The sequence below is a fragment of the Streptomyces sp. NPDC023157 genome (assembly GCF_055560575.1).
Genome location: NZ_JBVHIL010000004.1, coordinates 610,449 through 665,457 on the forward strand (window position 1 = coordinate 610,449; position 55,009 = coordinate 665,457).

Sequence of the window (55,009 nt, forward strand, 5' to 3'; positions counted from 1 at the left end):
CACCGTCTCGCCGGTGCGGGAGTCGACGCCGTAGATGAGTGGGGCGTCCTGGTCGTTGTGCGTCCAGTAGATGCCGGGGTGCGCGCGGCTGGCGGCGAGGCCGCTGGACTCGGTGATCCGCGGGTCCTCGATGGTGAAGTCCCGGTCGGCGTCCGCCGCCACCGCGGGGACCGCCGTGAGGAGGACGAGGGCCGCCGTTCCGAGGGCGCACAGAGCAGGTCGCATGCCGTCCAGCCTGCCATGGCGGTCCGGGTGTCGGGGATCACGTCGCAGGGCCCGCCGCCGGTCGGTGATGATGGTCGCCATGCGTTTTCTGTTCGTCGGCGACAGCATGACCATCGGACGCGCCGGCGACTTCACCTGGCGCTACCGCATGTGGCGGCACCTGGAGACCGTCCTGCCCGGGGCGTACGAGATCGTCGGCCCGCGTACCGCGCTGTACGAGACCGGGTCCGACGCCGCCGTGTCGTACGCCTACGCCGATCCGCTGTTCCCGGCCGGGGCGCGCCGCCATCTGGCCGGCTGGGGCGAGGGCTGGCTGCATATGGCGCCCCTGATCGGCCCGACGGTGACGGCGACCGGCGCGGACGTGCTGCTGATCTCGCTGGGCCTGATCGACCTGGGTTTCTACACGAACAGCGACCAGACGGCGGAGAACGTCCGCGCCTTCCTGGCCGCCGCCCGCGCGGCGAACCCCCGGGTCAGGGCCGTGCTGCTGCCCGTCATACCGAACGTGCGGGCCGAGGCCGAGGCGCCCTTCGCCGCCGAGTGCGCCCGCTTCAACGAGCTGCTCGCGAAGACCGTCGCGGACCTGGACTCGGCGGCCTCGCCGCTGCTGCTCGGCTCGGTCCCGGAGTCGTACGACATCCACACGGACACCTACGACGGCACCCACCCGGGCCCCACGGGCGAGCACAAGCTGGCGGCGGCCTTCGCCGACGCGATGCACCAGGCGTGGGGCGTGGGCGGCCCGTACCGGGGCGAGGGCGGGGGCAGGACCGGCCGCCCTCGGCTCCAGGGTCCGGACCCCGGGCCCAAGGGCCTGTCGTCAAACTCGCGGGGCAGACGGGAGTTTGACGACATGCCCTAGTCGCCGACGATCGCGTCGACCTCGATCTCGACCAGCCACAGCGGGTCGATGAAGCGCGAGACCTCCACGAAGGTGGTCACCGGGCGTATGCCGGCGAAGCGTTCGCCGTGGGCGCGGGCGGCCTCCTTCCAGGTCGTCACGTCGGTGAGCATGATGCGGGTGCGGACCACGTCCTCCAGCGAGGCGCCCGCCTCCTTGAGCGCGGCCTCGGCGATGTCGAGGCAGCGCACGGTCTGCGCGTGGACGTCACCCGGGCCGACGGTGCCGCCGTCGGCGCCGATGGGCGCGGTCCCGGCGACGGCGACGTGCGCGCCCTTGCGAACGGCCCGGCAGAAGCCGATCTCGGGTTCGAGCGGGGACCCGGAGGCGATGTTCCTGCGCGGGGTGGTGTCGTGGGTGGTGCTGTCGGTCATCAGGCTGCTCTCGTCAGGCGGTTGGCGAAGGTGGAGACCTCCGGTTCGGCGTCGGACACCGCGCCCGAGGCGGCCGGCAGCGGAAAGGCCGGCCGCTCCCGACCGCGAACAGCCCGGCGGAAACGGTCGGCCCATGATCCACACGTTCAGCGGAATCTCACCAGGCGAAGGCCTCCGGCGACGGACCCGGGCCCGGGAAGACCTCGTCCAGGCCGGTCAGGAGCTCCTCGCCGAGCTTCACGTCCAGGGCGCGCAGGGCGCCCTGGAGCTGCGCCGGGGTGCGCGGGCCGATGATCGGGCCGGTCACGCCGGGGCGGGTGAGGAGCCAGGCCAGGGCGGTCTCGCCCGGGTCGGCGTCGTGCTTGGCCAGCAGGTCCTCGTACGCCTGGAGGCGGGCGCGTGCCGCCGGGTCGGCGAGCACCTCGGCGGCCCGGCCGGATGCGCGCCGGACGCCCTCGGCGTCCTTGCGGATGACCCCGCCGAGCAGGCCGCCGTGCAGCGGCGACCAGGGGATGACGCCCAGGCCGTACTCCTGGGCGGCCGGGATGACCTCCATCTCGGCGCGGCGCTCGTACAGGTTGTAGAGGCACTGCTCGCTGACCAGGCCGACCGTCCCGCGCCGGGCGGCGGTCTCGTTGGCCTGGGCGATCTTGTAACCGGGGAAGTTGGACGAGCCCGCGTACAGGATCTTGCCCTGCTGGATGAGGACGTCGATCGCCTGCCAGATCTCCTCGAAGGGGGTCAGGCGGTCCACGTGGTGGAACTGGTAGACGTCGATGCGGTCCGTGCCGAGGCGCTTCAGGCTGGCGTCGACGGCCCGGCGGATGTTCACCGCGGACAGCTTGTCGTGGTTGGGCCAGGCCGCGCCGTCGGGGCCCATGTTCCCGTAGACCTTGGTGGCGAGGACCACCTTGTCGCGGTGGGCCGGGTCCTTGGCGAACCAGGAGCCGATGATCTCCTCGGTGCGGCCCTTCGCGTCACCCCAACCGTAGACGTTGGCGGTGTCGAAGAAGTTGAGCCCCGCGTCGAGCGCGGCGTCCATGATCGCGTGACTGGTGGCTTCGTCCGTCTGCGGTCCGAAGTTCATCGTGCCGAGGACGAGTCGGCTGACCTTGAGTCCCGTGCGTCCGAGCTGCGTGTACTCCATGGACGTCAAGCCAACGCCTTCGAGTGCGCTCGACGCAAGGGCCTGCCGGGACGGGCGCGGGGCTCGGCGCCGCGGCGGCTCAGCTCACCACGGACGCCACCGCGATGATCGCGAACATCAGTACGAGCACGCCGGCCATGATCCGGTTTCGGGTCTTCGGGTCCACCCTCCGAGACTAACCCGGACCGGCCCGGCCGCTGTCCCGCCCCCGCCCCGACCCCGCCCCGCCCAGCGGCCATGTGTCCAGCGTCTCGTACCGCGGCTGCTCGCCCGGCACGCCGCCGACTGGCAGGTTGCTGCGCACCAGCGCCAGCTCCCCGACCTCCCAGCGGGTCCCCTCGAACGCGTCCAGGGCCGTGGCGAAGGGCCGCAGGTCCAGGTCCGTGCGGGAGCGGGCGACGGTCAGGTGGGCCTGGTAGCGGCGGTGCTCGTCCATCGGGACGCCCGCCCGCCGGGCCGCCGCGTCCGCGCGCTCGGCGAGCAGCCGCAGCTCGTCCAGGTCACCCGCCGCGCCCGCCCACAGCACCGCCCGCCCGAAGTGCCCGCCCCCGTGCAGCCGCAGTGGGAACGGCGCCGTGCGGTGCGCGGCCCGGCCGAGGCGGGCGCGCAGCTCCGGCAGCAGCGCCTCGTCGACCTCGCCCATGAACGCCAGCGTGAAGTGCCAGCCGGGCCGCGAGGTCCAGCGCAGCCGCCCCGCTCCGGGCAGGTGGGCGAGCCGGTCGACCTCGGCGGCGAGCTCGGCGAGCTGCGCGGGCGGCGGTACGACGGCAGCGAAAAGCCTCATACGGCGAGTGTGGCAGGGAAGGGACTAGCCTCTGCGGGATGGACACCGCGATCAAGATCAGGAAGGGCGGGGCGGCGGACCTCCCCGCGATGCTCACGATCCTCGACAGCGCCGTCGGCTGGCTCAACGGCAAGGGCATCACCGCCCAGTGGGGCACCGAGCCGTTCAGCTCGCGCCCGAAGACCGTGGAGCTGGTCGAGCGGGTCGCCGGCGAGGGCGTCCCGTGGATAGCCGAGATCGACGGGGTCCCGGCCGGGACCCTGACCCTGACCCCGCACCCGGGGCAGTACGTGGCGCCCGCCGGGGAGCCGGAGTCGTACGTCCGCTTCCTCGCGACGGACGCGCGCTTCCACGGGTACGGGGTGGGCGCGGCGCTCCTCGCGCACGCGGCGGAGGAGACGCGGCGCCAGGGGGTGTCGCTGCTGCGGGTGGACTGTTTCGCGGGGAGCGAGGGGCGGCTGGTCGCCTATTACGAGAGCCAGGGGTTCACGCGGACGGAGGAGTTCCTGGTCGGTGACTGGCCGGGGCAGGTGCTGGAACGGCGGGTTTGAGCGGAGGCGGCACAAGAGGAGGGGGCGGGTCCGTCCGGACCCGCCCCCCTTCGTACACCTGCGGGCCTACGCCGCCGTCACCAGTCGCTCTCTCGGTACGAAGCGGACCTTCGGGTGGCCGTGGTGCCAGCCCAGGGCCACCTTGAGGCCGCCTACGCGGGCCAGGACCAGGCCGATGACGGCCGCCGCGGCCAGGGAGACCAGGCCGCCGGCCGCGAAGCCGACGCGGGCGCCGTACGTGTCGGTGACCCAGCCGAGCAGCGGCGCGCCGATCGGGGTGCCGCCGGCGAAGACCATCATGTAGAGGCTCATCACCCGGCCCCGCATGACCGGGTCGGTCGCCATCTGGACCGCCGAGTTCGCGGTGATGTTCACGGTGAGGCCGATCATGCCGATCGGCACCAGGAGCAGCGCGAACAGCCAGAACGACGGGGAGAGGGCCGCGGCGATCTCCAGGGCGCCGAAGACGCCGGCCGCGATCACCAGCATCCGCAGCCGGGTGGAGCCCCGGCGGGCCGCGAGCAGGGCGCCCGCGAGGGAGCCGGCCGCCATCAGCGTGTTGAGGAAGCCGTACGCACCGGCTCCGACGTGGAAGACCTCGCTGGAGAAGGCCGTGAGCCAGATCGGGAAGTTGAACCCGAAGGTGCCGATGAAGCCGACGAGGATGATCGGCCAGATCAGGTCCGGCCGTCCCGCCACGTACCGCAGGCCCTCGCGGAGCTGTCCCTTGCCGCGCGGGGCGCGCTCCACCTTGTGGAGCTCGCCCGTCCGCATCAGCCAGAGCGCGGCGAGCGGGGCGAGGAAGGAGAGGCCGTTGATGAGGAAGGCCCAGCCGCTGCCGACGCCCGCGATGAGGACACCCGCGACGGCGGGGCCGATGAGCCGGGCGGACTGGAAGTTCGCCGAGTTCAGCGAGACCGCGTTGCGCAGCTGGTCGGGTCCGACCATCTCGGAGACGAAGGACTGCCGGGCCGGGTTGTCGACCACGGTGACCATGCCGAGCAGGAAGGCGATCAGGTAGACGTGCCAGACCTGGACGTTTCCGGAGAGGGTGAGGACGGCGAGGGCGAGGCCGCACAGACCGAGCGCGGCCTGGCTGATCAGCAGGAGACGCCGCTTGGGGTAGCGGTCGGCGATGACGCCGCCGTACAGCCCGAACAGCAGCATCGGGAGGAACTGCAGGGCCGTCGTGACGCCGACGGCCGCGGCGGAGCCGGTGAGGCTCAGGACCAGCCAGTCCTGGGTGATCCGGGCCATCCACGTACCGGTGTTGGAGACGATCGCCCCGGTGAAGAACAGCCGGTAGTTCCGGATCGAGAGGGAGGAGAAGGTGCCCTTGCCAGCGCCCTTGTCGGTGCCCTTGTCGGTGCCCTTGTCGGTGCCCTTGGCAGGAGCCTTACGGGTGCCCTGACGAGTGCCCTCGCGGGTGCTCTTACGGGTGTCCTCGCGGGGGTCTTCCGGGGTGCCGTGTTCCTTGCTCCGGCGGGTGCGCGGGTGCGCGTAGGTATCGGGTTGATGGACGGGTGCGGAGTCTGCTCCGGGTCCCGTACTCAAAGTGCGTCGCCTCCTCGGCTTCGGGGTCAGAGATGGGCGAGCTTCTCCAGGACCGGGGCGGCCGCGCGCAGCTTGGCCCATTCGTCCTCGTCCAGACCCTCGGCGAGGGTGGCCAGCCAGGCGTTCCGCTTGCGGCGGGACTCGTCGAGCATGGCCTCGGCCTGCTCGGTCTGGCGGACCACCTTCTGCCGGCGGTCGTCGGGGTGCGGCTCCAGCCGGACCAGTCCCTTGGCTTCGAGCAGCGCGACGATGCGGGTCATCGACGGCGGCTGGACGTGCTCCTTGCGGGCCAGCTCACCGGGGGTGGCCGAGTTGCAGAGCGACAGGGTGCCGAGCACCGACATCTCGGTGGGGCTCAGCGATTCGTCGACGCGCTGGTGCTTCAGGCGTCGGCTCAGCCGCATCACGGAACTGCGGAGCGCGTTCACGGCGGCGACGTCGTCGGCGGTGCCGTGGGACAGGTCAGGCATAGTCCTTAGCGTAACTCATTACTCTTCCTAAAGACCAATCGAAAACGTGTAGCCGCCAACTGTCACCCGAACGAGTGAGAGCAATCCGGAAAGTGACGCACGGAGGCCTTGCATGGCGCGACCCTGACGGGCATGGAATCGACCGTGTTCAGCCTGCGCGTCGACGGAGAGCTGCTCGAACGGCTCCGCGGGCACGCCGCCAAACGCGGAATGAGCGTCCAGGACTATGTCGTCCGGACGCTCATTCGCGAGGATTTCGACGAGCGGTTCAAGACCGCCGTCGACGAGACGGAGAGGTTCTACGGGAAGGAGCCGGGGCCCCGGGAGCCGGCCGCGCCGGCCACCCCCCGCGCGGATCACATCAGGCCGAGTGCCGGCATCGCGTAGTAGAAGACGAAGACCGCCGACACGACGTACATGGCCACCGGGACCTCACGACCCCGGCCGGCCGCCAGTCGCAGCACGCTGAACGAGATGAAGCCGATGCCGATGCCGTTGGTGATCGAGTACGTGAACGGCATCATCACCATCGCCAGGAAGGCCGGCACGGCGATCGTGTAGTCGCTCCAGTCGATCTCCTTGATCGAACCGGCCAGGATCAGGAAGCCCACCGCCAGCAGGGCGGGGGTCGCCGCCTGCGAGGGGACCATCGTCGCCAGCGGCGTGAGGAACAGCGCGACCGAGAACAGCGCACCGGTCACCACCGAGGCCAGACCCGTGCGCGCGCCCTCGCCGACGCCCGCCGTGGACTCCACGAAGCAGGTGGTGGCGGAGGACGAGGTGGCACCGCCGGAGGCGACGGCGAGGCCGTCGACCAGCAGGACCTTGTTGATGCCGGGGAAGTTGCCGTCCTTGTCGACCAGCTTGGCCTCGTCGCCGACGCCGAGGATCGTGCCCATGGCGTCGAAGAAGCAGGACAGCAGCACGGTGAAGACGAAGAGGACACCGGTCAGGACGCCGACCTTGGAGAAGCCGCCGAACAGGCTGACCTGGCCGACCAGGCCGAAGTCGGGCGAGGCGACCGGGTTGCCCGGCCACTCCGGGGTCGTCAGACCCCAGGACGGGATGTCGGCGACGGCGTTGATCACCATGGCGACGATCGTCATCACGACGATCGAGATGAGGATCGCGCCCGGCACCTTGCGGATGATCAGGGCCAGGGTCAGCAGCGTGCCCAGGATGAAGACCAGCACCGGCCAGCCGGTGAGGTGCCCGTCGGCGCCGAGCTGGAGCGGCACGGTGGTGTGCGCGGCGTCGGGGATCCGGGAGACGAAGCCCGAGTCGACCAGGCCGATGAGCATGATGAACAGGCCGATGCCGATCGCGATGCCCTTGCGCAGGCCGACCGGTACGGCGTTCATGACGCGCTCGCGCAGGCCCGTGGCGACCAACAGCATCACGACCAGACCGGCGAGCACGACCATGCCCATCGCGTCGGGCCAGGACATCTTCGGCGCGAGCTGGAGCGCGACGACCGTGTTGACGCCGAGACCGGCGGCCAGGGCGATCGGCACGTTGCCGATGACACCCATCAGCAGGGTCGAGAAGGCCGCGGTCAGCACCGTCGCGGTGACCAGCTGGCCGCCGTCGAGCTGGTGCCCGTACATGTCCTTCGCGCTGCCGAGGATGATCGGGTTCAGCACGATGATGTACGCCATCGCGAAGAAGGTGGCGAGACCGCCACGGATCTCGCGGGCGACGGTGGAGCCGCGCTCGGAGATCTTGAAGTAGCGGTCGAGACCGGAGACGGGCCCTTCGGGGGTCTCCGGGGGCATGGCCTTGGCGGGGGCCGTGGTGCTCATGGGGGTTCCTCTTCGGAGGTTCAGAGAAGTCCTTTTTGGCGGTTCATACGAAGGGAACCCGCCAGAGGCAAACCGTTTCAGTATGAACACATGAACGAGCGGGCGTCTATCTCCGCGCGTAGATACGAATCCGGGCCGCCTACACTGACCCCCATGACTGGCTCTCCGACGGGATCACCCAAGCACGAGGCACCCGAGCCCCTTGAGGGGCCCGTCGTCGCCACCATCACCGGCGGCACGATCCTCTGGTTCGTCCTGTTCCTCGCCCAGGTCCCCTTCTACAGCTGGTTCGCCGACCGGGACCTCACCTGGTGGGTGTGGACCTGCCTGGCCGGAGCGGGCCTCGGCCTGATCGGCATCTGGTACGTACGGAAGCGGGACGCGGCGATCAAGCGGCACGCGGCCGAGCGCGAAGCCCAGACGCCCACCCCGTAGTCCCAGGGGACCATTCCCCTCCTCCCCCGGTCTGATCTTCGGACTTCTCGGCAGGTGTCCGCCCCTTTCGCCCCGTACCGTCGAAACCATGACTCAGCGGGCGAAGATCGACACCGACGGCGGGGGTACGGGACGGGCGGCGGGACCACCCGTCGTGCACCGCCCCGCGGGCCTGACCACCGTCGAGGTCGCCGAGCGCGTCGCCCGCGGCGAGGTCAACGACGTCCCCCTGCGCAGCTCCCGCTCCACCGCCGACATCGTCCGCGGCAACGTCTTCACCCGCTTCAACGCGATCATCGGCGTGCTGTGGGGGATCATGCTCTTCGTCGCGCCGATCCAGGACAGCCTCTTCGGCTTCGTGATCATCGCCAACACCGGCATCGGCATCGTCCAGGAACTGCGCGCCAAGAAGACCCTCGACGGGCTCGCCGTCATCGGCGAGGCCAAACCCACCGTCCGCCGCGACGGCGCCGCCACCGAGATCTCCACCTCCGAGATCGTCCTCGGCGACCTCATCGAGCTCGGCCCCGGCGACAAGGTGGTCGTCGACGGCGAGGTCGCCGAGGCCGACAGCCTGGAGGTCGACGAGTCGCTGCTCACCGGCGAGGCCGACCCCGTCGTGAAGAAGCCCGGCGACCGGATGATGTCCGGTTCCTTCGTCGTCGCCGGCGGCGGCGCGTTCACCGCCACCAAGGTCGGCCGCGAGGCCTACGCCGCCCAGCTCGCCGAGGAGGCCTCCCGCTTCACCCTGGTCCACTCCGAGCTGCGCACCGGCATCTCCACGATCCTCAAGTACGTGACGTGGATGATGATCCCCACCGCGCTCGGGCTGGTCATCAGCCAGCTCGTCGTCAAGGACAACGACGTCAAGGAGTCCATCGCCCGCACCGTCGGCGGCATCGTCCCGATGATCCCCGAGGGCCTGGTCCTGCTCACCTCCGTCGCCTTCGCGATCGGCGTGATCCGGCTCGGCCGCAAGCAGTGCCTCGTGCAGGAGCTCCCCGCCATCGAGGGCCTCGCCCGGGTCGACGTCGTCTGCCTCGACAAGACCGGCACCCTCACCGAGGGCGGCATGGACGTGACCGACCTGCGGCTCCTGGACGGCGCCGACGAGAGCTACGTCCGCACGGTGCTCGGCGCCCTCGGCGAGTCCGACCCGCGCCCCAACGCCTCCCTCCAGGCCATCATCGACGCCTACCCGGACTCCGTGGACTGGCGCTGCACCGAGTCGCTGCCCTTCTCCTCCGCCCGCAAGTACAGCGGCGCCGCCTTCAGCGAGGGCGACGGCGAGAACTCCACCTGGCTGCTCGGCGCCCCCGACGTGCTGCTCCCGCCCGGCGACCCGGCCCTCGGCGAGGTCGACCGGCTCAACGAACAGGGCCTGCGGGTCCTGCTGCTGGCCCGCGCCGCCGCCGAGCTCGACTCCCCGCAGGTCGCCGACGGCGCCCGCGCGACCGCGCTCGTCGTCCTCGAACAGCGGCTGCGGCCCGACGCCGCCGACACCCTCGCCTACTTCGCCGACCAGAACGTCTCCGCCAAGGTCATCTCCGGCGACAACGCCGTCTCCGTCGGCGCCGTCGCCGGCAAACTGGGCCTGCCCGGCGCCGCGAACACCGTCGACGCCCGCACCCTGCCCGCCGAGCAGGAGGCCATGGCGGAGGTCCTCGACGCCAACGCCGTCTTCGGCCGGGTCACCCCGCAGCAGAAGCGCGACATGGTCGCCGCGCTCCAGTCCCGCGGCCACACGGTCGCCATGACCGGCGACGGCGTCAACGACGTGCTCGCCCTCAAGGACGCCGACATCGGCGTCTCCATGGGCTCCGGCTCCGAGGCCACCCGGGCCGTCGCCCAGATCGTCCTCCTCAACAACTCCTTCTCGACGCTCCCGTCGGTGGTCGCCGAGGGCCGCCGGGTCATCGGCAACATCACCCGGGTCGCGACGCTCTTCCTCACGAAGACCGTCTACTCCGTGCTCCTCGCGATCCTGGTGGTCTGCTCCCAGGTCGAGTACCCGTTCCTGCCCCGGCACCTCACCCTGCTGTCCACGCTGACCATCGGCGTCCCCGCCTTCTTCCTGGCCCTCGCCCCGAACAAGGAGCGCGCCAGACCCCACTTCGTCCGCAGGGTGATGCGGTACGCGATCCCCGCCGGCGTCATCGCGGGCGCCGCCACCTTCGCCACCTACCTGCTGGCCCGCCACTACTACACGGGCCCCGACGCCCTCGACGCCGAGACCAGCGCGGCCACCCTCACGCTCTTCCTGGTCTCCATGTGGGTCCTGGCGATCATCGCCCGCCCCTACACGTGGTGGCGGATCGCCCTGGTGGCCACGATGGGCGGCGCGTTCCTCCTCGTACTCGTCGTCCCCTGGCTGCAGGACTTCTTCGCCCTGAAGCTGGTCGGCGTGACGATGCCGTGGACGGCGGTCGCCATCGCGGCGGCGGGCGCGGCGGTCCTGGAGTTCGTGTGGCGGTGGGTGGGGCGCAAGTTCCCCGCGTGAGGGGTCCCGGTCTGCGCACGACAGGGCGCGTACCCCGTGAAAGACTGGGAACACGCGGGGTCACCGGGGGTGGAGCCCTGGACAGGGCTTCGCCTGCGACCCTCGACCATCCCTCAGCACACTCGCCTCGGCAGGGGCGCGTCACCGGCGCGTTCCTCGTTCAGAGGGAGGACCCGAGATGACCACGACGAACATCAGGCGGGGGCTCCCCCCGCGCATCAGCACGACGATGGAGCTGGACCAGGACCACGCCCTGCAGATCCTCGAATTCCCCACCGGGATGCGAGCGATCGTGGAAGGCGGCCGGGCCATCGAGCAGACCCCCGCCACCCCCGGCAAGATCGACGCCCCGCCCGAGGTGGGCGTGCAGGCGAGCGGCGAACGGACCGGCTACGAAGAGGCGGCGCCGCGTGACGCGGGCGAACAGGCATGGTTCCGGGACACGTTCTGCACCGGCGCGCAGGCCTGCGTCCAGGGATGGGACTGGGCGACCTGCGGGACCGACCACGCCGTCGGCTTCGCGACCGGCATCGCGATGGTCGGCAGTGAAGGGACGCAGAACGCCACCATCTCCGTCGACGTCTGGGAGTGCATCTGCGTCGGCCCCTTCTGTATCGGCGGCCACGAGTGCTTCTGGGTCGGCAACTGGTCGGGCGTCGTCGTTCCGGGCCACTGGCTCTCGGTGAACACGAACGCGCCCGACCACAAGTACCTCCGCTGGCGGCTCGAAGGAGCCGGCGGAGGCACTCAGGTCAGCCTGGCCGCCAAGTACTGACGGCGTCAGTCGAACCAGCGGTCCCTCGCCAGCTCCCCCGTCCGTGACGGGTCCTCAAGGAGGGCCGCCACCTCGAAGCGGCGGGGCCACTGCCCCGCCGCCCAGGCGAGGCCCGCGGCGACACCCTCCAGGGTGGCGGCGTGCAGGACGCCGTCGGGGGTGCGGCGCCAGTCCAGTTCCGTGCCGGCGGCGCGGAGTTCCTCGTGCTCGACGTACGTGTCGGGGGTCGCCGGGCCGAGCAGCGCGTGCACCGCCGACGGGACCTCGTGCTCCTCGCCCACCGTCGTCACCTCGGCGTCGACCGTCTCGCTGAGCCGGCGCACCTGGAACAGCTCGGCCAGTTCCGCCGCCCGCGCCGGCGCGACCGGGAGCAGCGGCAGGCCCGCCGCCAGCGGCAGCAGGTCGGGGGCGTCGGCGACCAGCGCGTCGGCCGCGTCGACCACCACCAGCGCGCCGTCCACGACCGCGCGCAGCTCGTCGGGGAGGGTCACCTGGTCCGGGTCGAGGTCGGCCAGAGCCGTGTACAGGGCGTGGAGTTGAGCGCCCGACACCTCGCGCGACGGGTCGGCCAGGCGCGTCAGGAGCTCGGCGGCACCGCCGGGCTCGTCCAGGAGCACCGGGACGGACGTCCGTACGCCCAGGGCGCGCAGGACCTGCTCGTCCTCGAAACCGGTCGCGTCGACCGCGTCGTACAGGCCGGTCAGGAGCGGGTCCGAGCCCGCGGCGCGCAGTCCGGCGGGGCGCCGCCCGTCGAGGACGGGGTGGTCGCGCAGCCACCAGGCGGTGTACGAGCGGACGGTCTCCGTGGTGCCGTCCGGCAGCAGCACCCGCACCGGCTGGGTCAGCGCGTCCCGCAGCGGCGGCCGGGCGAGCATGGCCAGCGCCTGCGGCCAGGCGTCGTCGTCGACCAGGTCCAGGTCCCGCACCGCGACGATCTCCGTCGCGACCGGCGGCACCGGGGTCTCCGGAAGGCGGTCCAGGACGTCCTCGCACCACACGTCGACGGCGTCCAGGAGCCCCGCGTCGTCGGGCTCCGCGAAGTCGCCCTCACGCGGCTCCAGTTCGTCCGGGTCGAGCACCAGATCGGCGGCTCGTACGAGAGCGAAACCGGCGAGCACCCCGCAGGCGGCCAGCGGCTGTTCGCCCCAGCGGTCGGCCAGCTCCTGGTCGACCAGGGCCAGTTCGCCCTCCCGCATCACCGCGGCGAAAGCCGAACCGGGCATGACCAGCTCCCCGGCCGGAGCCGGCTCGCCGTCCTCGTCGGGCAGCGCGAGCGCCCCGAGCCACGGCTCGTCACCCGGGGCCAGGTCCGCGTCCCGGACGAGCGCGAGGACCGTCTCGGCCAGCTCCTCCGCGTCCAGCGTGTCGGCGTCCTCGTCCCAGATCTCCCCCGCGTCCAGGGAAGCCGCCACGGCCGCCCGGACCTGCGGGGTCGTCAGCACCGCCCGGGGCGTGGCCGGGAGCGCGCCCAGCTTCTCCAGGAGCGGATGAGCGGCCTCCGGATGTGCCACCTTCAGACCGAGCCGGGTCAGCTCGGCCGGGGTGCGCTCCTGCGGCAGGAGGACCTGCCGGGGGCCGATGGTCGTGCGGACCCGGGCGGGCTGCGGGGCGGCGTCGCCCAGCTCGTCCGCGTACGGGTCGGGCCGCTCCTCGGGCGCCTCCGACGCGGCCAGCGGCACCGGGAGGCCCGTCAGCCGGTCCGGGTCCACGCCCGCCAGCGAGTCGTACAGGCGCCACCACCAGGACGGCGCCCGGTCGACACCCGCCAGCCGGTCCACGGCCTCCGTCAGCGGCACCCGGCCGACGCCCAGCGTGCGCAGCTCCACGCGCCGCTCCAGGCCCGCCGGGAGCAGCGTCGGGAACACCTCGGCCAGCACCTCGACCGTCTCGGCGCCGGCGCCCTCCACGACCTCCGCCTCGATCGGGCGCAGCGCGGGCAGCTCCTCGGAGGCGGTCGCCGGGGCGAGGAACGCGACCCGGGGCAGCCGGTCCAGGACCGCCGCGCGCAAGGCGCCGTCGAGCGGGCCCTTGCCCAGCGGGCCCGGCACCAGGTCCAGGGTGGCGGAGGTCACCGGCTGCCACGCGGCGAGGAGTTCGGCGTACGCGTCGCCCGCCCGCTCCACCAGGAAATCGGTCAGCGGCCCCGGCGCCGGATGCCGGCGGGCGGTGTCCAGCGGGAACGAGGCGATGAGCAGGGCCGGGATGCCGAGGGGCTCGTCGGTGGGGGTCGGGGCGTGCACGACGCCCGCCGTACGGGGGTAGCGGGGGGCGCCCTCCCCGTCCACGGGCACCGCCCAGGTGACCGACCAGTGCGGGCGCAGCCGCTCCTCGACCGGCCGGTCCTTGAGCAGGGCCGGATCGAGGGGGCCGCCTTGGCTGACGGTCCGCCACCGGTGGGTGCCGGCCGCCCGGTCGGCGGAGTCGTCGATGTGGACGTACCCGTCGCCCTCACCCCGTACGAGGGACCGGACACCGGCCGCCGTCTCGACGACGACCTCGGCGAGGCCCGGGAGGGCGAGCAGCAGGGCGTCGTCGATCGAGTCGAGCAGACGTTCGGCTAGGTCGACGGCGGCGGAGTCCCGCAAGGGCAGCACGACGACCGTGTCGTAGCCGTCGGGCGCGGTGCCCTCCGCGGGCAACGGGAGCCGCAGCAGCGGTACGTGGCCGTCACGGCGGCGCAGTTCGTCACCCAGGCCCGGGCTGTGCCGGGCCGCGTCCGCCGCCAGCTCGCGGGCCTCCGCGAGCGACCAGCGGACACCGCCGTGGCGGCCGAGGACGGCGGGCTCGTCGGTGACGGCGAGCACTGCGGCGAAACCGACGCCGAACCGTCCCACGGACGTGGTGTCCTGCTCCGTCCGCTTCGCTGACGCGCGCAACGTGGAGAGGCTCTCCACACCCGTGGCGTCCAGCGGGGCGCCCGTGTTGGCGGCGGCGAGGACCGCGGGGCCCTCGCTGTCCGCCGGATGCAGGGTCAGCCGCAGACGGCCGGCGACACCCGCGCGGGCGGCGGCGTCGGCGGCGTTCTGGGCCAGCTCCACGACGAGCCGGTCCCGGTAGCCGCCGAGAACCAGGTCCTCCTCGGCGTTGGCGTCCTCCCGGAACCGGGCGGGCCCCGCGCCCCACGCGTCGAGCACGCCTCTGCGGAGCCGTGCGGTACCGAAGGGGTCGGTTCCGTCGGTCGACGTCCTGACGCTGACGCTCACGTCTGACTCCACTCTGCGGGACGGGGATGGCCGGTGCCCGAAGGTACCGCGCCCCACCGGGTCCGCTGCGCGGGGGCACGTCACGGAGCGGGGGCGCGCGGGGGCAATCCCTGACCCCCGCACCCCACCGCCGGGCCACAGGCCCTCAGCGGGGCGGGGTGGCCCGAAAGGCACCGCCCCGGGTGCCAGCCCTCGGCTGTTACGAGTGGCCCAGGTCGTCCGAGGTGGTGTCGGGTTCTGTCGTGGAGCCGGAGTCCTTGGCCGGGCGGAGGGGGAAGGCGTCCGTGGCCATCGAGTCCAGGACCGGGGGCGCCGGACGCGGGGGCTTCGGCATGACCGCCGCCTCCGAGTGCCCGCCGCACCCGTACGACAGGGAGACGACCCGCCCGTCCGCGGGCGAGAACTCGTTGGCGCACACACCGAACGCCTGCTTCAGCGACCCCGCCATCGGCACGAGGAAGGCGCAGGAGATGCAGGTGGCGGGCGCCGCCTGCGCCATCGGGGTCTTCGCTCCGAACGCCTCGTCCCAGCGGTCGGCCGCGACGTGCAGGCCGTACCGGGACAGGACGCGGGCGCGCCGCATCCCGAGTTCCTCGGCGACCGCCGAGATCGCGCCCCGGGACGGCGTACGGGACACGATCTCCGCGTCCTCGACGTCCAGGTGCTCGGCCAGTTCCTCGGAGACCGCCGAGTTCGGCGGCGGCACGTCCTCGCCGGAGTAGCCGGGCTCCAGGCGCGGGTCGTCCTGCTCGGTGGGGAGCAGGTCGCCGGGGCCCATGTCGCCGGGCCGCAGCCGCTCGCTCCAGGGCACCCACTCGGGCGCGAGGAGGGCGTCGGAGCCGGGCAGCAGGACGGTTTCGTCGAGGGTGACGTTCTTCGCGCGGGAGGCGCGGGTGACCGTCACGGCCCACCGCCAGCCGCGGTATCCGGGCTCCTTGCACTCGAAGAAGTGCGTGACGACCCGGTCACCTTCGGCGATGGCCTCGACGTGCTCCCCGACGATGCCGGGGGCGGCCGCCTCCTCGGCGGCCTCGCGGGCGAGGTCTACGGCCTCGGCACAGAGGCGGTCGGGGGTACGCGTGGCTCGCGGGGTACGCGGGGTACGGCTTCGCGTCGTCGCAGCACTCACAGGTCTCGCTTCTCTCCTACGCCGTCTCACGGGTGCGCCGGCCGAGGAGCGGGAGCGAAGTCCCGGGTCGTGGGCGGAGCGGACCAGAGGGCCGCATCGACGTCCACGCCCGACATGACTCGCGCGTCTCGGGCACACCTATCGCCATCCATTCTGCGGGATGCCGAAGAGGCGCGCGGCCGAGAACATCCGCCGGTGACGCGCTACGCACGCTACCCTCTCCGCCGCCCGCCGCCCACCTGCCCGTACCAAACGGCCCGCATCGCGGACGTCGTCCGGGCCGCGCCACGGTTCGCGGGAGGGGCGCGTGGGGCACTATGACGGAGTGGCAGCCGCACGGTCTTCCGCACGATCCCACGATCCTGCCGGGCCGCTCAGCCGAGCGGGCCGGAAGGTCGGGCGCGCCCTCCACCTGCCCTTCACCGGTACGGCGAGGGGCATCCGGCGGGCCACCCACGCCCACGGCGCGGGCGAGTCCGGCCTGGGCAAACTGATCGAGCTGCACGCCGTGAACGGCGCCGGCGACGTCATGATCACCGTCGCCCTCGCCACCACCGTCTTCTTCGCCGTGCCCACGGACGAGGCCCGCGGCCGTGTCGCGCTCTATCTGGGCATCACCATGCTGCCCTTCACTCTTCTCGCCCCCGTCATCGGCCCGCTCCTGGACCGCATCCCGCACGGCCGCCGCGCCGCCATGGCCGGGGCGATGCTGACCCGGGCGGTCCTCGCCATCGCCATGTCCGCGGCGGTCGCCACCGGCGGGCTCCAGCTCTATCCGGCGGCGCTGGGCGTGCTCGTGGCCTCGAAGGCGTACGGGGTGGTCCGCAGCGCCGTCGTGCCCCGGCTGCTCCCACCGGACTTCTCCCTGGTGAAGGCGAACTCGCGGGTGACGCTCGCCGGGCTGCTCGCCACCGGCATCGCCGCGCCCATCGGCGCCGGGCTCCAGATGATCGGCCCGGCCTGGCCGCTGTACGGGGCGTGCGCGCTGTTCCTGCTCGGTACGTTCTGGGCGCTGCGGATGCCGCCCAAGGTCGACTCCGCGAAGGGTGAACGGCGGGCCCACCTGCTGACGCACGGCGAGAAGAAGCCGAGCCTGCGGACGGTCGGCCCGTCCGTGCTGCACGGGCTCCAGGCGAACGCCTCGCAGCGGATGCTGTCGGGTTTCCTGATCTTCTTCCTGGCGTTCCTGCTGCGCGTGCATCCCCTGTCGGGGCAGAGCGCGGCGGTCTCCCTGGGCATCGTCGGCGTGGCGGCGGGCGTCGGCAACGCGTGCGGGACGGCGATGGGCTCCCTGCTGCGGGACCGGGGGCACGGGCCCGAGGTGATCATCGCCACCATGGTGTCGGTGGTCCTGGCCACCGCGATCTGCACGGCGATCTTCTTCGGCGGCCTGATGGTCGCGGTCCTCGGCGCGGTCGCGGGCCTGACCCAGGCCCTGTCGAAGCTGTCCCTGGACGCCCTGATCCAGCGCGACGTGCCGGAACTCGTCCGCACGTCGGCCTTCGCCCGTTCGGAGACGGCGCTCCAGATGGCGTGGGTGGTGGGCGGCGGGATCGGCATCGCGCTGCCGTTGAACGGGACGGTGGGGATGGCGGTGGCGGCGGGGATCCTGGCGGTGGGGGCGTCGCTGTCCGTACGGGGGCTGCTGACGGCGGCGCGGCGGCAGCGGGGGCGGGGCGGGGCCGCGAAGGCGCGGGCGGCCTGACGCCGCGTCGGGGTGGGCGGGGTGTGCGGACGGGTGTGTGGGCGGGTGTGCGGGGTGGTGTGCGGGGTGGGACGAATGCATACAACGGGTCGCTCCGGCGGCGGCACGCCGTACCCCCGCGTGGCGTGGGCGCGGCGGCCCGATAGCCTTCGGCCCATGACCGTTGCGTTCCTCACCCGCAAGCGCCGCCGGGCCGTCGTGGCCATCGGGGCCGTCTCCGCCGGGCTCCTCGTCCTCTCCGCCTGCGACAAGCCGACGCCGCTCGCGACCGTGACGGTCGGGACCGAGTCGGTGAACTCCGAGGCGGCCTGCTACAACGACGGCGACCCCCTCAAGGAGTCGCAGATCTCGGCCTGCCTCAACAAGAAGGCCGAGAAGTCCATCACCGTCGAGTCCGACGACAAGATCCGTTTCGGTGTCGACCCCGACGTCGCCGAGAACGGCTGGACGATCTTCCTGGGCGGCCAGCAGGCCGAGCCGGAGCCGTACAAGAAGACGTACCGGACCATTCCGGCCAGCGCCTTCTTCTCCAGCCAGTCCGGCGAGGCGACGAACAAGACCCAGGTCACGATCGTCGAGAACACCGGCAAGACGGTGACCGGCATCTGGCACTTCGAGCTGAAGAAGAAGTCCTGATCCTCCCGACCCACCGGGTCCTCATCGTGACCGCCGTGGCGGCGGAGGCCGACTCCGTCGCCGGCGGTCTCGCGTCCGCCGGGCCGGGCGAGGGCGAGTCCCCGCTGCCCGGCGGCTTCTCGCTGCGCCGCCACGCGCGGGCCGACGTGCTCGTCGCGGGTGTCGGTCCGGCCGCCGCGGCGGCCGCGACGGCGACGGCCCTGGCCTGTGCGCCCGCCCCGTACGCGCTCGTCGTGTCGGCCGGGATCGCCGGGGGTTTCGCCCCGCACGCCCCGCTCGGGGCGGTCGTGGTGGCGGACGTCGTCGTCGGGGCCGATCTGGGGGCGCAGACCCCCGAGGGGTACCTGCCCGTCGACGCGCTCGGCTTCGGCCGTTCGGCGCACCCGGTGGCCGGGGAGCTCGTCGCGCGGATCTCCGGCGCGCTCGCGGACGCCGGGCGCCCGTGCGCCGTCGGGCCCGTCCTGACCGTCTCCACGGTCACCGGCACCGCCGAGCGGGCCGCCGAGCTGGCGGCGCGTCATCCCGGGGCCGTCGCCGAGGCGATGGAGGGTTTCGGCGTGGCCGAGGCCGCCGCCGCGTACGGTCTGCCGGTCGTCGAGGTCCGGGCCGTGTCCAACGCCGTCGGCCCGCGCGACCGCGCCGCCTGGCGCATCGGGGAGGCGCTGGCCGCGCTGCGGGACACCTTCGGCGTGCTGGACCGGAGCGTCTTCCCCGACGCGGTCGACCCCGCGCCCGGGACCACCGCGCCCGGGACCGCCGCACCCGGGACGGCCTCCCCTCTCACCACCCCCGTTCCCGCCCCCGTGGAGTCGGAGTCCCCGTCGTGACCAAGCTGAAGATCGCCTACTCGCCCTGCCCGAACGACACCTTCGTCTTCGACGCGTGGGCGCACGGACGGGTCCCCGGTGCGCCGCGCCTGGACGTGACCTTCGCCGACATCGATCTCACCAACGGCTGGGCGGCGGACGCCGAGTCCCCGTACGACGTGCTGAAGGTGTCGTACGCGGTGCTGCCGTGGGTGCTCGACGAGTACGCCCTGCTGCCCTGCGGCGGGGCCCTGGGGCGCGGCTGCGGGCCGCTGGTGCTGACCCGGGAGCCGGGGGCGGACCTGACGGGCAAGACGGTCGCGGTGCCGAGCGAGCGTTCGACGGCCTATCTGCTGTTCCGGCTGTGGGCGGCGGACGTCGTCCCGGGCGGGGTCGGCGAGGTCGTGGTGCTGCCGTTCCACGAGATCATGCCGGCCGTGCGGGACGGCAAGGTCGACGCGGGGCTCGTCATCCACGAGGCCCGCTTCACGTACAAGAACTACGGCCTGCACGCGCTCGCCGACATGGGCGAGCACTGGGAGCACACCACCGGGCTGCCCATCCCGCTGGGCGCGATCATCGCCAAGCGGTCGCTGGGCGAGGAGACCCTGCGGCTGCTCGCCGAGTCGGCGCGGGCCTCGGTCCGGATGGCCTGGGACGACCCGTCCGTCTCCCGCCCGTACGTACTGGAGCACGCGCAGGAGATGGACCCGAAGGTGGCCGATCAGCACATCGGTCTCTACGTCAACGAGTTCACCTCGGACCTCGGCGAGACCGGCTACGCGGCGGTGCGCGGGCTGCTCACGCGCGCCGCGGCCGAGGGGCTCGTGCCTCCCCTCGGCCCGGACGCGCTGCGGTTCCCCTGACGGGGCGGGACTACACGTCGAGCTGGTCGGCGACCGCCCGCAGCAGGCCGGCGATCTTCGCGCCGTGCACCTTCTCGGGGTAGCGGCCGCGCTCCAGCATCGGCGTGATGTTCTCCAGGAGCGTGGTGAGGTCCTGAACGATGGACGCCAGTTCGTCGGGCTTACGGCGCTGCGCCGCGGCGACGGACGGGGTCGGGTCGAGCACCGTCACCGAGAGTGCCTGGTCACCGCGCTGCCCGGCGACCACACCGAACTCGACGCGCTGGCCCGGCTTCAGGGCGTCGACGCCGTCCGGGAGCACCGACGAGTGCACGAAGACGTCGCCGCCGTCGTCGCGGGAGAGAAAGCCGAAGCCCTTCTCGCTGTTGAACCATTTGACCTTGCCGGTAGGCACGTCCGTCCTCGTCCTCGTACTTGATGGGGGCGCCGGGATCCCGGCTCGGAAAGAGATACAGCGGGTCACTGATCGCGGACCCGCCGGCACCAAGGCTAATGGGATCGGGCCCGGTGACAAGACGTCGCCGGACTGTTGTCCGCGCCTGGGAACTACCCTGGCCGAATGCGTAGTGAAACCCCCTCGGCCGCCCCGGCGCCCACGGACGACAGCGCGCCGGGCGACGGCCTGGTCCGCGCCGGCGCGATCATCTTCATCGTCGGAGCGGTGGCGACGCTGGTCACGGTGGCTCCGCTGTTCCTCGGGACGGACCCGTTCCCGACCGTCGCCTACCTCGTCTCGATGCTGATGGGCGTCGGATTCCTCGTCGCCGGCGCCGGTGTGCTGCGCTCGATCAGCGTCCAGCGGCGCCGGGCCCGTGCGGTTCAGGCCGCGACGGTTCAGCCCCGGTAGCCCTCCCACCAGGCACGGAAGTCCGTCAGGTCGGTGAGGACTACGTCCGCGCCGGCCGCCTTCAGCTCCTCGGGGGCGCACGGGCCGGTCGCCACGGCGACCGAGAACGCGCCGGCGGTCGCCGCCCCGCGCACGTCACCGACGTGGTCGCCGACGTACACCCGCGCGCCGTGGGCGCGCAGCGCCTCCGCCTTGCCCTCGGCGAAGAGCCCGCCGACGACGGCGTCGGGCTCGATGCCCAGGTGGGCGAAGTGCAGCTTGGCGTGCGGCTCGTTCTTGGCGGTCACGACGATGGTCCGGCCACCGGCCTCGCGAACGGCTTGAATCGCATCCATCGCCCCCGGCATCGGCCGCGTCGGCTCGATCGCGTGGACGCCGTAGAACTCCCGGTAGAGGGTCGCCATCTCCGGCACGCGCTCCTGCGGGAACCAGTGCGCGAGCTCGTGCTCCAGCGGCGGCCCGAGCCGGCTGACGACCAGGTCGGCGTCGATCGGGACACCGGTGGCCGCCGAGAAGGCCTCGAACGCGGCCTTGATGCCGGGGCGGGTGTCCAGCAGGGTCAGGTCGAGGTCGAAGCCGACCGTCAGGGAGCTCAGGGAACTCGCGGGGCTCAGGGGACTCGCGGGGCTCTGCGCGGGGGTCGTCGTCATAAGGGTCATTGTGCCCGGGTGTTCGAATAGGCCCCTGTCTAGACTTAGCCAAGCCTTACCGAACCTCGTCCCTCTGATGGGTGTACATGACCGCCCCACGTACCCGGCGCGCCGTCGCGACCAGCGCGGCCGTCGCCGCCCTGCTGCTCGCGATCCTGCTGAGCCTCGCGGTCGGCGCCCGCGCCATCCCGCCGTCCACCGTCGTCGACGCGCTGCTGCACGGCGCCACGAGCCCCGACGCCGAGGTCGTACGGCAGCTGCGGGTGCCCCGCACCCTGATCGGCCTCATGGTCGGCGCCGCGCTCGCCCTCGCCGGAACCGCCCTCCAGGGCATCACCCGCAACCCGATCGCCGACCCCGGCATCCTCGGCATCAGCCAGGGCGCCTCGGTCGGCGTCGTCCTCGCCATCGCGTTCGCCGGGGTGCACTCGCTCACCGGCTACGTGTGGTTCGCCTTCGCGGGCGCCGCGCTCGCCTCCGTCGCCGTGTACGCCATCGCCTCCCGGGGGCGCGGCGGCGCGACCCCGGTGAAGCTGGCGCTCGGCGGGGCCGCGATCAACGCGCTGCTGCTCTCCGTGACGACCGGCGTCCTCACGACGAAGGCGTCCGCCCTCGACGAGTTCCGGTTCTGGCAGATCGGCTCGCTCGACGGCCGGGACGCCGCGATCGTCGCCCAGATCTGGCCCTTCCTGCTGCTCGGCACCGTCCTCGTGCTCTCCGTCGCCCGCGGCCTGGACGCCCTCGCGCTCGGCGAGGACGTCGCCAAGGGGCTCGGGCAGCGGGTCGCGACCGTGCGGATCGTCGGCGGCCTCGGCGCGACCGTCCTGACCGGCGCCGCCGTCGCCGCCGCCGGCCCGATCGCCTTCGTCGGCCTCGCCGTCCCGCACATCGCCCGCGCGGTCGTCGGCAGCGACCACCGCTGGGTGCTGCCGATGGCGGCGCTCATCGGACCGGTGATGCTCCTGGTCTCGGACGTCCTGGGCCGGATCCTCTTCCCGCCGGGCGAGGTCCCGGCGGGCGTCATGACGGCCCTGATCGGCGTGCCGTTCCTGGTGACCCTGGTGCGGCGGAAGGCGGTGCCCGCGTGAGCAGCCCCGCCACGCCCGTCGCGCCCGCTCCCGTGCGCCCCGGCGCCGTCCGCCCCGCCGGGTACGGACTCGTGCGCGCCGGGCGCGTGTCCTTCCTCGTGCACCGGCGCTCCGCGCTCGTCGCCGCCGGGCTCGTCGTCCTCCTGGCGGCCGTCGGCGTCGCGTACCTCTGCGTCGGCGAACGGTTCGTCGCCCCCGCCGAGGTCCTGAAGATCCTCGCCGGGGAGCGCTCGCCCGCCGCGTTCGTCGTCGAGGACCTGCGGCTGCCGAGGCTCGCGACCGGCCTCATGGTCGGCGCCGCGTTCGGCGTCGCGGGCGCCCTCATCCAGACCGTCGCCCGCAACCCGCTCGCCAGCCCCGACATCATCGGCATCAGCCAGGGCGCCGGCGCGGTGACCGTGGCGGCGATGACCTTCGGGCTCGCCTCGTACACGGTCCTGCCGTACCTCTCGATCGCCGGCGGGGTGCTGGCCGCCGTCCTCGTGTACGTCTTCGCCTGGCGCGGCGGGCTGCACGCGACCCGCTTCGTGCTCATCGGCATCGGCTTCGCCATCGCGCTGCGCTCGCTGACCACCCTGTTCATGACCAAGGGCGACTACCTGGTCGCCCAGCAGGCGCAGATCTGGATGACCGGTTCGCTCAACGGGCGCGGCTGGGACGAGTCCCTGCCGCTGCGCGTGACGCTGCTCGTGATGCTGCCGGCCGTGCTGTGGGCGGCCCGCGCCCAGCGGACGGTGGCCCTCGACGACGACACCGCGACCGCGCTCGGAGTGCGGCTCGGACGGGTCCGGCTCGGGCTCGTGGCGGTGGGCGTGATCCTGGCGTCCGTCGCGACGGGCGTCGCCGGACCGGTCGACTTCGTGGCGCTGCTCGCCCCGCAGATCGCCCGCCGGACCACCCGTACGGCCCAGATCCCGCTGCTGGGCTCGGCGCTCATGGGCGCGCTGGTCGTCGTCGCCGCCGACCTGCTGGGCCGGCGGCTCTTCTCCCCCGTCGAACTGCCGGTGGGAGTCCTCACGGCGGCGGTCGGCGCCCCGTATCTGATCTGGCTGATCATGCGCAGCCGTGGAGTAGGAGGCAGATCGTGAGCAGGCTGGCCGCGCGGGAGCTGACCCTCGCGTACGAGGAGCGGACCGTCGTCCACGAGCTGGACCTGGCGATCCCGGACGGCGAGGTCACCGTCATCGTCGGCCCCAACGCGTGCGGCAAGTCGACGACCCTGCGGGCGCTCGGGCGGCTCCTCAAGCCGAAGGGCGGCGCCGTCCTGCTCGACGGCGAGGAGCTGGCGCGGATCCCCACCAAGCGGATCGCCCAGTCCATCGGCCTGCTCCCGCAGACACCCGTCGCCCCCGAGGCGATCACCGTCGGCGACCTCGTCGCGCGCGGCCGGCAGCCCCACCAGGCCTGGTGGAAGCAGTGGTCGGAGGAGGACGAGCGGGCGGTCGTCGACGCGATGGAACGCACCGACGTCGCCTCCCTCGCCCAGCGCTCGGTGGACGAGCTGTCCGGCGGGCAGCGCCAGCGCGTGTGGATCGCGATGGCCCTCGCGCAGGAGACCGACCTGCTCCTCCTCGACGAGCCCACCACGTACCTCGACATCGCCCACCAGGTCGAGGTCCTGGACCTGGTCCGGCGCCTCAACCACGTCCGCGGCCGCACGGTCGTCCTCGTCCTCCACGACCTGAACCAGGCCGCGCGGTACGCCGACCACCTCGTCGCGATGAAGGCGGGCCGGGTGGTCGCGGAGGGCGCGCCGGGCGAGGTCGTCACCGCCGAGCTCGTACGGGAGGTCTTCGGCCTGGAGTCGGTGGTGGTCCCGGACCCGGTGACGGGCTCTCCGCTGGTGGTGCCGGGGGCGCCGTGGGCGGCGCGGGTCCCGGACCGGGCCTAGACCGGACGGGGACTAGACCGGACCGGGACTAGACCGGACCCGCCCTAGTCCCAACGGGCCAGCACCTGCTGCGGCGCTCCGGCCGCGGCGGGAGTGTGGTGGGCATGGAACGCCGGACCAAGGTCACCGTGCAGCCACCGAACGCCCGAGGGCTGCGCGAGGTACGCGTCGGCGGCGAGACGGCGGGCAGCGCCTGGTCTCCGCGCGAGCTGCGCAGCCTGCTGCGCCGCCACGGGTTCCCCGAGGACGTCGACCTGGACGACCGGTCCATCGTGAGCTGGCATGGGGGCGGGAGCGACGTCTGGCCCGACCGTGCCGGAGTCAGACGCATGACGATCGTCCTGATGGTGGCGGGTCTGGCGGGGGGCTGGGCGCTGCTGACCTCCATCGGCATCCCGGACGCCTTCGACGCGCTGACGTTCGCGGGACGGATCTCCGGGTTCCTCTTCATCCTCGCGGGCGTGACAGAGGTGGCAGCGGCCGTTGCGGCCGTGGACTACTGGGGCAAGCGCGGCCTGAAGGTGTCCGGGGCGGGCGTCCTCGTGGGCGTCCTGATCGCGCTGACCGTCAGCACCCTGCTGGTCTTCCTGTGGTTCCAGGAACGGGAGTACACGCCCTACCTGCTGGCCTTCTTCCCACTCTTCGGCTGGTCCCTTTGGGCCTTGTGGAGATGCGTCCGGGAGAAGGTGTGGCGCGGTGTCCCGCACCCGACGAAGATCGCGGCCGGGGTGACGGCCACCGCGCTACTGGCCGCGGTGAACCTCGCCTACTCGTCCGTCTACCAGCCGACCGCCGCACCGGCGAACCTGACGATCTGGGTGCGGTTCGGAGAGCCGCGGACCGACCTGAACAAGCCGGTCCACCTTCTCCCGGTGACGCTCCGGCTGAAGAACACCGGACCCGTGCCGCTGTACATCCTCGCCGACAACTGGAGGGTCTACGGGCGCAGCGGTACGTACGTCGAGAAGAGTGGCCAGCTGAGGGACCGCAGGCCGACGATGGAGCAGAACTCGGAGCGGCAGGGCGACACCTCACTCCATTTCGGCGCGATCACCTACACCGCCCTCGGAGTCGGCCCCTTCACCGGGCCCGGCAGCTACTACGACCCGGGTGAGGAGTACAGCGAGGACAAGATCATCGAGATCCCCAAGTCGTCGAAGTTCGACATGATCGACGCGGACCTGGACATCAGGGTCATGCGGATGGACCGCGGGAGGATCGACCTCGACACCTTCGGCGTCGCGGAGCACTCCTGGGAGAAGGGCGCGTTCCTGTACTGCGACCCGAAGGAGTGCGGCGGCGAGTTCCTGACCTACCACTCGCCCGTGCGCTACAACAACAACCTGATCAACGTGACGCGGAAGCCCCGCTATGTGACCGCGTGGTGGGGCCTGGGCCAGAACGACTCCAACTACGACGCCTCCATCTCCACCTTCAAGGGCCAGGGGTTCATCAACAACGCCGAGACGGAGCGGGAGAACCGCAAGTTCGACCTCTTCACCGTGACGGCCGACGCCGCGATCCCCTTCGCCGCCGTGGTGCACCCGAACGGGCCCTGAGACGGCCCCCCGTTCACCCCCGCCGCGACCGCCACAGCAGGTACAGGCCCGACGCGACGGCCGCCGCCCGCAGGGTCCAGGGCCAGGTCTCCGAGAGCGCCGCGCCCATCGCCTCGCCGCCCGCCGGGACGGCCTCGCCCCAGCGGCCCGCGATCCGGCCCCACAGCCAGACGGCGCCGCCGGTCGCGGCGAGGCCGGGGAGGATGAGGGCGGCGGTACGGCGCTCACGGGAGGCGTACGCGAGGAGCCAGCCCGCGGCGAGCGGGAGCAGCCAGCCGCCGGCCGCACCGGCCAGCAGGAGGACGGCGGCGACCAGGAGGAGGGGGCTGCCGAGGCGGAAGGAGAGCCGGCGCCGGAGCCTCCCCCGCTCCTCCGGGACGGCTTCCTCGCCGTCCTCACCGTCCCCCTCTTCGTCGTCCTCGTCGTCCTCCGGTGGCTTCAGGAGTTCCGGGATCTCCACGCCGCCGTGGAAGCCGAGGGCCGCCGGGACGTCCATGGCGTCCACGACATCACCCGCGGCGGTGGCGTCCGTACGCCACCAGTCCGGCTCCCGGGGCGCGGGGACGGGGGTGCCGTCCCCGGCGGCCGGCTCCGCCGCGGACGCGTCTGCCGACCCGCCCGCGCGCGGGCCCGGGACGCCGCCGCCCGGCGGCCCGCCGACCACCTCGTCCGGCGTACCCAGGTCGCCGAGGATCCCCCGCACGGGCTCCCCCTTCACCGTGCGACGGCGTTCGATCTCGTCGCGCAGGCCCGTGACCAGCTCGCGGCGCTCCGCGGCCGGCATCCTGCGCTGCTGGGCCAGGTCGCCGACGCGGCTCAGATAGTCGAAGACCAACTGGTCGTTCTCGATCCCCACGGCACGACGGTAGCGCCTGCACAGGGGCTAACGTGGTGCGGATGGGGATCGGTGAGCTGGACCGGGAGGCGCACGTGCCTGAGGCAACAGGTGTCGGCGCGGCGCCGCGCACCCTCGCGGAGGCGCTGCGCGCCGGTGACGACGGGGGGATCGCGGCGCTGCTGCGGGCCCGCCCCGACCTGCTCGCGCCGGTGCCCAACGACCTGACGCAGCTGGCCACCCGGGCCGGCACCCGCGGTTCCGTCGTCCGGGCGCTCGAACGGCTCGACCGGTTCGCGCTCCAGACCGCCGAGGCGCTGGCCGTGGCGCCGGACCCCGCCCCGTACCCCGTACTCCTCGCCCTGCTGACCGGCGACGCCGACGCACCGGAGATCGAGGCGGCGCTGCCGCGCGCGGTCGCGGTGCTGCGCGAGCAGGCGCTGGTGTGGGGCGACGACGAGCGGCTGCGGCTGGTGCGGACGGCGCGGGAGCTGCTCGCCCCGTCGGCGCAGCACCCCTCGCCGACCGGGCTCGGTCCGACGGTCGCGGAGGCGACGGCGGGCATGTCGCCGGGGCGGCTCCAGGAGATCATCGCGGCGGCCGGGCTGCCCGCCACGCACGACCCGGTGTCGGCCGTCGCGGCGCTGACGGGCCTCTTCACGGACCGTACGAGGATGGCGGCGCTGCTCGACACCGCGCCGCCCGAGGCGCTCACGGTGCTCGACCGGCTGGTGTGGGGCCCGCCGTACGGGGAGGTGACGGCGACCCCGACGCCGCCGGTGCGGTGGCTGCGCGACCGGGGGCTGCTGCTGCCGGTGTCGACGCGGACGGTGGTGCTGCCCCGGGAGGCGGCGCTGCACCTGCGCGGCGGGCGGGCGCACCGTTCGCCGGAGCCGGTGGCTCCGGTGGTGGCGACGGCCCGCGAGTACCGTCCACAGGTGGTGGACAGCGCGGCGGCCGGCCAGGCGTACACGGCGCTCGCGACCGCCGAGGAGCTGCTGAAGTCCTGGGACCAGGGCGGCCCCCCGGTGCTGCGGGCCGGCGGTCTGGCCGTGCGCGACCTGAAGCGCACCGCGGCCGCCCTCGACACGCCCGAGCCGCTCGCCGCGTTCTGGCTGGAACTGCTGTACGGGGCGGGGCTGCTCGCCTCCGACGGGGAGGCCGACGAACGGTACGCGCCGACCCCCGCGTACGACGACTGGCTCGACCTGCCGCCCGCCGAACGCTGGGTCGCGCTCGTCGTCCCCTGGCTGGACGCGACCCGCACCCCCGGTCTGGTCGGCACCCTCGACGGCAAGGGCCGCGCCCTCGCCACCTTCGGCCCCGGCCTGGACCGGGCCGCCGCCCCCGAGGTGCGCCGCCGGGTCCTCGCCCTCATGGCGACCCTCCCGCCGGGCGCCGCCGCCGACCGCGCCTCGGTGCTCGCCCGGCTGCGCTGGGACCGGCCGCTGCGGGGCGGGTCCGGCGGACCGGGCACCGAGCCCGCGTCGGCCGCCGGGGGCACCCCCGCCGACCTGCGGGCCCGGATCGCCGAATGGACCCTGGACGAGGCCGAACTCCTCGGCATCACCGGCCGCGGCGCGCTCGCCTCGCCCGCCCGCGCGCTGCTCAACCTGCCGCTCGCCGAGGCCGCCCCCGACACCGCGCACCCGGGCGACTGCGAGCCGTCCGTCGCCGCCTCGCGGGCCGCGACCCTGCTCGCGCCGCTGCTGCCCGAGGCCGTCGACCACGTGCTGTTGCAGGCCGACCTGACGGCCGTCGCGCCCGGGCCGCTGCGCCGGCCGCTCGCGGAGGTCCTCTCGGTCCTCGCCGACGTGGAGTCGAAGGGCGGCGCGACCGTCTACCGCTTCACGCCCGGCTCCGTGCGCCGGGCCCTGGACGCCGGGCGCACCGCGTCCGACCTGCACGACTTCCTGACCGCGCACTCGCGCACGCCGGTGCCGCAGCCCCTCGCGTACCTGATCGACGACGTGGCGCGGAAGCACGGGCACCTGCGGGTCGGCGCCGCCTCCGCGTACGTGCGCTGCGACGACGACGCCGTGCTCGGCGAGATCCTCGCTGACCGGCGCTCGGACCCGCTGCGACTGCGCCGCCTCGCGCCGACCGTCCTCGCGGCCCAGGCGGATCCGGCGACGCTCCTCGACGGGCTGCGGGCCATGGGGTACGCGCCGGCGGCCGAGTCCGCCGCGGGCGACGTCCTGATCACCCGCGCCGACGCGTACCGCACCCCGCCCCGCACCGCCCCGGCCCCCGTCCCCGACGGCCCGCCCGCCCCGGACGCCACGCTGCTCACGGCGGCGGTACGGGCGATCCGGGCGGGCGACCGCGCCGCCACCGTCGTCCGCAAGGAACCCTCGGCCCCCCTCGCGGCGGGCGCCCTCCCCCGCACCTCGGCCGCCGAGACCCTGGCCACCGTGCAGGCCGCCGCCCTCACCGGCTCGGCCGTCTGGATCGGCTACGTCAACGCGGAGGGCGCCGCCAGCCAGCGGGTCATCGCCCCGGTCCGCGTCGAGGGCGGCTTCGTGACCGGGTACGACCACACGGCCGACGAGGTACGGACGTATCCGCTGCACCGGATCACGGGCGTGGCGGAACTGGAGGACGGGGAGGCCTGAGGCCGCGCGGATCCCGCGCGGCGCCCGTCCCGCCTCCGAAGGACCGCAGCAGCTCCGGCGTCACTCCCGTCAAGGTGTCCCGCACCCTCCGGCCGGGCGCCGGGGCGATCGGGGTGACCGAGGGGACCGCGAGGACCGGGCAGCCCGCGGCCTCCGCCGAGGCGACGCCGGTGGGGGTGTCCTCGACGGCCACGCAGTGGGCGGGGGTGACGCCGAGGGCGTGGCAGGCGGCGAGGTACGGGTCGGGTTCGGGTTTGGTGCGTGCGGTGTCGTCCGCGGTGACCGAGACGGCGAACTCCGGGGCGCCGAGCGCCGCGAGGGCGTCGAGGACGGTGTCGGCGACGGCCCGGGGCGAGGCCGTGACCAGGGCGGTCGGCACTCCGTCGTGGGCCAGCGCGGCGAGCAGCGCGAGGGCGCCGGGGCGCGGGACGACGCCGGACCTGACCCGCTCGGCGAACTCGCGGTGCAGTGCGGCCGCGAGCGCGTCGGTGGTGGCGGGGGCGGCGGCACCAGCGGTGGCGGGGGCGGTGCCCGCCAGCCAGGCCGCCGTGTGTTCGACCGGGCGGCCGAGGACGTCCGGGCGGTCGGCCTCGGTCAGCGGGCGGCCCGCGACCTGTTCCACCGCCTCCCACCACAGGCCCTCGGTGTCGACGAGCGTGCCGTCCATGTCGAACAGGACGGCGTGCAGGGGGTGTTCGATGGTCACGCTGGTCGCTTTCTCTCGCGTATCCGTACGGCTTGCGTGTCGCACGGCAGGGCGGCCCGCGCCACCGGTCCAGTTGTCGCGCGGGCCGCGGTCTCAGGCGGCGCGGGCCGCGACGAGGACGGGGCGCTCGCGCGGGCTCACCGTGACGGCGTCGCCGGCGGCGAGGGCGGCGGCCTCGTGGGTGGGCAGGTCGGCCTTGACCTCGGTGGCGTCGGCGAGCCGTACGGTGAGCCGGGTCGTCGCGCCGAGGAAGGCCGTCGCGACGATCCGGGCCGAGCGGGCGCCGTCCGTGGTGACCTTCAGGTCCTCGGGGCGTACGAGGACGTCGACGTCGGCCGTCGCGGGCGCCTCGCCGTCGACGGGGAGGCGGCGGCCGAGGACTTCGACCGTGGTGCCGTCGAGGCGGCCGGGGATGCGGCTCATGGTGCCGACGAACTCGGCGACGAAGGCCGTCGCGGGGCGCCCGTACAGTTCGGCAGGGGCGGCGCACTGTTCGAGGCGGCCGGCCCGCATGACGGCGACCCGGTCGGCCATGGACAGCGCCTCCTCCTGATCGTGCGTCACGAAGAGCGTGGTGATGCCGAGTTCGGACTGGATGCGGCGGATCTCCTCGCGGAGGGTGAGCCGCACCTTGGCGTCGAGCGCGGACAGCGGCTCGTCGAGGAGCAGCACGCGGGGGCGCAGCGCGAGGGCGCGGGCGAGGGCGACGCGCTGCTGCTGGCCGCCGGAGAGCTGATGCGGGAAGCGTCCGCCCTTGTCGCCGAGGCCGACGAGTTCGAGGAGTTCGGCGGCCTGCTTGCGCCGTTCGGCCTTGCCGGTCTTGCGCATGCGGGGGCCGAAGGCGACGTTGTCGACGCAGTCGAGGTGGGGGAAGAGGCTGTACGACTGGAAGACCATGCCCGCGTCGCGCCGGTGGGCCGGGACGTGGGTGATGTCCTGGCCGTCGACGAGGACGGCGCCGGAGTCGGGGGTCTCGAAGCCGGCGAGCATGCGCAGGGCGGTGGTCTTGCCGCAGCCGGAGGGTCCGAGCAGGGCGAGCAGTTCGCCGGGGCGGACGGTCAGGTCGAGCCCGTCGAGGGCGGTGGTCGCCCCGAACTGGCGGCGCAGGCCGCGGAATTCGACGGTCGCGGCGCCGGAGGCGACAGACGTCGCGGGCGGGGCGTCGGTGGGGGTGACGGTCATGGTTATCCCTTGGCGGTACGGGTGCGGCGGGCGCCGGGCGCGCGGCCGCCGGCCCCGGCGAGGGCCAGGAGCAGCACCCAGGTGACGAGGAGGCTGAGTACGGAGACGGCCACGGACATCTGGGCCTGGGAGCCGGAGATGTTCACGATCCAGACGGCGAAGGGCCGGAAGCCGAGCAGCTGGGCGACCGTGTACTCGCCGAGGACGAGGGCCAGCGCGAGGAAGGCCGCGTTCATCAGCGCGCCGCGCAGGTTCGGCAGCACCGCCGTGACCAGGGCGCGGACGGGGCCGGCGCCGCAGCTGCGGGCGGCCTCGACGAGGGTGCGGACGTCGACGGCGCGCAGGCCCGCGTCGAGGGCCCGGTAGGTGAAGGGCAGTGCCATCACGACGTACGCGAGGACCAGGACGACGGGGAAGTCCGGGTTCTGCAGGGCGACGAAGGTCTGGAAGAGGGGGGTGCGGGCGAGGTGCTCGGGGCCCCACTTCAGGACGGTGCCGAGGCCGGCGACGAAGGCGATCGGCGGGACGACGAGCGGCAGCGAGCACACCGTCTCGACGAGCGGCCGCAGCCGGGGCGCGCCGAGCCGCAGGGCGACCATGGCGGGCACCATGAGCAGCAGGACGACGGCGATGGTGACGGCGGCGAGGCCGAGCGAGAGCAGCAGGCTGGTGGTGAAGCCCTCGGTGCCGATGATCTTCGTGTAGGCGTCGAGGGTGAGGCCCTGGCCGGGCACGTCGACGGTGAAGACGACGGAGGCGGCGAGCGGCACGAGGAAGTACAGCCCGGCGAGGCCGAGGACCCAGCGGCGCCAGTGGGGTGCGGGGTTCAGGCGAGCCATCGGGAGCTCCGGCGTTGCAGGGGCAGGTAGACGGCCATGACGAGACCGGCGACGACGACCATGTCGAGGCTGAGGGCGAGCGCCACGTTCTCCTGGCCGACGAGGACGTTGCCGGAGAGGGCGTCGGAGATCTGCAGGGTGACCAGCGGGACGGCGCTGCCGACCATCGCGGCGGCCGTGGCGTACGCGGCGAAGGCGCTGCCGAAGAGCAGCACGAACCCGCCGAGCAGGCTGGGCAGCAGGACCGGCAGGGCGACGTGCCGCCAGTACTGGGCGGTGGTGGCGCCGTTGCTGCGGGCGGCCTCGCGCCACTGGCCGCGCAGGCCGTCCAGGGCGGGGGTGATGGTGAGCACCATGAGGGGGATGAGGAAGTACAGGTAGACGAGGACCAGGCCCCAGAAGCTGTACAGGCTCCAGCCCTTGTCGGCGAGGCCGAGCTGCCGGGTGAGGACGCCCGCGTTGCCGAGGGTGGCGACGAACGCGAAGGCGAGCGGGACGCCGCCGAAGTTGGCGAGCACGCCGGAGGCGGTCAGCACGGCCTCGCGCAGCGCGCGCGAGCGGGAGGTCACGACGGCCTGGGCGAGCGGGAGGCCGAGCAGGGTGGCGAGGACGGCGGCGGTCCCGGAGAGCTTGACGCTGCCGAGCAGGGCGGTGAGGTAGGCGCCCTGGAGGGAGGTGGCCAGGTTCTCCGTGCCGTACGAGGCGGGGCCGCCGGCCGGGTCGTCGACGGTGAACGCGCCGCCGAGCATGGCGATCGCGGGGACGCCGAAGGCGATCGCGGTGAAGGCGAGCAGCGGGACGGCGGCGAGCCAGGCGGGGGCGCGGCGGCGGCGCGGCCGGGCGGCGGGCCCGGCGTGGGGGGTGCGGGCCCGCCGCTTCCCGGAGGTGGTCCGGGAGGCGGCGGGCCCGGTCAGGGTGCTCGTCATCCGGAGACGGCCTTGCCCCAGCCCTGCGCGAGGACCGTCTTGGCCTTGGCCTGCTGGGCCTCGGTCGGGAAGGACGGGATGCCGGAGACGGCGGGCAGCTTGAGGGCGGCCTGCGCGTCGAGGGTGCCGGCCTTGTCCATGGCGGGCATCAGGACGGGCCGGGCGAAGCCCTTGAGCCAGAGGTTCTGGCCCTCGGCGCTGTAGAGGTACTCCTGCCACAGGCGGGCGGCGGCGGGGTGCGGGGCGTCCTTGTTGACGGCCTGCGAGTAGTACATGGCGTAGCGGCCGTCGGTGGGGACGGCGACCTTCCAGTCCAGGCCCTTGGACTTGAACTCCTCGGCGTAGCCGGCGTTGAGGTAGTCCCAGTCGATGCTGATGGGCGTCTCGCCCTTCTCGACGGTGGCCGGGGTGGACTCGACGGGGGTGTAGTTGCCGTTCTTCTTGAGCGCGGCGAAGAAGTCGAGGCCGGGCTGGATGTCGTCGAAGGAGCCGCCCTGGGCGAGGGCCGCCGCGTAGACGCCGCCGAACGCGGAACCGGACTTGGTGGGGTTGCCGTTGAGGGCGACCTGGCCCTTGTACTCGGGCTTGAGGAGGTCCTTGAAGGTGGTGGGGCAGGTCTTCACGCGCTTGGCGTCGCAGCCGATGGAGACGTAGCCGCCGTAGTCGTTGTACCAGCGGGCCTTCGGGTCCTTCTGGCCCTCGGGGATGTCGTTCCACGCGGCGACCTTGTACGGGGCGAGGAGACCCTGCTGGGCGGCGCTGAGCGCGAAGGAGCTGCCGAGGTCCAGGACGTCGGGGGCGCGGTCCTGGCCCTTGCGGGAGGTGACGGCGTTGACCTCGTCCTGGCTGGAGGCGTCCGGGTTCTCGACCTCGACCTTGATGCCGTACTTCTGCTGGAACCCGTCGAGGAGCGCGCCGTAGTTGGCCCAGTCGCGGGGCAGCGCGATGGCGTGCAGCGCGCCCTCCTTCTTGGCCGCCTTCACGAGCGCGTCCATGCCGCCGAGGTCGGCGGCGGAGGTCGCGGTGGCGGCGTTCTTGCCGTCGGAGGTGGCGGCGTTCTCGGGGGCCGCGCCGCAGGCGGTGAGGGCGAGCGCGGCGACGAGGGCGAGGGAGCCGCCGAGCGCGGCGGTTCTCGGGAGGCTCAGCGAGGGCGTGGGGACGGGCACGGCTTCTCCAGGGGGAGCGACGGTCCAGGGGAGAGGTGATCAACTTGTATGGACAAGTTGGCCCCAGTACGCCGGTCGCCCGTGTCGTGAACATGAACGGGGGAGGAACGGATGCCCGCCATTCCCTGCACATTGGCAGCGTTTTTCAGCCACTGACACGCTCAACTACGCTGGTATCGCTGCGCACTGAGAACCACACTCGACGCGCGAAGGGGGAAGCATGCCGACGACACGCCACGAACGGATCGCGGAGGAGCTGCGCCGGGCCATCGACCGCGAGGAGTACGCGGTCGGCAGCCGGCTCCCCACCGAGGCGGAGCTCGCCGCCCGCTACGACGCCTCCCGAGGCACCGTCCGCCAGGCCCTCGCCGCCCTCACCGCCGAGGGCCTCATCGGCTCCCGCCAGGGCGCCCGCCGGGTCGTCCTGGCCGGCCGCCGCAGCCAGAGCTTCGCCGAACTGCGCAGCTTCGCCCAGTGGGCCCAGGCCATGGGCCGCACCGCGACCGGCCGCGTCGTCACCCAGGAGTACCGCCCCGCCACCGCCGAGGACGCCGCCCGCCTCCACCTCCCCCAGGGCACCCCGCTCCTCAACGTCCTCCGGGTCCGGGGCCTGGACGGCGAGCCGGTCCTGGTCGAGCGGAGCGTGTACGCCGACTGGATCTCCCCCGCCGTCGAGGCCATCGACCCCGGCTGCGCCTCGGTCACCCAGCGCCTCTACGAGGACACGGGCCTGGTCTTCGCCCACGGCGAGCACGTCATCGACGCGATCGCCGCAGGCGCCCACGACGCCGCCCTCCTCACCGTCCGCCGCACCAGCCCCCTGCTCCGCGTCCGCCGCGTGACCACCACCCACGACGGCCGCCCCGTCGAATGGTCCGACGACCGCTACCGCCCGGACGCCGTGAGCTTCACCGTGCACAACTCGATCGGCAACAACGCGCTGGCCCGGACGACGGCGGGCTGACCATTCCCGCGCCGGTCGGGCAGACTGGATGTTTGGCCACGTTCGGCCGCGTGGAAGGGAAGCACGACACGTGAACGGTCCACTCATCGTCCAGAGTGACAAGACGCTCTTGCTGGAGGTCGACCACGAGCAGGCCGAGGCCTGCCGGCGGGTCATCGCGCCCTTCGCCGAGCTGGAGCGGGCGCCCGAGCACATCCACACGTACCGGGTGACCCCGCTCGGGCTGTGGAACGCGCGGGCGGCCGGGCACGACGCCGAGCAGGTCGTCGACGCGCTGGTCGAGTTCTCGCGGTACCCGGTGCCGCACGCCCTGCTCGTCGACATCGCCGAGACCATGGCCCGCTACGGGCGGCTCACCCTCTCCAAGCACCCCACCCACGGGCTGGTGCTCACCACCACGGACCGGCCCGTCCTGGAGGAGATCCTCCGCTCCAAGAAGGTGCAGCCGCTCGTCGGGGAACGGCTCGACCCCGACACGGTCGCCGTGCACCCCTCCGAGCGCGGGCAGATCAAGCAGACGCTGCTCAAGCTGGGCTGGCCCGCCGAGGACCTGGCCGGATACGTCGACGGCGAGGCCCACCGGATCGACCTCGCCGAGGACGGCTGGGCGCTGCGCCCCTACCAGCAGCAGGCCGTCGAGGGCTTCTGGCACGGCGGCTCCGGCGTCGTCGTACTGCCCTGTGGGGCGGGAAAGACGCTGGTCGGAGCGGGTGCCATGGCCAAGGCCAAGGCGACCACGCTGATCCTCGTGACGAACACCGTCTCGGCCCGGCAGTGGAAGCACGAGCTGGTGAAGCGGACCTCGCTGACCGAGGACGAGATCGGCGAGTACAGCGGGACCCGCAAGGAGATCCGGCCGGTCACCATCGCCACGTACCAGGTGCTCACCACCCGCCGGAAGGGCGTCTACCCCCACCTGGAGCTCTTCGACTCCCGCGACTGGGGCCTCATCGTCTACGACGAGGTGCACCTGCTGCCGGCCCCCGTCTTCAAGTTCACCGCCGACCTCCAGGCCCGCCGGCGGCTGGGTCTCACGGCGACGCTGGTACGGGAGGACGGGCGCGAGTCCGACGTGTTCTCGCTGATCGGCCCCAAGCGCTTCGACGCGCCGTGGAAGGAGATCGAGGCGCAGGGCTACATCGCGCCCGCCGACTGCGTGGAGGTCCGGGTCGACCTGACCGACGCGGAGCGGCTCGCGTACGCGACGGCGGAGGCGGAGGAGAAGTACCGCTTCTGCGCGACGACGGCGACGAAGCGGAAGGTGACCGAGGCGCTGGTGAAGAAGTTCGCCGGGCAGCAGATCCTCGTCATCGGGCAGTACATCGACCAGCTGGACGAGCTCGGCGAGCACCTGAACGCCCCGGTGATCAAGGGCGAGACCTCGAACGCGCAGCGCGAGAAGCTCTTCGACGCGTTCCGCAACGGCGAGATCAGCGTGCTCGTGGTGTCGAAGGTCGCGAACTTCTCGATCGACCTGCCGGAGGCGACGGTCGCCATCCAGGTCTCGGGCACGTTCGGCTCCCGGCAGGAGGAGGCCCAGCGACTGGGCCGCGTACTCCGCCCGAAGGCCGACGGACACCAGGCGCACTTCTACTCGGTGGTCGCCCGCGACACGATCGACCAGGACTTCGCGGCACACCGCCAGCGGTTCCTGGCCGAGCAGGGGTACGCGTACCGCATCCTCGACGCGAGCGAGCTGCTGGCGCCGTAGGCCGGGCGGCGCGGGGGGCGGTTCAGTCCTGGTGGGCGGGGCGGGGGTCGCGGACCCCCGCCGCCTCCTCGTGGACCCCGAGGACGGCGACGGCGACGAACGCGCCACCGAAGGCGCGTATCGCGCGCAGCGGGGCGGCGGCCAGGCGGCGGGCGCGGGTCAGGCTGGGGGCGGTGGGCGCTGGGGTGAGGGTCGTGGCGGTCATGCATCCATGATGGAATCCGGACATTCGGAACACATCGGCCCTGGGGTGGAACCGGGGTCCCCCGCGAGTCGGAGGCGACCCCCTACGGGTCCCGGGGACCCTACGGCCCGGGGGTCCCAGGGGTCCCACGGGCCTACGGGCCGGGGGTCCCACGGGCCCTACGCCCCGGGGTGAATCCATTCGCCTCCCGCCCCCGCCCCGGCGTACACTCGCCAGCTTCCCCGCCTCCCCCGGGAGCGCCGCCGTCCGGTCGGAAACCGGCGGCCACCTCGACGTGTCCGCGTACCCGACCCGGAGGCTCCACCGTGTCCGTAACGTCCGCCACTGACGATCCGCTCGCCCGGGAGCGGGCCCACCTCGCGTCCTCCCGCGCCGCCCTGCGCGCGATGCGCGAGGACGTGGAGTCGCTCGACATCAAGGACGTCACGGCGAACTGGGTCAACGCCGTCATCCTGACCCGGCAGATCGAGGACCGCATCAAGGCCCTCGCCGACCTCGCCGACACCCCGCTCTTCTTCGGCCGCCTCGACTACCTGCACACCACGCAGGAGGGGCAGCGCTTCTACATCGGCCGGCGGCACGTCCACGACGCCGCCGGCGACCCGATGGTGATCGACTGGCGCGCGCCGGTCTCCCAGCCGTACTACCAGGCGTCGAGGAAGAACCCGCAGGACGTCGGACTGCGCCGGCGCTTCGGGTACACGGGCGGCGAGCTCACCGCGTACGAGGACGAGCACCTGTCCGACCCAGCCGAACTGGAACGGACCAGCCGGCTGCTCCAGGCGGAGATCGAGCGGCCGCGCGTCGGCCCCATGCGGGACATCGTCGCCACCATCCAGCCCGAGCAGGACGAGATCGTCCGCTCCGACCTGTCCGGCACGGTCTGCGTGCAGGGCGGCCCCGGCACCGGAAAGACCGCCGTCGGCCTGCACCGAGTCGCCTACCTCCTGTACGCGCACCGGGAGCGGCTCGCCCGCACCGGCACCCTGGTCATCGGACCGAACCGTTCCTTCCTCCACTACATCGAGCAGGTGCTGCCGGCGCTCGGCGAGCTGGAGGTGCAGCAGGCGACGGTGGACGACCTCGTCGCCCATGTCGAGGTGCGCGGTACGGACGAGGCGGCGACCGCCGTCGTCAAGGGCGACGCCCGAATGGCCCAGGTGCTGCGGCGCGCGGTGCGCTCGCACGTCGCCATGCCCACGGAGCCGCTGATGGTGGTGCGCGGCTCGCGCCGCTGGCGGGTGCCCGCGTACGAGCTGGAGGAGATGGTCCGCGAGCTCCTCGACCGGGACATCCGGTACGGGGCGGCCCGCGAGGCCCTGCCGCAGCGCATCGCGCACGCCGTGCTGGTCCGCATGGAGGAGGCGGGCGAGGCCCCCGACGACCGGGTGCAGAACACCGTCGCGCGCAACACGGCGGTCAAGGCCGTCGTGAAGGAGTGCTGGCCGGCGGTCGACCCGGCGAAGCTGGTGCTGCGCCTGCTGAGCGACCCCGAGTTCCTGGCCGCGCACGCCGACGGCATCCTCGACGAGGACGAGCAGAAGCTGCTGCTGTGGGCGAAGCCCGCCCGCAGCGTGAAGTCGGCGAAGTGGTCTTCGGCGGACGCGGTCCTCATCGACGAGGCGAAGGACCTGGTCGAGCGCACCCACTCGCTGGGCCACGTCGTCCTCGACGAGGCGCAGGACCTCTCCCCCATGCAGTACCGGGCGGTGGGGCGCCGCTGCACGACCGGTTCGGCGACGGTCCTCGGCGACCTGGCGCAGGGCACGACCCCGTGGGCCACGGAGAGCTGGGCGCAGGCCCTGGAGCACCTGGGCAAGCCGGAGGCGCACGTGGAGGAGCTGACGGCCGGCTTCCGCGTGCCGCGCGAGGTCATCGCGTACGCCTCCCGCCTCCTCCCCCACATGTCGCCGGGGCTCGCTCCGGTCGAGTCCGTACGGGAGAACCCCGGCTCGCTGGAGATCCGGCGGGTTGCCGGGCCGGACGCCCTGGACGCGTCGGTCGTCGCGGCGTGCGTGGCGTCGCTGGCCCACGAGGGCTCGATCGGCCTGATCGCGGCGGACGCCCGCATCGCACCCCTGGCCGAGGCCCTGAAGGCGGCGGGCCTCACATACCTCTCCCCCGGCGAGGAGACCACGGCCGACTCCCGCCTGACCCTGGTCCCGGCCTCACTGGCGAAGGGCCTGGAGTACGACTACGTGGTCCTCGACGAACCGGCGGCCGTGGTGGACGGCGAACCGGACGAACGCACAGGCCTGCGCCGCCTGTACGTGGCGCTGACGCGTGCGGTGTCGGGACTGACGGTGCTTCATGCCGCGGATATGCCAGGGCAGTTGGCGCGGTAGGCCGGGAGGGCGGGCCGGTCGTCGTCCTAGTCGATGCCGTACTCCGGCAGCGCCTGCGTCCACGCCCGGTGGGCGACGGCGGCGAGCACGGGGTTGGTGACGCGGTAGTACTGCTCCGTCACCACGCCCCAGCACAGCGCCCACCCCCGCCCGCGCGCCCAGGTCGCGTCGTCGACGCGGGCGGCCTCGCGGAACAGTGGACGCGTCTCGGGGGTGAGGAGCGTCCAGGCGCCCATCATGTCGCAGGCGGGGTCGCCGACCCCGAGCCCGCCGAAGTCGATGACGGCGCTGAGCCGCCCGTCGCGGGTGAGGAGGTTGCCGGGCAGCAGGTCGCCGTGCACCCACACGGGCGCACGGTCCCACTGCGGCAGCCGCAGCACGGACTCCCAGGCGGCGGTCACGACGTCGGCGTCGAGCGTGCCGTCGGCCCCGAGCGCGCGGATCGCCGGAGCCATGGCGCCGTCCTCCCAGTCGGTGACCGGCCCGCCCCGGAAGGAGGCGGGCCCACCGGTGGCGTCGACTGCGCGCAGGGCGCACCCGAAGCGCCCCAACTCGACGGCGGCGTGCCCGAGTTCACCGATCGGCGCGCGGAACGCGTCCTCGCCGTCCAGCCACTCGTACACGGACCAGCGCTGCCCGAACCCCTCCCCCGGCACCCCGAGCCCGACCGGTACGGGCACGGGCAGCGGCAGATGCCGGGCGAGACGCGGCAGCCACCGCTGCTCCTTCTCGACCTGCCCCTCCGCCCAGGAGGCCTTGGGCAGCCGTACGACGAGGGCGTCGCCGAGCCGGAACATGGCGTTGTCGGTCCCGGCGGATTCGACCTGACGTACGGGCAGATGGGCCCAGTGGGGAAACTGGGCCCGGACGAGACGCCGCACAAGCCCGACATCGGGCACGGCATCGGAGCTGACGGCGTCGGGGCTGACGGTGGCATCGGACATGGCGCGAGGCTAACGACGCCCCGCGCCACCCGCCACGCAATTCCCCGCTCCCCGCTCCCCGTTCCCGTTCCCCGGCGCCGGACCCGGGCTCGTCACTGCCAGACGGTCAGGGCGAGCACGAACCCCTCCATGAACGCCTGCGCCCCGGCCTGGCCCGCGCCGGAGTGGTAGTCGCTGGCGACCCAGCCGCCGACGTTGAAGGTGTAGCCGTGCCGACTCCCCCTGTCACGATGCCGCGCCTGAACGGGGCGGCCCCCACGCCACACCTTCAGCCTGCGCCGGGCGGGGGAAGATCGCAGGCGCGGAGGGGGGGATCAGGTCCTGTCGACGGCCGAGAAGAGGAGCGTGGGCTCCGCGAGGATGTTCCGGCCGGTCTCGCTCTGGTAGATCTCGTCGACGCTGCCGAAGCGGGCCTGGACGTAGTCGAGGCCGAGGAGTGCGGCGGCCTGCCGGACGGATGCCTCGTCGGGGCCTTCGATCTCCAGGAAGGTGGGGAGGTCGGGCCAGGTGCCGAAGTCGAAGGCCACGTCTCCCAGCCGCCACTCCTCGCGGTAGTTCTCCTGGTAGCGGACCTCGTCGAGGCCGAGGCGACGGAGGATGTCGGCCATGGCGTGCAGGTCGCTCACCTCGGTCTCGATCTCCGTCGTACCGTCGATGGTGGTCGAGTCGGTCACCTGCTTGAGCGTGAGGGTGGACCGGGTCCCTTCGTCGCGCAGGCGGAGCCACGCCCCGCCGTCGAGGGCGTCGTTCTCGAAGATCTTGCGGGTGAGGAGGGTGCGGGGCAGCGCCTGCTCGGCGCCCAGGGAGGCCAGCTTGTCCTGGAGGGCGCCGGCGTCGACGTTCAGGAACGTTGCCTCGTACTCGTGCTTCATGTGCGTCTTCCTCTTCGGGTGCGCGGCTACTAGGCGGTGCGGACCGCGATGAGCAGGCCCATGCGGTGGGTGTGGTCGTGGTGCTGACCGAGGTGCGGGCGTTCGGTGAAGCGGTTCGTACGCAGGGTGAGCCGGATGTCCCACTCGTCGCCGAAGTGGTGGGTGAGCCTCTCGGGTGAGGTGTAGTGCTCGACGGACGTGTGACGTCGCTCGACGGGCATCATGAACTCCGCCCCGAACAAACCTCCTTCGCGGACGAGGGACTGCATGCGGCCGACGAACTCGGCGAGCGGACTGCGAAAGTTGGCACTGTAATGCCATGAGCAGCTGGTCCAGACGGCGACACAGCCGCCCTTGGGGAGGTCGGCCGTGAGGAAGTCCTCGCCCATGACCTGGACTCGGCCGTGGAGACCGTCGGCCTTGAGGCGCTCGATGAGGCCGGGGGCGTGGGCCCGGGTGTCACCCGGAAGGCTGACCTCGCCTCCGTGGAGGGCGAAGGGGTCGCGTTCGATGGCAAGAACGCGGTAGCCGGCGGCGGCGAGCGGAAGGACGAACTTCCCGTCGCTCGCGCCGACGACCGCGACCGTGGTGTCAGGTGGCGCGATCTCGTTCAGGGCGGCGAGGAACTGGGGGAAGAACGTGAGGGTGTGCTCCCAAAGACTCCGTGTGCGCACGGTGACGCCCTTCCTGCGTGGTGGCGAGGATCGCCTGGACGACCTGCTCCGGACGGCGGTCGGTGGTGTCGATCCGGTGCATCGGGAGGCCGGCGTACGCGCTCGTGATCCGGTCCGAGGCGTGCTCGGCCAGCACGTCCCAGCGGGAGGTGGGCTTGGTTCGCCGGGCGAGGCGACGCTGCCGTTCGTCCTCCGCGCACAGCAGGTGGTACGTGGTGGGCTGCGGCGGTCCGGGCGGGAGGGTGATGCCCAGGCGGGCCCCGACGGCGGCGTGGTTGACCAGGCAGCGGGCGAAGTAGCTCTCCACGACGACCGGGGTGCCCGCCGCGAGATGGTGCCGGATCTCCTCGGCGGCCGTGAAGAGGGCCGAAAGGTAGAGGCAGAGGCGCGCCTCGGCACTCTCCCGGAGATCCACTTCACGCCGGAGGGGCTGGTAGAAACCCGGCACGGTCGGGACGAGGACGGCTCCCCTGGCGGCCGCGAGCAGCGGCGCGACGGTGGACTTCCCGCTGCCCCGTAAGCCTTCCAGCGCTTCGAAGAGGGGACGCTCAGGCACGGGCGTACACCACGTCCGGGACCCCGAGGGTGAGTTCGTCGGTGGGGGTGGGCTGGTGGACGATCCGGCCGGTGGCCTTCTCGTACCGGAAGGCGTGCGCGTCCTTGCCCACGGCCTTGCAGGACATGGTCAGCGCCCCGCGCGGATCGGCCTCGATGCGTTCGATGCCGCGCGGGCCGCCCGGGGCGGTCCGTTCGTCCGGAGCACCGGCCTCGGAGAGATCGGCGTCGAGGACGACCTCGATGGAGAGTGCGGCCGTCCGCAGGTCCTCTCGGAGGCGGGTGTACGCGGTCGGGTCGCCGACCGCGAGCTCGGGGTGACGGGCGGCGTTGCCGACCGGCCGCAGGCAGTGGAGCTTGAGCTGAACGACGCCGAACCGCTGCATGATCCGCGCCAGCGGCAGTACCTCGTCGATGTTCCGCGAGGTCACGGTCATGGTCGCCGCCGTCGTCACGCCGAGCTCCCGGGCGAGGTTCAGCGTGCTGAGTGCGGCGGGGTAGCCGCCCTGCCTGCGGATGGCGTCGTTGGTGTCGGCGACGCCCTCCAGGGAGATCCGCAAGAGGTCGATGAACGGCGCGAGTTCGGTCAGACGGCGCTCGATCCGGTAGCCGTTGCTGCAGATCTCCACCCGCATCCCCAGCTCCTGCCCGGCGTACTGGACGACCTGCGGCAGCTCCTTGTAGAGGAACGGCTCGCCCCCGAGCAGGGTCACCGCCTCGGTGCCGTACCCCTCCCGCATGACCCGGATGAGCCCGACGGCCTCCTCGGCGCTGAACACGTCCGGGTGCTCCAGCCGTTCGCCGTGGAAGCAGTGCAAGCAGGCGAAGTTGCAGCGGTAGAGCAGTTGGAGATACAGCATCCGGATCTTGTGGATGCCGGTGACGTCACGGATCACGTTGGGCCTCCTGGGCCGTGGGGCGGGAAGGGCGTCGTCCTGGCTGAGCTGCGAGGAGGTGCCAGAAGCGGCCTATGCGAGTGCCCTACGAACGTAGAGAGCCTGGAAAGGCGGGGTCCACGCGGTTGCACACGGTTGCACACGATCAGCCGAAAGAGTTGATCGCCTTGGCGATGAGGGCCCCTGCGTCCGGCCCGTGCACGGCTAGCCGACCGAGTTCGCGGAACGCTTTGAGGTAGGTGCGGATCTCGTCGGGCGACTCGATGTTGATCTCTGCTGTCAGTGTCTCGACCGCTACGAGATCTTCGTCGAAGGCGTAGAACGCTTCGAGCGGCCACACCGTCCGACGGACACGAGCGGGGATCACCCCGAGGGAGACGTTCGGCCGTCGCATCACTTTCCAGCAGGTACCGGAGCTGCCCGGCCATGTCCGACGGGTCGCACACGCAGTGGGTGAGCACGGACTCTTCCACGAGGAGGGCGAACCGGTGGTCGCCCTCGACTACGACGCGGGATCGGTTCAACCTCGCGCGTACAGCGGCGGCCACGTCGTCAGGGGTGCCCTGAAACGTCGTGATGGACCGTAGGAGCCCCGTCGCGTACTCCCGCGTCTGAAGCATCCCGGGAACGAGGTTCGACGCGTACACGCGGAACGTGCGCGTTCGCTGATACAGCGGAACGGTCTTCTCGTGAACCTGCCTCATGCCGTCCCGGTGGATCTGCCGCCAGTGGACGTACATGGACTCGGCGGTACGAGACGCGGCGATCAGGCCGGCGGCCTGGTCCTCCGCCTCGCACGCCGTGCACCAGGCGCGAATGTCAGCGTCGGAGGGGGCCGTGATCGCCCTGGCGATGCGGGACGACTTCGACTTCGACCACCCGCAGCGCCGGCCCAACTCATACCCGTCAAGACCCGCATCCCGCATCAGGCCTGCCAGCCGTTGCGCTACGGCCTTGCGGGCGGACTGAGCAGTCGAGAGTGGTGTTCGGGGCATGAGTCGGGATACCGGGTCTGCTCAGAGTTTGTACTTGTCGTGCGGGGTGGCTCGCTCCCAGACCGCGTCGAACGCGGCCTCACACAGGCGCGTCACGTCAAGGTCTTCGCTCTCGTCGGTGTGGACCCATCTGCCCTCACCGTCGAAGACGTTGAACTGGACCAGCCGGCCGTCGAACAGCCAGAAGTCGTTGCCCGGCAGGGGGAGATCACTGGCCTTGCGTCGAGGGAGCCACCTGATCTCCTCACCGGCCGCGACGTTGGTGAACGTGAACGAGTGAAGGAAGCGGGTGTACTCACTGGGCGGCTCCGAGACGACACGCGCCCTGCGCACGACCACACCCTTGGCCGTCACCTCTTGGACGAGGTCGAGCCATGGGCGCCACCACGACTCACGGTTGTCCCGGTCGAGCCTGTGGCCGTCCCGCCACTTCGCGAAAGCCTCGTCCTCGTAGTCGATCCAGTACGAGTCGCGAAACTCGAGATGTACGGCCGAGTACGCTGCCGACCTGATCAAGTCGGCGAAGCTATTCAGGCTTTGTGCCATCAAGCGCCTCCCTCAGTAGCGGGATCATGCGGGCCGGCAGGCGCACTACGCCTTCGTGGTCGGGCAGCAGGCTGTCCTCGGCCGTCCGGGCGAGCGTCGTCGGATCGGCGCTCGCCCCCTGAATGACGATGTCGTGCGTCTCGTCGTCCACCCACACGGCCGGACACCCATGATCCCCGGACTCTGGATCTTTCCCGACGAACCGTAAGGCCATGACCCCTCCATCCATAGAGTCGGTTGCTCTCGGTTGCACGCCTCCACTCTGGTCGATCGGCACCGGCCAAGGACCGGGTTTCCCAAAGGAGTCACCCCCGGGCCTGGCGCACGAACCGACTGCCTCGCTCCGGGGCGCGCCCCGCCACGCCCCGGAGGGGCTCGACGCCCTTCAAGTACTCCGGGAAGGACCTTCCAACCCTCCCCCTCCGTCCCCCAACTGGGCTTGCCACACGTTCGGGTGAAGGAGTGTCCGGAAGGCGGACGGGTGGGGTACGGTCGGCCGCAACAACTGGCATATGCAACTCGGCCCCCGGCAGGACGGCAATCCTGACGAGGGCCTACCGATCAGGAAGAGCAGAACTTCCCGATGGCTGACTCGCAGTCTAACGCGGTCCCTTCCGCGTATCCCGTTTCCTTCGCGATCCCCGCCGACGCGCCACCCTCCGGGGTGATCCACGTGCGGCACCGGCACCGGGACCGGTTCACGGTCGTCGGCAACCACCTCGCCCAGCACTCGGACCTGTCCGCCGCCGCTGTCGGGCTGGCCGTGTACATCCAGTCGCTGCCCGACGGGGCCGACGTCACCGTCAAGCGACTCACCCTGCGGTTCCGGGAAGGGGAGATCACGGTACGGCGGGCGCTCAACGAGCTGGTGGCGGCCGGGTACTTGGAGCGGCGGCGGGTGTCGCTCGGCGGCGGGCGGTTCGCCACCCGGGTGATCGCTTACGACCGGCCCGGGGGCCGGGGCGGGGGTGCGGCAGCGCCGCCCAAGCGGCCCGAGAGCGGCGCCTGGGCGGAGGTGGATGCGGATGCGGATGCCGGAGCGGAGCCGGTGGCCGACGCAGACGCCGCACCGGAGCCGCGTTCCGTGCCGGGGCCGCGTTCGGTGCCGGAGCCGGAGGACGTGCCGGAGCCGGAGGACGTGCCGGATGCCGTGCCGGAGCCAGACGCCGAGGCGGAGCCGACGGCTCCTCCCCTCCCCGAAGTCACGTCCCCGGCTGCGCCCTCCCCGCCCGCCGTCGATCTCCTCACGCGGCTGCGTACCGTCGATGCCCGCCTGCTGCTGTCCTGGCGGGACGTCCAGGAGCTCGCGCCCGGGGTCGAGAAGTGGCTCGGGCGCGGGGTCGGGGACGAGCAGGTCGTGCGGACGCTCACCGCCGCTCTTCCGCCCGGGCACGTGCCCATCCACCATCCGGCCCGCTTCCTCGCGTACCGGCTCGACGCCATGCTCCCGCCGCCGTTGCCCGTCGCCGCGCCACGGCCGGCGGCCCCGCCGCCGCTGATCACCTGCGACGGGTGCGACCGGGCCATCCGCAGTCACGATCCGGATGCCCTGTGCGCCGATTGCAGCAGGGAGCGGGCCGGGGCCACGGCCGTGTCCGTGGCCGTCGCTTGAGGTGTCGCGGAGGCTCAGATCTTGATCAAGTCCTCGGGATTCTCCGGGAACCCGGACACCCCGGGCACCCCGGGCACCCCGGCCCCCGGGGATTCCCCAGGGGCCCCGTCAACCCCTACGCCCCGTCCAGCGCCTCGCGCCACGTCCGTACCGCCGGCTCCGACACCGGGGCCGTCCAGCCGGACGGGCGGGCCGCGCCGCCGATGTGGAAGGCGGTGAGGCCGGCGGCTCGGAGGGTGGGGAGGTGGTCGAGGCGGAGGCCGCCGCCTACGAGGATCTGGGGCTCGTAGCCGGGCTCGCCCGCTCGGGCCGCCTCCGCCTTCAGGGTGGTGAGGCCGTCGTCGACGCCGGTGGCCGCGCCCGCGGTCAGGTAGGTGTCGAGGCCCGGGAGGTCCGCGAGCTGTTTGCGCAGGGCGTCGCGGTCGGCGGCGCGGTCGATCGCCCGGTGGAAGGTCCAGCGGCAGCCGTCCAGGACGGCGACCAGGCGCTCGACGGCGGCCAGGTCGGGGTCGCCCGAGGGGGTGAGGAAGCCGAGGACGAATTCGTCGGCGCCCGCCTCGCGGAGTTCCGACGCGCGGGCCACGAGGGCGTCCACGTCGCCGGAGGCGAAGCCGTCGGTCAGTCTGAGCATCACGCGCAGCGGGATGTCCACGGCGGCGCGGATCGCCGCGAAGCCGGTCGTGGACGGGGTGAGCCCGTCCGCCGCCATGTCGGTGACCAGTTCGAGGCGGTCCGCCCCGCCGGCCTGGGCAGCGACCGCGTCCTCCTCGTCGAGGGCGATCACCTCCAGCACTGCACGGTTGCTCATCGAGCCCATTCCTCCTGGGATCCCACGGCTTACAGGTCTAGTCCAATGACCAGCCTAGCCGTGGGAGTGGCCTCCCGCATCGTGCGTGGCCGAGGAAGGCGAGGAAGCCGTCGCGGCGGGCGTCGAGGCGGGCGGCTGGGCCGCCGTTCCCGTACGGACCGTGAAGGCCGCCGTGCGGACCTTGCCCTCGTGCTGGAAGTCCAGGAACAGGCGGTACGTGCCCGAGCTCGGCGCCGTCGCCGTGAAGGACACGTCGGGGCCCGGGCCGCCCTCGTTCGGGTGCACGTGCAGGTAGGCCAGGTCGCCGTCGCGGAGGGCGACGAGGTGGCCGTACGCCCCCAGGTAGGGCTGCAGGTTCGTGACGGGCTTGCCGGCCTTGGTGACGGTGAGGCGCAGCTCACCGGCCTTGCCCGGGTCGAGCGTCCCGGCGAGCCGCACCTGGTAGCCGTCGACGTCCGCCGTCGGCGTGACCGGCGGCATCGGGCGCGGGGCGTACGCGCCGGGTACGGACAGGTCGGCGCCGAGCGTGACGCCCTTCGCCCCCTTGACCGCGGGCTTGAAGTCGGCGAAGGCCTTGTAGCCGCCGGCCGCCGGCAGGTCGGCCCGCACCGTCCACGTGCCGTCGGCGCCCTTCACCGGGTGCAGGTGGCGGAAGACGTTCAGGTCGCGCGAGGCGACGATGAAGTGCAGCTCCTTGCCGTGTTCCGTGGTGAACGCGGTCACCTTCCGGCCGTTCGCGTCCTTGATCGAGAACTTCAGGGTGCTCGTGCCGACCGCCGGGGCCGGGGTGTCCAGGGCGAGGGTGTAGCCGCCCTCCGAGACCTGGAGGCCGCCCGCCGCGGGCGCGCTCGCCGTTCCCGCCGCGGCGCCCCCCTCGTGGCCCGCGTGCCCGCCGCCGCCCGGCTCCTGCTTCTCGGGCTCCGCCGCCGCGTGCTCGCCGTGGCTCGGCCTGGCGGCGTCGCCGATCGGGCCGACGCCCTTGCCCACCCCGTACGCGGTCCCGAAGGTCGCGGCGAGCGCGGCGGCAAAGGCGGTGATCTTCACTCCGGTGTTCATGGCTGCTCTCCCGTACGTACATGGGCGGCGTGGGCCCCGACAAACGCGTGAGCCTCACCTTCACTGCACTTCACCATACCCCTGGGGGGTATCAAGTCAAGTCGGGTCCACGCTTGCGTCAGATACCCAAGGGGGGTATACATGGAGAGAGCTTGATACCCCCCGAGGGTATCGGAGTGCCCGACTCGCCGAATGAGTCACCGGACAACTGGAGGAAGCCATGGGTTCCTGCTGCACCCCTGACGGCAGCTGCTCGACCGACACCGTCGACATCACGACGGCCACCGCCGTCGCCGACACCACCGCCACCGTCTACGCCGTCTCCGGCATGACCTGCGGCCACTGCAAGACCGCCATCACCAACTCCGTCAGCGCGCTCGACGGCGTCATCACCGTGGACGTCGACATCGCCGCCGGCCGGGTGACCGTCACCACCGGCGGCGAGCCCGACGACGCCGCGATCGGCGCCGCGATCGACGACGCCGGCTACGAGCTGACCGGCCGCGCCTGACCGGCGCCCCCAGCGCCGACACCGGCCGCCGGGGCTCGCCCACCACGCCCGGGCCCCGGCCCCCGAACTCGCTACACCGAGGAGCAGTTTCATGACAACGACCACTCCGGGCACCGCCCAGGTCGAGCTCGCCATCGGCGGCATGACCTGCGCCTCGTGCGCGGCCCGTATCGAGAAGAAGCTCAACCGCATGGACGGGGTCGAGGCCACCGTCAACTACGCGACCGAGAAGGCGAAGGTCACCTTCGACGCCGACATCGACGTCGCCGCGCTGATCGCCACCGTCGAGGCCACCGGCTACTCCGCCAAGGAGCCGGAGCCCGAGCGTCCGGCCGCCGCCGGCGGCCCGGAGGGCCCCTCCGACGAGGAGATCGCCGACGCCGAGCTCCGCCCGCTCAAGCAGCGCCTGATCACCGCCGTCACGCTCGCCGTGCCGACCATCGCGATGGCGATGGTGCCGGCCCTCCAGATCGAGTACTGGCAGTGGCTGAGCCTCACGCTCACCGCGCCGGTCGTCGTCTACGCCGCCTGGCCCTTCCACAAGGCCGCCTGGACCAACGCCAAGCACGGCGCCGCGACCATGGACACGCTGATCTCGGTCGGCACCATCGCCGCGTTCCTGTGGTCCCTGTGGGCGCTGTTCTTCGGCACCGCCGGCACCCCGGGCATGACCCACGCGTTCGAGTTCACCATCGCCCGCACCGACGGCGCCGGGAACATCTATCTGGAGGCCGCGGCCGGCGTCACCGCCTTCATCCTGGCCGGGCGCTACTTCGAGGCCCGCTCGAAGCGCAAGGCCGGCGCCGCGCTCAAGGCGCTGATGCAGCTCGGCGCGAAGGAAGTGACCGTCCTCAGGAACGGTCAGGAAGTCACCGTGCCCACCGCCGACCTCCAGGTCGGCGACCGCTTCCTGGTCCGCCCCGGCGAGAAGATCGCCACCGACGGCACCGTCGTCGAGGGCTCCTCCGCCGTCGACGCCTCCATGCTCACCGGCGAGTCCGTCCCGGTCGAGGTCTCGGTCGGCGACTCCGTCACCGGCGCCACCCTGAACGCCGGCGGCCGCCTGGTCGTCGAGGCCACCCGGGTCGGCTCCGACACCCAGCTCGCCCGCATGGCCAAGCTCGTCGAGGACGCCCAGAACGGCAAGGCCGCCGCCCAGCGCCTCGCCGACAAGATCTCCGCCGTCTTCGTGCCGATCGTCATCGCGCTCGCCCTCGGCACCCTCGGCTTCTGGCTCGGCACCGGCCAGGGACTCACCGCCGCGTTCACCGCCGCCGTCGCCGTCCTGATCATCGCCTGCCCCTGCGCCCTCGGCCTGGCCACCCCGACCGCCCTCATGGTCGGCACCGGCCGCGGCGCCCAGCTCGGCATCCTGATCAAGGGCCCGGAGGTCCTGGAGACCACCCGCAAGGTCGACACCATCGTCCTGGACAAGACCGGCACCGTCACCACCGGCCGGATGACCCTCATCAAGGTCCACACCGCCGCCGGCACCGACGAGAACGACGTGCTGCGCCTCGCGGGCGCCCTGGAGCACTCCTCCGAGCACCCGATCGCCCAGGCCGTCGCCAACGGCGCCGCCGCCCGCGTCGGCACCCTGCCCACCCCCGAGGACTTCGCCAACATCCCCGGACTCGGCGTCCAGGGCGTCGTCGACGGCCACGCCGTCCTCGTCGGCCGCGAGAAGCTGCTCGAAGAGTGGGCGATGGAGCTCAGCCCGTCCCTCAAGGCCGCCAAGGACGCGGCCGAGAAGGCCGGCAAGACCGCCATCGCGGTCGCCTGGGACGGCGAGGCCCGTGCGGTCCTGGAGGTCGCCGACGCGGTCAAGGAGACCAGCGCCGAGGCCATCCGCCGCCTCAAGGCCCTCGGCCTCACCCCGATCCTGCTCACCGGCGACAACAAGGCGGTCGCCGAGGCCGTCGCCGCCGAGGTCGGCATCGGCGAGGTCATCGCCGAGGTCATGCCGCAGGACAAGGTCGACGTCGTCAAGCGCCTCCAGGGCGAGGGCCGTTCGGTCGCCATGGTCGGCGACGGCGTCAACGACGCCGCCGCGCTCGCCCAGGCCGACCTCGGTCTCGCGATGGGCACCGGCACCGACGCCGCCATCGAGGCCGGCGACCTGACCCTCGTACGGGGCGACCTGCGGGCGGCGGCGGACGCGATCCGGCTCTCCCGCAAGACCCTCGGCACCATCCGCTCGAACCTGTTCTGGGCCTTCGCCTACAACGTGGCCGCCCTGCCGCTCGCCGCGGCCGGACTGCTCAACCCGATGATCGCCGGAGCGGCGATGGCCTTCTCCTCGGTCTTCGTGGTGGGCAACAGCCTCCGCCTGCGTGGTTTCCAAGCCGCCGACAAGTGAGCGTCGGCCCGTGATGTGACGAGGAGGCCGCCGTGGCCGGTTACGGACAGCACAAGGAAGACATCATCAGACGCCTGAGGCGTATCGAGGGCCAGGTCCGGGGGGTGCAGCGGATGGTGGACGAGGACGTCTACTGCATCGATGTCCTCACCCAGGTCTCCGCGATCAACGCGGCGCTCCAGTCCTGCGCGGTCGCCCTCCTGGACGAGCACCTCAGCTGCTGCGTCACGGAGGCCATCGAGGCCGGCGGCGACCAGGCCAAGGTGAAGGTCGGCGAGGCGTCCAGGGCGATCGCCCGACTGATCCGGACCTGAACCGGACCTGAACCGGAGCGAGTGCACCGGAACGAGTGCACCGGAGCCGATCCGGACACGAGCGCGGCGGGAATCCTGGCCCCCAGGGCCGGAATCCCGCCGCGTTTCGTCGGACCGGACCTGACGCAGTCCGCGTCAGGACGAGTAAAGAGAGAGTCAACCGCCCTTGTGCGAAGGGCAGCCCGTGGACAGCCGGACGCCCAGCCGAAGACACAGGCCGAGCACCTGACGGAGGAGCACCAGTTCCGCCGAGCCGGGGACGTCGACGCCGCAGACCTTCGCGCAGGGGCGGTTCCGTATCGGAGTAGTCATCCCGCCATCGTACCCCTGGGGGGTATATCTGTGCGGGGGAGGCGGCCCGTACGATGAGCCGCCCGTGACGGGAGGGGATGCACGTGCGCCGGCTGGGAGAGCTGGAGGCCGAGATCATGGACCGACTGTGGGCCTGGCAGCGGCCCGCGACGGTCCGTGAGGTCGTCGAGGACATCAATCTGGGACGCCGCGTCGCCTACACCACGGTGATGACGGTCGCCGACATACTGCACCGCAAGGGCTGGCTGCGCCGCGAGAAATCGGGCCGGGCCTGGCTGTACGAGCCCGTCCGCAGCCGCGAGGAGTACACCGCGGGGCTCATGCAGGACGCGCTCGGCGACAGCCAGGACCGGCCCGCCGCGCTGCTGCGCTTCGTGGAGACCATCTCCGACGAGGACATGGCCGCCCTCGACGCGGCGCTGCGCATGGCCCGGCGCGCCCACGGCGAGGACGGATGAACCACCACACCCTCCCCCCGCTCGGACTCGCCCTCTGTACGGGCCTCCTGGTGCCGTGGCTGCTGGTGCGGGCCCGCTGGGCGCAGCAGGTGCCGCGGCTCGCGCTCGCCGTGTGGGCCGCGAGCGGGGCGCTCTTCACCTCCAGCGTGGCCCTGCTCTCCGCCCAGCTGGTCCTGCCGAGCCGGACCGGACACCGGCTGAGCGACGCCCTGTTCGCACTCCGGATGCCGCCCGCCGAGCGGCTGCTCCACCTCGACGGGCGCGAGTACGTCGCCGTCGCGATCGCGGCCGGCCTGATCGCCGCCCCCGTCGCCGGATTCGCCCGCGCCCTGCTGCGGGCCCGGCGGCTGCGGCTGCGGCACGCGGCGACGCTGCGGCTCGTCGGGCGGTACGACCCGGAGCTGCGGGCGACCGTCCTGGACCACGAACACCCCGCCGTCTACTGTCTGCCGGGCCGCTCGCGCCGGGTGGTGGTCTCGTCGGGCGCGCTGCGCGCCCTCACGCCCCCGCAGCTCGCCGCCGCCCTCGCGCACGAGCGGGCGCACATCTCCGGGCGGCACCACATCCTGGTCGCCGCGACGGAGTCGTTCGTCGCCGCGTTCCCGCGCCTGCCGCTCGCCCGGCACGGCGCCACCGCGGTGCCGTTGCTGCTCGAAATGGCCGCCGACGACCGGGCGTTGCGCCGATGTTCGCGCGACGCGCTGGCCACCGCGCTGTACGCGCTTGCCTCCGGCAAGGCGCCCCGTGAGGCATTCGCGGCGGGCGGTCCTTCGGCCGCGCTGCGCATGCGCCGCATCCTCACTCCGCACAGCGCCGGGCACCCGGTCCTGCGCGGGATGCTCACGATCGCGACGGCCGGACTGGCCGCTTCGCCACTGATCATCGCCTGCTGCTCGTTCCCCAATTAAATACTAAGCGAATTCGTAGATTTCACATCGGTCACGGCCGTCTGAATTCCCCGCTATTGTGGGTATGTTGACGTTCAGCTGGGCACGTCGAAGGGTACGAACCAATGCAGCTGGGTGACGTGCGGGCGGCGGGCGCCGCGGACGCGACGACGATATCCAGGCTGCTGGCCGACTCCATTCGGGGTAGCTATACGGAAATTCTCGGAGAAATGCCGACCGGGCGCCTTGTCGCCACACAATGCGCACTTCCCCGTATCCGTGCGGAAATTGAAATTCCCGGCGGTGCGCCCGGCTGGCTCGGCTGGCTGGTGGCCACCGGCGCGGACGGCACGGTGATCGGCGTCGCGGCCGGCGGAGTGCCGATGCCGGGCGAGGGAGAGATCTACGCGCTCGCCGTCGTCCCCGGCGCCCGCCGCGGCGGCGTGGGTACGGCGCTCCTCACGGCGGCCGGCGCGCGGATGGCCTCGTTCGGTGCCACCGAGCAGCGGGTCACGCTGCCCAGCGAGCAGGACCCCTCGCTGCCCTTCTTCGACCGCCTCGGCTTCGCCCCCCTGAGCCCCACCCGCCTGAACCGCACGCTCTGACCCGAGGCCCACCGGCCCGCCCCCTCCGGACTGGCGCACCCCCCGCCCCTCCTCCCTGGTCTTTCGCCCCCTCCTCCGACAGGCCCTCGGTCACGCGTTCGTGGCAGACACACGCCATCGCGTGTTCACGCCCCCGCATCCGCTGGAATCGACCCTCCGTCCCCGGTCAGGATGGAGCACAGCGGCGCGGCCCCGGCGGCACGGGAGCTTCGCCCGGACGGCATGGACCGAGCGAGCCCCTGGAGGAGCGATGCACACACCGAGCGGCACTTCCCTGCCCGCTGTGCCCGCAGCGCTCGCGCCGGTCCTGCCGTCCCGATACGGCCACCCCGGCCTCTCCGGCCACCCCGGCCCCTCCGTCGAGACGCTCGACGCGCTCGACGCCCTCGAACTGCCCGCCCCCGGCGCCGGCATCCGGATCAAGTCCGACACCCTTCCCGGACTCGAATCGGTCTCCCCCGGCGACGAGGACTCGGTCTGGCTCTACGACGCGCTCCTCGGCCCGCACAGCGCCGACATCGTCCGGTACCTCGGTCTCGCCCGCTCCACCGGCGGCCCCGTTCTCGATCTCGGCTCCGGCGCCGGACGGCTCGCCGTCCCCTTCGCCCGGCACGGCTTCGCCGTGGAGGCCGTGGACCGGGACGGCCCCGCCCTGGAACGCCTCGAGTCCTGGGCCCGGCGCATCGGCCCGCAGGTCGCCGAGCTGATCGTGACCACCCGGGCCGACCTCACCGAGCTGCGGCTCGACGGCGACTACCGGCTGGCGCTGCTCGCCGGCGCGATGGTCTCCGCCGTGCCGCCCCGCGCACGGCCCCGGCTGCTGCGCGAGATCGCCTCGCACCTGGGGGCGGGCGGAGCGCTCGCGCTCGACTACACGGCGCACCTGGCGCCGGGGCTGCTCGCGGAACCGCAGCGGACCTGGGCCTTCCAGGTGCCGCGGTTCGACGGGATCGACGAGTGGGTGGTGGCCCGGCAGGTCTTCGACCTGCGCTCGATGAGCGAGCGGATCACGTACTACACGGCCCGCACCGGCAAGCTGTCGACCGAGCGGGTCGTGCTGACCACCGACAAGTGGATCGTCGACGGCGAGCACCTGGCGGCCGAGCTGCACTCGGCGGGTCTGCACATCGAGGGCCGGCGGCGGCACCGGATCGACGAGCGGACCGAGAGCGTGCTGCTGGTCTGCCGGACCGACGACTGACCGGGCCCG

General features: G+C 72.8%; 56 protein-coding genes and 2 pseudogenes (1 of these 58 running past the window's edge). 27 read left to right on the top strand and 31 right to left on the bottom strand.

The features are described 5' to 3' along the window. Positions 1-225, bottom strand: the 5' portion of a protein-coding gene (locus ACZ3ZE_RS17855) for a WD40 repeat domain-containing protein (RefSeq protein WP_467259669.1). The gene continues 759 nt to the left of window position 1, outside the view; the window shows 225 of its 984 coding nt (coding positions 1-225); the start codon lies at positions 223-225; the stop codon falls past the left edge of the window. A gap of 79 nt (positions 226-304) precedes the next feature. On the opposite strand from ACZ3ZE_RS17855, the gene ACZ3ZE_RS17860 reads away from it, so the two are divergent. Further along, entirely contained in the window at positions 305-1,090 is a 786-nt protein-coding gene (locus ACZ3ZE_RS17860) for a GDSL-type esterase/lipase family protein (protein ID WP_442303719.1), read from the top strand. Here the strand turns inward: ACZ3ZE_RS17860 and ACZ3ZE_RS17865 are convergent. The 3 genes from ACZ3ZE_RS17865 to thpR form a co-directional block, all read right to left on the bottom strand. Further along, positions 1,087-1,503 (bottom strand): RidA family protein, encoded by a 417-nt coding sequence (locus ACZ3ZE_RS17865; RefSeq protein ID WP_361165461.1) that lies wholly within the window; start codon positions 1,501-1,503, stop codon positions 1,087-1,089. The two genes, ACZ3ZE_RS17860 and ACZ3ZE_RS17865, sit on opposite strands and share 4 nt — an antisense overlap. A gap of 157 nt (positions 1,504-1,660) precedes the next feature. Continuing rightward, a complete protein-coding gene (locus tag ACZ3ZE_RS17870) occupies positions 1,661-2,650 on the bottom strand; it encodes an aldo/keto reductase (protein WP_361621507.1) in 990 nt (329 codons plus the stop codon). Positions 2,651-2,825: 175 nt separating this feature from the next. Continuing rightward, complete coding sequence (gene thpR, locus ACZ3ZE_RS17875) at positions 2,826-3,434, bottom strand: RNA 2',3'-cyclic phosphodiesterase (RefSeq protein ID WP_363292378.1); 609 nt, start codon at positions 3,432-3,434, stop codon at positions 2,826-2,828. Between the two features lie 38 nt (positions 3,435-3,472). Between thpR and ACZ3ZE_RS17880 the strand changes: the two genes are divergently transcribed. Continuing rightward, on the top strand, positions 3,473-3,985 hold the full coding sequence (locus ACZ3ZE_RS17880; RefSeq protein ID WP_361165455.1) for a GNAT family N-acetyltransferase: 513 nt from the start codon (positions 3,473-3,475) through the stop codon (positions 3,983-3,985). Between the two features lie 66 nt (positions 3,986-4,051). Here ACZ3ZE_RS17880 and ACZ3ZE_RS17885 read toward each other — a convergent pair whose 3' ends face one another. Both ACZ3ZE_RS17885 and ACZ3ZE_RS17890 read right to left on the bottom strand, forming a co-directional pair. Continuing rightward, positions 4,052-5,299 carry an MFS transporter gene (locus tag ACZ3ZE_RS17885; protein ID WP_467259815.1) on the bottom strand — a complete coding sequence of 416 codons (1,248 nt, stop codon included), beginning with the start codon at positions 5,297-5,299 and terminating at the stop codon, positions 4,052-4,054. 266 nt (positions 5,300-5,565) lie between these two features. After that, the gene (locus tag ACZ3ZE_RS17890; RefSeq protein ID WP_361165449.1) at positions 5,566-6,009 is read right to left on the bottom strand and encodes a MarR family winged helix-turn-helix transcriptional regulator; all 444 of its coding nucleotides are present in this window, start codon (positions 6,007-6,009) and stop codon (positions 5,566-5,568) included. A 132-nt stretch (positions 6,010-6,141) separates the two neighbouring features. On the opposite strand from ACZ3ZE_RS17890, the gene ACZ3ZE_RS17895 reads away from it, so the two are divergent. After that, complete coding sequence (locus ACZ3ZE_RS17895) at positions 6,142-6,396, top strand: hypothetical protein (protein WP_361165446.1); 255 nt, start codon at positions 6,142-6,144, stop codon at positions 6,394-6,396. Here ACZ3ZE_RS17895 and ACZ3ZE_RS17900 read toward each other — a convergent pair. After that, a complete protein-coding gene (locus ACZ3ZE_RS17900) occupies positions 6,366-7,811 on the bottom strand; it encodes an NCS2 family permease (protein WP_467259672.1) in 1,446 nt (481 codons plus the stop codon). The genes ACZ3ZE_RS17895 and ACZ3ZE_RS17900 overlap by 31 nt on opposite strands. A 153-nt stretch (positions 7,812-7,964) precedes the next feature. Here ACZ3ZE_RS17900 and ACZ3ZE_RS17905 point away from each other — a divergent pair, with 153 nt between their 5' ends. From ACZ3ZE_RS17905 to ACZ3ZE_RS17915, 3 genes are all read left to right on the top strand, one after another. Next, positions 7,965-8,246, top strand: coding sequence for a DUF2530 domain-containing protein (locus tag ACZ3ZE_RS17905; RefSeq protein WP_361165443.1), 282 nt, complete (start codon positions 7,965-7,967; stop codon positions 8,244-8,246). Positions 8,247-8,334: 88 nt separating this feature from the next. Next, positions 8,335-10,746, top strand: a complete 2,412-nt coding sequence (locus tag ACZ3ZE_RS17910; RefSeq protein ID WP_361165440.1) for an HAD-IC family P-type ATPase — start codon at positions 8,335-8,337, stop codon at positions 10,744-10,746. 178 nt (positions 10,747-10,924) lie between these two features. Next, positions 10,925-11,521, top strand: coding sequence for a hypothetical protein (locus ACZ3ZE_RS17915; protein WP_361165437.1), 597 nt, complete (start codon positions 10,925-10,927; stop codon positions 11,519-11,521). Positions 11,522-11,526: 5 nt separating this feature from the next. Here the strand turns inward: ACZ3ZE_RS17915 and ACZ3ZE_RS17920 are convergent, their stop codons facing one another. After that, on the bottom strand, positions 11,527-14,736 hold the full coding sequence (locus ACZ3ZE_RS17920) for a sacsin N-terminal ATP-binding-like domain-containing protein (RefSeq protein WP_467259675.1): 3,210 nt from the start codon (positions 14,734-14,736) through the stop codon (positions 11,527-11,529). Between the two features lie 187 nt (positions 14,737-14,923). Next, a complete protein-coding gene (locus ACZ3ZE_RS17925) occupies positions 14,924-15,853 on the bottom strand; it encodes a DUF3027 domain-containing protein (protein WP_361165431.1) in 930 nt (309 codons plus the stop codon). Between the two features lie 325 nt (positions 15,854-16,178). Here ACZ3ZE_RS17925 and ACZ3ZE_RS17930 point away from each other — a divergent pair, with 325 nt between their 5' ends. The 4 genes from ACZ3ZE_RS17930 to ACZ3ZE_RS17945 all read left to right on the top strand — a co-directional run bounded on the left by ACZ3ZE_RS17930 (position 16,179) and on the right by ACZ3ZE_RS17945 (position 19,866). After that, positions 16,179-17,558 carry an MFS transporter gene (locus ACZ3ZE_RS17930; protein WP_361165428.1) on the top strand — a complete coding sequence of 460 codons (1,380 nt, stop codon included), beginning with the start codon at positions 16,179-16,181 and terminating at the stop codon, positions 17,556-17,558. Between the two features lie 156 nt (positions 17,559-17,714). Further along, on the top strand, positions 17,715-18,194 hold the full coding sequence (locus ACZ3ZE_RS17935) for a DUF2771 domain-containing protein (RefSeq protein WP_361165425.1): 480 nt from the start codon (positions 17,715-17,717) through the stop codon (positions 18,192-18,194). After that, positions 18,194-19,021 carry a futalosine hydrolase gene (locus ACZ3ZE_RS17940; protein ID WP_467259818.1) on the top strand — a complete coding sequence of 276 codons (828 nt, stop codon included), beginning with the start codon at positions 18,194-18,196 and terminating at the stop codon, positions 19,019-19,021. Before ACZ3ZE_RS17935 ends, ACZ3ZE_RS17940 begins: the two co-directional genes overlap by 1 nt. Further along, positions 19,018-19,866: a 1,4-dihydroxy-6-naphthoate synthase gene (locus ACZ3ZE_RS17945; protein ID WP_363292376.1), complete on the top strand. Its 849-nt coding sequence runs from the start codon at positions 19,018-19,020 to the stop codon at positions 19,864-19,866. The genes ACZ3ZE_RS17940 and ACZ3ZE_RS17945 overlap by 4 nt, the downstream gene beginning before the upstream one ends. Before the next feature lie 10 nt (positions 19,867-19,876). On the opposite strand, the gene ACZ3ZE_RS17950 is transcribed toward ACZ3ZE_RS17945, so the two are convergent. Further along, complete coding sequence (locus ACZ3ZE_RS17950) at positions 19,877-20,260, bottom strand: cold-shock protein (protein WP_132912020.1); 384 nt, start codon at positions 20,258-20,260, stop codon at positions 19,877-19,879. 165 nt (positions 20,261-20,425) lie between these two features. Here ACZ3ZE_RS17950 and ACZ3ZE_RS17955 point away from each other — a divergent pair, with 165 nt between their 5' ends. Beyond that, positions 20,426-20,713, top strand: coding sequence for a hypothetical protein (locus ACZ3ZE_RS17955; protein ID WP_361165419.1), 288 nt, complete (start codon positions 20,426-20,428; stop codon positions 20,711-20,713). Here the strand turns inward: ACZ3ZE_RS17955 and ACZ3ZE_RS17960 are convergent. After that, a complete protein-coding gene (locus ACZ3ZE_RS17960) occupies positions 20,701-21,363 on the bottom strand; it encodes an HAD family hydrolase (RefSeq protein ID WP_467259678.1) in 663 nt (220 codons plus the stop codon). The two genes, ACZ3ZE_RS17955 and ACZ3ZE_RS17960, sit on opposite strands and share 13 nt — an antisense overlap. An 86-nt stretch (positions 21,364-21,449) precedes the next feature. Between ACZ3ZE_RS17960 and ACZ3ZE_RS17965 the strand changes: the two genes are divergently transcribed. The 4 genes from ACZ3ZE_RS17965 (at position 21,450) to ACZ3ZE_RS17980 (ending at position 25,901) form a co-directional block, all read left to right on the top strand. Then, on the top strand, positions 21,450-22,451 hold the full coding sequence (locus tag ACZ3ZE_RS17965) for a FecCD family ABC transporter permease (protein WP_361165413.1): 1,002 nt from the start codon (positions 21,450-21,452) through the stop codon (positions 22,449-22,451). After that, positions 22,448-23,539, top strand: a complete 1,092-nt coding sequence (locus ACZ3ZE_RS17970) for a FecCD family ABC transporter permease (RefSeq protein WP_467259681.1) — start codon at positions 22,448-22,450, stop codon at positions 23,537-23,539. Before ACZ3ZE_RS17965 ends, ACZ3ZE_RS17970 begins: the two co-directional genes overlap by 4 nt. Next, positions 23,536-24,342: an ABC transporter ATP-binding protein gene (locus ACZ3ZE_RS17975; RefSeq protein WP_361165407.1), complete on the top strand. Its 807-nt coding sequence runs from the start codon at positions 23,536-23,538 to the stop codon at positions 24,340-24,342. Before ACZ3ZE_RS17970 ends, ACZ3ZE_RS17975 begins: the two co-directional genes overlap by 4 nt. Before the next feature lie 104 nt (positions 24,343-24,446). After that, positions 24,447-25,901, top strand: a complete 1,455-nt coding sequence (locus ACZ3ZE_RS17980; protein ID WP_467259684.1) for a hypothetical protein — start codon at positions 24,447-24,449, stop codon at positions 25,899-25,901. Between the two features lie 13 nt (positions 25,902-25,914). Here the strand turns inward: ACZ3ZE_RS17980 and ACZ3ZE_RS17985 are convergent, their stop codons facing one another. Next, a complete protein-coding gene (locus ACZ3ZE_RS17985) occupies positions 25,915-26,757 on the bottom strand; it encodes a hypothetical protein (protein ID WP_363292373.1) in 843 nt (280 codons plus the stop codon). Positions 26,758-26,798: 41 nt separating this feature from the next. Here ACZ3ZE_RS17985 and ACZ3ZE_RS17990 point away from each other — a divergent pair, with 41 nt between their 5' ends. Then, positions 26,799-29,351, top strand: coding sequence for a helicase-associated domain-containing protein (locus tag ACZ3ZE_RS17990; RefSeq protein ID WP_467259686.1), 2,553 nt, complete (start codon positions 26,799-26,801; stop codon positions 29,349-29,351). Positions 29,352-29,391: 40 nt separating this feature from the next. Here the strand turns inward: ACZ3ZE_RS17990 and ACZ3ZE_RS17995 are convergent. The 5 genes and pseudogenes from ACZ3ZE_RS17995 to ACZ3ZE_RS18015 all read right to left on the bottom strand — a co-directional run. Beyond that, a pseudogene (locus ACZ3ZE_RS17995) lies at positions 29,392-30,051 on the bottom strand (HAD family hydrolase); the annotation flags it as partial. A 99-nt stretch (positions 30,052-30,150) separates the two neighbouring features. After that, on the bottom strand, positions 30,151-31,239 hold the full coding sequence (locus ACZ3ZE_RS18000; protein ID WP_467259689.1) for an ABC transporter ATP-binding protein: 1,089 nt from the start codon (positions 31,237-31,239) through the stop codon (positions 30,151-30,153). A 2-nt stretch (positions 31,240-31,241) separates the two neighbouring features. Beyond that, complete coding sequence (locus tag ACZ3ZE_RS18005) at positions 31,242-32,078, bottom strand: ABC transporter permease (protein ID WP_361165393.1); 837 nt, start codon at positions 32,076-32,078, stop codon at positions 31,242-31,244. Then, positions 32,066-33,004: an ABC transporter permease gene (locus ACZ3ZE_RS18010; RefSeq protein WP_467259692.1), complete on the bottom strand. Its 939-nt coding sequence runs from the start codon at positions 33,002-33,004 to the stop codon at positions 32,066-32,068. The genes ACZ3ZE_RS18005 and ACZ3ZE_RS18010 overlap by 13 nt, the downstream gene beginning before the upstream one ends. Beyond that, positions 33,001-34,170 carry an ABC transporter substrate-binding protein gene (locus tag ACZ3ZE_RS18015; protein ID WP_361165387.1) on the bottom strand — a complete coding sequence of 390 codons (1,170 nt, stop codon included), beginning with the start codon at positions 34,168-34,170 and terminating at the stop codon, positions 33,001-33,003. The genes ACZ3ZE_RS18010 and ACZ3ZE_RS18015 overlap by 4 nt, the downstream gene beginning before the upstream one ends. Positions 34,171-34,390: 220 nt before the next feature. On the opposite strand from ACZ3ZE_RS18015, the gene ACZ3ZE_RS18020 reads away from it, so the two are divergent. Then, positions 34,391-35,134: a GntR family transcriptional regulator gene (locus ACZ3ZE_RS18020; RefSeq protein ID WP_361165384.1), complete on the top strand. Its 744-nt coding sequence runs from the start codon at positions 34,391-34,393 to the stop codon at positions 35,132-35,134. Between the two features lie 70 nt (positions 35,135-35,204). Beyond that, complete coding sequence (locus ACZ3ZE_RS18025) at positions 35,205-36,845, top strand: DNA repair helicase XPB (RefSeq protein WP_361165381.1); 1,641 nt, start codon at positions 35,205-35,207, stop codon at positions 36,843-36,845. 22 nt (positions 36,846-36,867) lie between these two features. On the opposite strand, the gene ACZ3ZE_RS18030 is transcribed toward ACZ3ZE_RS18025, so the two are convergent. Further along, the gene (locus tag ACZ3ZE_RS18030) at positions 36,868-37,050 is read right to left on the bottom strand and encodes a hypothetical protein (RefSeq protein ID WP_361165378.1); all 183 of its coding nucleotides are present in this window, start codon (positions 37,048-37,050) and stop codon (positions 36,868-36,870) included. 305 nt (positions 37,051-37,355) lie between these two features. On the opposite strand from ACZ3ZE_RS18030, the gene ACZ3ZE_RS18035 reads away from it, so the two are divergent. Next, positions 37,356-39,395 (top strand): HelD family protein, encoded by a 2,040-nt coding sequence (locus tag ACZ3ZE_RS18035; protein WP_467259695.1) that lies wholly within the window; start codon positions 37,356-37,358, stop codon positions 39,393-39,395. 26 nt (positions 39,396-39,421) lie between these two features. Here the strand turns inward: ACZ3ZE_RS18035 and ACZ3ZE_RS18040 are convergent, their stop codons facing one another. The 10 genes and pseudogenes from ACZ3ZE_RS18040 to ACZ3ZE_RS18085 all read right to left on the bottom strand — a co-directional run bounded on the left by ACZ3ZE_RS18040 (position 39,422) and on the right by ACZ3ZE_RS18085 (position 45,028). Further along, positions 39,422-40,339 carry an aminoglycoside phosphotransferase family protein gene (locus tag ACZ3ZE_RS18040; RefSeq protein ID WP_442303712.1) on the bottom strand — a complete coding sequence of 306 codons (918 nt, stop codon included), beginning with the start codon at positions 40,337-40,339 and terminating at the stop codon, positions 39,422-39,424. Positions 40,340-40,431: 92 nt separating this feature from the next. Next, complete coding sequence (locus ACZ3ZE_RS18045) at positions 40,432-40,605, bottom strand: hypothetical protein (protein WP_361165370.1); 174 nt, start codon at positions 40,603-40,605, stop codon at positions 40,432-40,434. 48 nt (positions 40,606-40,653) lie between these two features. Beyond that, entirely contained in the window at positions 40,654-41,211 is a 558-nt protein-coding gene (locus ACZ3ZE_RS18050) for a class IV adenylate cyclase (RefSeq protein WP_467259697.1), read from the bottom strand. A 29-nt stretch (positions 41,212-41,240) separates the two neighbouring features. Beyond that, positions 41,241-41,885, bottom strand: a complete 645-nt coding sequence (locus ACZ3ZE_RS18055; protein WP_361165364.1) for a class I SAM-dependent methyltransferase — start codon at positions 41,883-41,885, stop codon at positions 41,241-41,243. After that, positions 41,803-42,441: a P-loop nucleotide/nucleoside kinase family protein gene (locus ACZ3ZE_RS18060; protein ID WP_361165361.1), complete on the bottom strand. Its 639-nt coding sequence runs from the start codon at positions 42,439-42,441 to the stop codon at positions 41,803-41,805. The genes ACZ3ZE_RS18055 and ACZ3ZE_RS18060 overlap by 83 nt, the downstream gene beginning before the upstream one ends. After that, positions 42,434-43,336: a radical SAM protein gene (locus ACZ3ZE_RS18065; RefSeq protein ID WP_467259699.1), complete on the bottom strand. Its 903-nt coding sequence runs from the start codon at positions 43,334-43,336 to the stop codon at positions 42,434-42,436. The genes ACZ3ZE_RS18060 and ACZ3ZE_RS18065 overlap by 8 nt, the downstream gene beginning before the upstream one ends. A 145-nt stretch (positions 43,337-43,481) precedes the next feature. Beyond that, entirely contained in the window at positions 43,482-43,676 is a 195-nt protein-coding gene (locus ACZ3ZE_RS18070; RefSeq protein WP_467259701.1) for a hypothetical protein, read from the bottom strand. 118 nt (positions 43,677-43,794) lie between these two features. Beyond that, positions 43,795-44,331, bottom strand: a pseudogene (locus ACZ3ZE_RS18075) (Scr1 family TA system antitoxin-like transcriptional regulator); the annotation flags it as partial. A gap of 21 nt (positions 44,332-44,352) precedes the next feature. Further along, positions 44,353-44,877, bottom strand: coding sequence for a DUF6879 family protein (locus tag ACZ3ZE_RS18080; RefSeq protein ID WP_361165355.1), 525 nt, complete (start codon positions 44,875-44,877; stop codon positions 44,353-44,355). Beyond that, positions 44,858-45,028 (bottom strand): hypothetical protein, encoded by a 171-nt coding sequence (locus ACZ3ZE_RS18085; RefSeq protein WP_361165352.1) that lies wholly within the window; start codon positions 45,026-45,028, stop codon positions 44,858-44,860. Before ACZ3ZE_RS18085 ends, ACZ3ZE_RS18080 begins: the two co-directional genes overlap by 20 nt. Positions 45,029-45,550: 522 nt before the next feature. Here ACZ3ZE_RS18085 and ACZ3ZE_RS18090 point away from each other — a divergent pair. Then, entirely contained in the window at positions 45,551-46,489 is a 939-nt protein-coding gene (locus tag ACZ3ZE_RS18090) for a hypothetical protein (protein WP_467259704.1), read from the top strand. A 115-nt stretch (positions 46,490-46,604) separates the two neighbouring features. Here the strand turns inward: ACZ3ZE_RS18090 and ACZ3ZE_RS18095 are convergent, their stop codons facing one another. Then, positions 46,605-47,297: a copper homeostasis protein CutC gene (locus ACZ3ZE_RS18095; RefSeq protein ID WP_467259707.1), complete on the bottom strand. Its 693-nt coding sequence runs from the start codon at positions 47,295-47,297 to the stop codon at positions 46,605-46,607. 54 nt (positions 47,298-47,351) lie between these two features. Continuing rightward, a complete protein-coding gene (locus tag ACZ3ZE_RS18100; protein WP_467259710.1) occupies positions 47,352-48,353 on the bottom strand; it encodes a hypothetical protein in 1,002 nt (333 codons plus the stop codon). Positions 48,354-48,573: 220 nt separating this feature from the next. On the opposite strand from ACZ3ZE_RS18100, the gene ACZ3ZE_RS18105 reads away from it, so the two are divergent. From ACZ3ZE_RS18105 to ACZ3ZE_RS18115, 3 genes are all read left to right on the top strand, one after another. Further along, complete coding sequence (locus tag ACZ3ZE_RS18105; protein ID WP_361165340.1) at positions 48,574-48,864, top strand: cation transporter; 291 nt, start codon at positions 48,574-48,576, stop codon at positions 48,862-48,864. Positions 48,865-48,955: 91 nt separating this feature from the next. Then, positions 48,956-51,223 (top strand): heavy metal translocating P-type ATPase, encoded by a 2,268-nt coding sequence (locus tag ACZ3ZE_RS18110; protein ID WP_361165337.1) that lies wholly within the window; start codon positions 48,956-48,958, stop codon positions 51,221-51,223. 32 nt (positions 51,224-51,255) lie between these two features. Continuing rightward, entirely contained in the window at positions 51,256-51,537 is a 282-nt protein-coding gene (locus ACZ3ZE_RS18115) for a metal-sensitive transcriptional regulator (RefSeq protein ID WP_361165334.1), read from the top strand. Positions 51,538-51,693: 156 nt separating this feature from the next. Here ACZ3ZE_RS18115 and ACZ3ZE_RS18120 read toward each other — a convergent pair whose 3' ends face one another. Further along, positions 51,694-51,849, bottom strand: coding sequence for a hypothetical protein (locus tag ACZ3ZE_RS18120; RefSeq protein ID WP_467259713.1), 156 nt, complete (start codon positions 51,847-51,849; stop codon positions 51,694-51,696). 83 nt (positions 51,850-51,932) lie between these two features. On the opposite strand from ACZ3ZE_RS18120, the gene ACZ3ZE_RS18125 reads away from it, so the two are divergent. From ACZ3ZE_RS18125 to ACZ3ZE_RS18140, 4 genes are all read left to right on the top strand, one after another. Then, a complete protein-coding gene (locus ACZ3ZE_RS18125) occupies positions 51,933-52,307 on the top strand; it encodes a BlaI/MecI/CopY family transcriptional regulator (protein ID WP_361165329.1) in 375 nt (124 codons plus the stop codon). Then, positions 52,304-53,215: a M56 family metallopeptidase gene (locus ACZ3ZE_RS18130; protein WP_361165326.1), complete on the top strand. Its 912-nt coding sequence runs from the start codon at positions 52,304-52,306 to the stop codon at positions 53,213-53,215. Before ACZ3ZE_RS18125 ends, ACZ3ZE_RS18130 begins: the two co-directional genes overlap by 4 nt. Positions 53,216-53,319: 104 nt before the next feature. After that, positions 53,320-53,799, top strand: coding sequence for a GNAT family N-acetyltransferase (locus ACZ3ZE_RS18135; protein ID WP_467259716.1), 480 nt, complete (start codon positions 53,320-53,322; stop codon positions 53,797-53,799). Between the two features lie 283 nt (positions 53,800-54,082). Beyond that, positions 54,083-55,000 (top strand): SAM-dependent methyltransferase, encoded by a 918-nt coding sequence (locus ACZ3ZE_RS18140; RefSeq protein WP_361621164.1) that lies wholly within the window; start codon positions 54,083-54,085, stop codon positions 54,998-55,000. The last annotated feature ends 9 nt before the right edge of the window (positions 55,001-55,009 follow it).

Coding starts and splice junctions, on each gene's coding strand:
- ACZ3ZE_RS17900 (WP_467259672.1), bottom strand. CDS start 7,811: ATGAGCACCACGGCCCCCGCCAAGGCCATGCCCCCGGAGACCCCCGAA.
- ACZ3ZE_RS17905 (WP_361165443.1), top strand. CDS start 7,965: ATGACTGGCTCTCCGACGGGATCACCCAAGCACGAGGCACCCGAGCCC.
- ACZ3ZE_RS18010 (WP_467259692.1), bottom strand. CDS start 33,004: ATGACGAGCACCCTGACCGGGCCCGCCGCCTCCCGGACCACCTCCGGG.
- ACZ3ZE_RS18095 (WP_467259707.1), bottom strand. CDS start 47,297: ATGAGCAACCGTGCAGTGCTGGAGGTGATCGCCCTCGACGAGGAGGAC.
- ACZ3ZE_RS18120 (WP_467259713.1), bottom strand. CDS start 51,849: ATGACTACTCCGATACGGAACCGCCCCTGCGCGAAGGTCTGCGGCGTC.
- ACZ3ZE_RS17955 (WP_361165419.1), top strand. CDS start 20,426: ATGCGTAGTGAAACCCCCTCGGCCGCCCCGGCGCCCACGGACGACAGC.
- ACZ3ZE_RS17870 (WP_361621507.1), bottom strand. CDS start 2,650: ATGGAGTACACGCAGCTCGGACGCACGGGACTCAAGGTCAGCCGACTC.
- ACZ3ZE_RS17990 (WP_467259686.1), top strand. CDS start 26,799: ATGGGGATCGGTGAGCTGGACCGGGAGGCGCACGTGCCTGAGGCAACA.
- ACZ3ZE_RS18040 (WP_442303712.1), bottom strand. CDS start 40,339: ATGTCCGATGCCACCGTCAGCCCCGACGCCGTCAGCTCCGATGCCGTG.
- ACZ3ZE_RS18005 (WP_361165393.1), bottom strand. CDS start 32,078: ATGGCTCGCCTGAACCCCGCACCCCACTGGCGCCGCTGGGTCCTCGGC.
- ACZ3ZE_RS17890 (WP_361165449.1), bottom strand. CDS start 6,009: ATGCCTGACCTGTCCCACGGCACCGCCGACGACGTCGCCGCCGTGAAC.
- ACZ3ZE_RS18030 (WP_361165378.1), bottom strand. CDS start 37,050: ATGACCGCCACGACCCTCACCCCAGCGCCCACCGCCCCCAGCCTGACC.
- ACZ3ZE_RS18110 (WP_361165337.1), top strand. CDS start 48,956: ATGACAACGACCACTCCGGGCACCGCCCAGGTCGAGCTCGCCATCGGC.
- ACZ3ZE_RS17880 (WP_361165455.1), top strand. CDS start 3,473: ATGGACACCGCGATCAAGATCAGGAAGGGCGGGGCGGCGGACCTCCCC.
- thpR (WP_363292378.1), bottom strand. CDS start 3,434: ATGAGGCTTTTCGCTGCCGTCGTACCGCCGCCCGCGCAGCTCGCCGAG.
- ACZ3ZE_RS18100 (WP_467259710.1), bottom strand. CDS start 48,353: ATGAACACCGGAGTGAAGATCACCGCCTTTGCCGCCGCGCTCGCCGCG.
- ACZ3ZE_RS17910 (WP_361165440.1), top strand. CDS start 8,335: ATGACTCAGCGGGCGAAGATCGACACCGACGGCGGGGGTACGGGACGG.
- ACZ3ZE_RS17865 (WP_361165461.1), bottom strand. CDS start 1,503: ATGACCGACAGCACCACCCACGACACCACCCCGCGCAGGAACATCGCC.
- ACZ3ZE_RS18105 (WP_361165340.1), top strand. CDS start 48,574: ATGGGTTCCTGCTGCACCCCTGACGGCAGCTGCTCGACCGACACCGTC.
- ACZ3ZE_RS17965 (WP_361165413.1), top strand. CDS start 21,450: ATGACCGCCCCACGTACCCGGCGCGCCGTCGCGACCAGCGCGGCCGTC.
- ACZ3ZE_RS17960 (WP_467259678.1), bottom strand. CDS start 21,363: ATGACGACGACCCCCGCGCAGAGCCCCGCGAGTCCCCTGAGCCCCGCG.
- ACZ3ZE_RS18020 (WP_361165384.1), top strand. CDS start 34,391: ATGCCGACGACACGCCACGAACGGATCGCGGAGGAGCTGCGCCGGGCC.
- ACZ3ZE_RS17915 (WP_361165437.1), top strand. CDS start 10,925: ATGACCACGACGAACATCAGGCGGGGGCTCCCCCCGCGCATCAGCACG.
- ACZ3ZE_RS17935 (WP_361165425.1), top strand. CDS start 17,715: ATGACCGTTGCGTTCCTCACCCGCAAGCGCCGCCGGGCCGTCGTGGCC.
- ACZ3ZE_RS18050 (WP_467259697.1), bottom strand. CDS start 41,211: ATGAAGCACGAGTACGAGGCAACGTTCCTGAACGTCGACGCCGGCGCC.
- ACZ3ZE_RS17980 (WP_467259684.1), top strand. CDS start 24,447: ATGGAACGCCGGACCAAGGTCACCGTGCAGCCACCGAACGCCCGAGGG.
- ACZ3ZE_RS18135 (WP_467259716.1), top strand. CDS start 53,320: ATGCAGCTGGGTGACGTGCGGGCGGCGGGCGCCGCGGACGCGACGACG.
- ACZ3ZE_RS17860 (WP_442303719.1), top strand. CDS start 305: ATGCGTTTTCTGTTCGTCGGCGACAGCATGACCATCGGACGCGCCGGC.
- ACZ3ZE_RS17895 (WP_361165446.1), top strand. CDS start 6,142: ATGGAATCGACCGTGTTCAGCCTGCGCGTCGACGGAGAGCTGCTCGAA.
- ACZ3ZE_RS18130 (WP_361165326.1), top strand. CDS start 52,304: ATGAACCACCACACCCTCCCCCCGCTCGGACTCGCCCTCTGTACGGGC.
- ACZ3ZE_RS18000 (WP_467259689.1), bottom strand. CDS start 31,239: ATGACCGTCACCCCCACCGACGCCCCGCCCGCGACGTCTGTCGCCTCC.
- ACZ3ZE_RS18080 (WP_361165355.1), bottom strand. CDS start 44,877: ATGGCACAAAGCCTGAATAGCTTCGCCGACTTGATCAGGTCGGCAGCG.